Source organism: Kitasatospora sp. NBC_01287 (genome assembly GCF_026340565.1).
In the GTDB taxonomy this organism is placed as follows: Bacteria; Actinomycetota; Actinomycetes; order Streptomycetales; family Streptomycetaceae; genus Kitasatospora.
This window is the reverse complement of the sequence record NZ_JAPEPB010000001.1, coordinates 229576-287246: the sequence shown is the minus strand read 5'-3', so window position 1 is coordinate 287246 and position 57671 is coordinate 229576. Positions and strand designations below refer to the sequence as shown.

45 protein-coding genes and 1 pseudogene (2 of these 46 only partly in view) are annotated in these 57671 nt (G+C 74.3%); 32 read left to right on the top strand and 14 right to left on the bottom strand.

Going from position 1 to position 57671, the window contains the following annotated elements:
- The 8 genes in view from OG455_RS00830 to OG455_RS00795 are tightly spaced (at most 19 nt apart) and all read left to right on the top strand, a layout consistent with a single transcriptional unit that may run on beyond the window.
- A protein-coding gene (locus OG455_RS00830) for a hypothetical protein (protein WP_266289066.1) crosses the window boundary here: on the top strand, positions 1 to 1065 show its 3' portion. Its footprint begins 39 nt before the window's first position; 1065 of the gene's 1104 nt are visible here — the last part of the coding sequence; its start codon lies beyond the left edge, outside the window; it ends in the stop codon at positions 1063 to 1065.
- A gap of 5 nt (positions 1066 to 1070) precedes the next feature.
- Positions 1071 to 2453 carry a nitroreductase family protein gene (locus OG455_RS00825; RefSeq protein ID WP_266289064.1) on the top strand — a complete coding sequence of 461 codons (1383 nt, stop codon included), beginning with the start codon at positions 1071 to 1073 and terminating at the stop codon, positions 2451 to 2453.
- Positions 2453 to 5374, top strand: a complete 2922-nt coding sequence (locus tag OG455_RS00820) for a lantibiotic dehydratase (protein ID WP_266289062.1) — start codon at positions 2453 to 2455, stop codon at positions 5372 to 5374. The genes OG455_RS00825 and OG455_RS00820 overlap by 1 nt, the downstream gene beginning before the upstream one ends.
- A complete protein-coding gene (locus OG455_RS00815) occupies positions 5368 to 6402 on the top strand; it encodes a lantibiotic dehydratase C-terminal domain-containing protein (RefSeq protein WP_266289060.1) in 1035 nt (344 codons plus the stop codon). The genes OG455_RS00820 and OG455_RS00815 overlap by 7 nt, the downstream gene beginning before the upstream one ends.
- 19 nt (positions 6403 to 6421) lie before the next feature.
- Positions 6422 to 7600: a thiopeptide maturation pyridine synthase gene (locus OG455_RS00810; RefSeq protein ID WP_266289058.1), complete on the top strand. Its 1179-nt coding sequence runs from the start codon at positions 6422 to 6424 to the stop codon at positions 7598 to 7600.
- Positions 7597 to 9054 carry a hypothetical protein gene (locus OG455_RS00805; RefSeq protein WP_266289056.1) on the top strand — a complete coding sequence of 486 codons (1458 nt, stop codon included), beginning with the start codon at positions 7597 to 7599 and terminating at the stop codon, positions 9052 to 9054. The genes OG455_RS00810 and OG455_RS00805 overlap by 4 nt, the downstream gene beginning before the upstream one ends.
- Positions 9051 to 10556 carry a hypothetical protein gene (locus tag OG455_RS00800; protein ID WP_266289054.1) on the top strand — a complete coding sequence of 502 codons (1506 nt, stop codon included), beginning with the start codon at positions 9051 to 9053 and terminating at the stop codon, positions 10554 to 10556. Before OG455_RS00805 ends, OG455_RS00800 begins: the two co-directional genes overlap by 4 nt.
- The gene (locus tag OG455_RS00795) at positions 10549 to 12528 is read left to right on the top strand and encodes a TOMM precursor leader peptide-binding protein (RefSeq protein WP_266289052.1); all 1980 of its coding nucleotides are present in this window, start codon (positions 10549 to 10551) and stop codon (positions 12526 to 12528) included. Before OG455_RS00800 ends, OG455_RS00795 begins: the two co-directional genes overlap by 8 nt.
- Before the next feature lie 69 nt (positions 12529 to 12597).
- Here the strand turns inward: OG455_RS00795 and OG455_RS00790 are convergent, their stop codons facing one another.
- The gene (locus tag OG455_RS00790; protein ID WP_266289050.1) at positions 12598 to 13461 is read right to left on the bottom strand and encodes an alpha/beta fold hydrolase; all 864 of its coding nucleotides are present in this window, start codon (positions 13459 to 13461) and stop codon (positions 12598 to 12600) included.
- Positions 13462 to 13517: 56 nt separating this feature from the next.
- Here OG455_RS00790 and OG455_RS00785 point away from each other — a divergent pair, with 56 nt between their 5' ends.
- Positions 13518 to 14117, top strand: a complete 600-nt coding sequence (locus OG455_RS00785; RefSeq protein ID WP_266300613.1) for a TetR/AcrR family transcriptional regulator — start codon at positions 13518 to 13520, stop codon at positions 14115 to 14117.
- A 66-nt stretch (positions 14118 to 14183) separates the two neighbouring features.
- Here the strand turns inward: OG455_RS00785 and OG455_RS00780 are convergent, their stop codons facing one another.
- Positions 14184 to 15575, bottom strand: a complete 1392-nt coding sequence (locus OG455_RS00780) for an ATP-binding protein (protein ID WP_266289048.1) — start codon at positions 15573 to 15575, stop codon at positions 14184 to 14186.
- Between the two features lie 250 nt (positions 15576 to 15825).
- Between OG455_RS00780 and OG455_RS00775 the strand changes: the two genes are divergently transcribed.
- From OG455_RS00775 to OG455_RS00690, 18 genes are all read left to right on the top strand, one after another.
- On the top strand, positions 15826 to 16704 hold the full coding sequence (locus OG455_RS00775; protein ID WP_266289046.1) for an NAD-dependent protein deacetylase: 879 nt from the start codon (positions 15826 to 15828) through the stop codon (positions 16702 to 16704).
- Between the two features lie 234 nt (positions 16705 to 16938).
- Positions 16939 to 17634 carry a GAP family protein gene (locus OG455_RS00770; protein WP_266289044.1) on the top strand — a complete coding sequence of 232 codons (696 nt, stop codon included), beginning with the start codon at positions 16939 to 16941 and terminating at the stop codon, positions 17632 to 17634.
- Between the two features lie 173 nt (positions 17635 to 17807).
- On the top strand, positions 17808 to 18323 hold the full coding sequence (locus OG455_RS00765) for a GNAT family N-acetyltransferase (RefSeq protein WP_266289042.1): 516 nt from the start codon (positions 17808 to 17810) through the stop codon (positions 18321 to 18323).
- 668 nt (positions 18324 to 18991) lie between these two features.
- Positions 18992 to 19582: a cysteine hydrolase family protein gene (locus tag OG455_RS00760; RefSeq protein ID WP_266289040.1), complete on the top strand. Its 591-nt coding sequence runs from the start codon at positions 18992 to 18994 to the stop codon at positions 19580 to 19582.
- A 52-nt stretch (positions 19583 to 19634) separates the two neighbouring features.
- Positions 19635 to 20660 (top strand): hydrogenase expression/formation protein HypE, encoded by a 1026-nt coding sequence (hypE, locus tag OG455_RS00755; protein WP_266289038.1) that lies wholly within the window; start codon positions 19635 to 19637, stop codon positions 20658 to 20660.
- Between the two features lie 16 nt (positions 20661 to 20676).
- On the top strand, positions 20677 to 23151 hold the full coding sequence (hypF, locus tag OG455_RS00750; protein WP_266289036.1) for a carbamoyltransferase HypF: 2475 nt from the start codon (positions 20677 to 20679) through the stop codon (positions 23149 to 23151).
- Entirely contained in the window at positions 23148 to 24443 is a 1296-nt protein-coding gene (locus OG455_RS00745; protein ID WP_266289034.1) for an acetyl-CoA carboxylase biotin carboxylase subunit family protein, read from the top strand. The genes hypF and OG455_RS00745 overlap by 4 nt, the downstream gene beginning before the upstream one ends.
- Positions 24444 to 24499: 56 nt before the next feature.
- Positions 24500 to 27118 carry an ATP-grasp domain-containing protein gene (locus tag OG455_RS00740; RefSeq protein ID WP_266289032.1) on the top strand — a complete coding sequence of 873 codons (2619 nt, stop codon included), beginning with the start codon at positions 24500 to 24502 and terminating at the stop codon, positions 27116 to 27118.
- Positions 27115 to 28470 carry an MFS transporter gene (locus tag OG455_RS00735; RefSeq protein ID WP_266289030.1) on the top strand — a complete coding sequence of 452 codons (1356 nt, stop codon included), beginning with the start codon at positions 27115 to 27117 and terminating at the stop codon, positions 28468 to 28470. The genes OG455_RS00740 and OG455_RS00735 overlap by 4 nt, the downstream gene beginning before the upstream one ends.
- A 266-nt stretch (positions 28471 to 28736) precedes the next feature.
- Positions 28737 to 30353: an aminotransferase class V-fold PLP-dependent enzyme gene (locus tag OG455_RS00730; protein WP_266289028.1), complete on the top strand. Its 1617-nt coding sequence runs from the start codon at positions 28737 to 28739 to the stop codon at positions 30351 to 30353.
- A 42-nt stretch (positions 30354 to 30395) separates the two neighbouring features.
- The gene (locus tag OG455_RS00725; protein WP_266289026.1) at positions 30396 to 31613 is read left to right on the top strand and encodes a fatty acid desaturase; all 1218 of its coding nucleotides are present in this window, start codon (positions 30396 to 30398) and stop codon (positions 31611 to 31613) included.
- Positions 31614 to 31721: 108 nt separating this feature from the next.
- Positions 31722 to 32165: a cobalamin-dependent protein gene (locus OG455_RS00720; protein WP_266289025.1), complete on the top strand. Its 444-nt coding sequence runs from the start codon at positions 31722 to 31724 to the stop codon at positions 32163 to 32165.
- On the top strand, positions 32158 to 33570 hold the full coding sequence (locus OG455_RS00715; protein WP_266289024.1) for a methylaspartate mutase: 1413 nt from the start codon (positions 32158 to 32160) through the stop codon (positions 33568 to 33570). The genes OG455_RS00720 and OG455_RS00715 overlap by 8 nt, the downstream gene beginning before the upstream one ends.
- Positions 33570 to 34979 (top strand): aspartate aminotransferase family protein, encoded by a 1410-nt coding sequence (locus tag OG455_RS00710; RefSeq protein ID WP_266289023.1) that lies wholly within the window; start codon positions 33570 to 33572, stop codon positions 34977 to 34979. Before OG455_RS00715 ends, OG455_RS00710 begins: the two co-directional genes overlap by 1 nt.
- 217 nt (positions 34980 to 35196) lie before the next feature.
- Positions 35197 to 36543, top strand: a complete 1347-nt coding sequence (locus tag OG455_RS00705; RefSeq protein ID WP_266289022.1) for a M48 family metallopeptidase — start codon at positions 35197 to 35199, stop codon at positions 36541 to 36543.
- 149 nt (positions 36544 to 36692) lie between these two features.
- Positions 36693 to 37094: a muconolactone Delta-isomerase family protein gene (locus OG455_RS00700; protein ID WP_323185369.1), complete on the top strand. Its 402-nt coding sequence runs from the start codon at positions 36693 to 36695 to the stop codon at positions 37092 to 37094.
- Positions 37091 to 37465, top strand: coding sequence for a DUF4440 domain-containing protein (locus tag OG455_RS00695; protein WP_266289021.1), 375 nt, complete (start codon positions 37091 to 37093; stop codon positions 37463 to 37465). The genes OG455_RS00700 and OG455_RS00695 overlap by 4 nt, the downstream gene beginning before the upstream one ends.
- Before the next feature lie 129 nt (positions 37466 to 37594).
- Entirely contained in the window at positions 37595 to 38281 is a 687-nt protein-coding gene (locus tag OG455_RS00690) for a pyridoxamine 5'-phosphate oxidase family protein (protein WP_266289019.1), read from the top strand.
- A gap of 10 nt (positions 38282 to 38291) precedes the next feature.
- On the opposite strand, the gene OG455_RS00685 is transcribed toward OG455_RS00690, so the two are convergent.
- From OG455_RS00685 to OG455_RS00645, 9 genes are all read right to left on the bottom strand, one after another.
- Positions 38292 to 38888, bottom strand: a complete 597-nt coding sequence (locus OG455_RS00685; protein WP_266289018.1) for an HDIG domain-containing metalloprotein — start codon at positions 38886 to 38888, stop codon at positions 38292 to 38294.
- Positions 38885 to 39919, bottom strand: coding sequence for a formylglycine-generating enzyme family protein (locus OG455_RS00680; RefSeq protein ID WP_266289017.1), 1035 nt, complete (start codon positions 39917 to 39919; stop codon positions 38885 to 38887). Before OG455_RS00680 ends, OG455_RS00685 begins: the two co-directional genes overlap by 4 nt.
- Positions 39920 to 39982: 63 nt before the next feature.
- Positions 39983 to 41326, bottom strand: a complete 1344-nt coding sequence (locus tag OG455_RS00675; protein WP_266289016.1) for an MFS transporter — start codon at positions 41324 to 41326, stop codon at positions 39983 to 39985.
- A 219-nt stretch (positions 41327 to 41545) separates the two neighbouring features.
- Complete coding sequence (locus OG455_RS00670; protein ID WP_266289015.1) at positions 41546 to 43309, bottom strand: sulfatase; 1764 nt, start codon at positions 43307 to 43309, stop codon at positions 41546 to 41548.
- Complete coding sequence (locus OG455_RS00665) at positions 43309 to 43908, bottom strand: PadR family transcriptional regulator (protein WP_266289014.1); 600 nt, start codon at positions 43906 to 43908, stop codon at positions 43309 to 43311. Before OG455_RS00665 ends, OG455_RS00670 begins: the two co-directional genes overlap by 1 nt.
- Before the next feature lie 356 nt (positions 43909 to 44264).
- On the bottom strand, positions 44265 to 44465 hold the full coding sequence (locus OG455_RS00660; RefSeq protein ID WP_266289012.1) for a hypothetical protein: 201 nt from the start codon (positions 44463 to 44465) through the stop codon (positions 44265 to 44267).
- Positions 44466 to 44615: 150 nt separating this feature from the next.
- A complete protein-coding gene (locus OG455_RS00655) occupies positions 44616 to 45914 on the bottom strand; it encodes a streptophobe family protein (RefSeq protein WP_266289010.1) in 1299 nt (432 codons plus the stop codon).
- Between the two features lie 280 nt (positions 45915 to 46194).
- Positions 46195 to 46734, bottom strand: coding sequence for a hypothetical protein (locus tag OG455_RS00650; RefSeq protein ID WP_266289008.1), 540 nt, complete (start codon positions 46732 to 46734; stop codon positions 46195 to 46197).
- Positions 46735 to 47069: 335 nt separating this feature from the next.
- Positions 47070 to 50261, bottom strand: coding sequence for a non-ribosomal peptide synthetase (locus OG455_RS00645; RefSeq protein WP_266289006.1), 3192 nt, complete (start codon positions 50259 to 50261; stop codon positions 47070 to 47072).
- 252 nt (positions 50262 to 50513) lie between these two features.
- On the opposite strand from OG455_RS00645, the gene OG455_RS00640 reads away from it, so the two are divergent.
- Complete coding sequence (locus OG455_RS00640; protein WP_266289004.1) at positions 50514 to 51539, top strand: YdcF family protein; 1026 nt, start codon at positions 50514 to 50516, stop codon at positions 51537 to 51539.
- A gap of 107 nt (positions 51540 to 51646) precedes the next feature.
- On the opposite strand, the gene OG455_RS00635 is transcribed toward OG455_RS00640, so the two are convergent.
- Together OG455_RS00635 and OG455_RS00630 are read right to left on the bottom strand one after the other, a co-directional pair.
- Positions 51647 to 52849 (bottom strand): alpha/beta hydrolase, encoded by a 1203-nt coding sequence (locus OG455_RS00635; protein ID WP_266289002.1) that lies wholly within the window; start codon positions 52847 to 52849, stop codon positions 51647 to 51649.
- Positions 52850 to 53110: 261 nt separating this feature from the next.
- On the bottom strand, positions 53111 to 53464 hold the full coding sequence (locus OG455_RS00630) for a beta/gamma crystallin domain-containing protein (protein WP_266289000.1): 354 nt from the start codon (positions 53462 to 53464) through the stop codon (positions 53111 to 53113).
- 430 nt (positions 53465 to 53894) lie between these two features.
- Here OG455_RS00630 and OG455_RS00625 point away from each other — a divergent pair, with 430 nt between their 5' ends.
- The 4 genes and pseudogenes from OG455_RS00625 (at position 53895) to OG455_RS00610 (ending at position 56964) form a co-directional block, all read left to right on the top strand.
- Positions 53895 to 55043, top strand: coding sequence for a low temperature requirement protein A (locus tag OG455_RS00625; protein ID WP_266288998.1), 1149 nt, complete (start codon positions 53895 to 53897; stop codon positions 55041 to 55043).
- Positions 55044 to 55287: 244 nt separating this feature from the next.
- On the top strand, positions 55288 to 55935 hold the full coding sequence (locus tag OG455_RS00620) for a DUF6817 domain-containing protein (RefSeq protein ID WP_266288996.1): 648 nt from the start codon (positions 55288 to 55290) through the stop codon (positions 55933 to 55935).
- A gap of 53 nt (positions 55936 to 55988) precedes the next feature.
- Positions 55989 to 56348 (top strand): annotated as a pseudogene (locus tag OG455_RS00615) (VOC family protein); the annotation flags it as partial.
- A gap of 292 nt (positions 56349 to 56640) precedes the next feature.
- Positions 56641 to 56964: a hypothetical protein gene (locus OG455_RS00610; protein WP_266288994.1), complete on the top strand. Its 324-nt coding sequence runs from the start codon at positions 56641 to 56643 to the stop codon at positions 56962 to 56964.
- 74 nt (positions 56965 to 57038) lie between these two features.
- On the opposite strand, the gene OG455_RS00605 is transcribed toward OG455_RS00610, so the two are convergent.
- On the bottom strand, positions 57039 to 57671 hold the 3' portion of the coding sequence (locus tag OG455_RS00605) for a DUF5919 domain-containing protein (protein ID WP_266288992.1). It continues 96 nt past the right edge of the window; only the last 633 of its 729 coding nucleotides appear in the window; its start codon lies off the right edge, out of view; its stop codon occupies positions 57039 to 57041.

The window sequence follows — 57671 nt, the reverse complement described above, 5'->3', positions numbered from 1 at the left end:
AGGTTCCCGTACGTACGGGAGCGCTATCCCGCCGCAATCCCGAGGGGAGTGGTGATGAGGCCCAGACTGCTTCCCGACACCCATCTGCTGCCCTCCGAACAGGGCGTGGTGATCCGCGGGCCGCGGCACACGGTCGCTCTCCCGGCGCCCGGTCTCTACCCCTGGCTCGAACGGCTGCGGCCGTTCCTGGACGGTAGCCGCAGTGTCGGCGAACTCGTCGCGGACCTGCCGCCGCAGGCGGCGCAGCACGTCCGCACGCTGGTCGAACTGCTGCTGCGGGAAGGCTTCGTGCGCGACGCCGGCGCCGATCTGCCGCACACGCTGAGCCCGCGGGTCCGTGCCCAGCACGCCGCGATGATCGACTTCATCGCGCTGCGGTCCGACTCTCCCGAGGGCCGCTTCGAACGTTATCGAACGTGCTCACCCGTGGTGGCGGGGTCCGGCCACTTGGCGAGTGCGCTGGTTCTCGCATTGCTCGCGTCCGGAATTGAGCACGTCCGCCTCCTTGTCCCACGAAGCGGCGATCGCGGCGGACCCGGGACGGATATGGCGCGACTGCGCGAATGCGTCGAACTCCTCCGCGCCGCTGGCGGATGTTTCCGCTACGAAGAAATACCTGGAGATCTCTCTGAACCGATCCAGGGTATTGGCACGTTACTGCTCGGCGCGGACGCGCCCGACCGGGAGGCGCAGGTCCGGGCCCGCGCGCTGGCGGCGCGCTCCGGGGCCTGGTACGGGCAGGCGGTCGTCTCGGGACCGCGGGTGCTGATCAGCGCGGTGTCCCGACTTGACGACACGTCAGCGCCCTGGCCGGACGGCGGGTCCGCCGGGGAGGGCGAGGAGCGGCCGAGCCCCTACCTGGGCGGTCCTGTCGCGGCGCTCGCGGCCAACCAGCTCTGCCTGCACCTGCTGCGCCAGGTGGCGGGACTCGACGAGTCCGAGTCCGAGTCCGAGTCCGCGGGGGCGGGCGCGGGCGCGGGTGGGGCGCCGGCGGCCTCCGGCGCGGCGGTGCTGGACCTGGCGACCGCGCGGTTCGTGCCCACCGAACCGGCCCGGCCGGTGTGAACGCGATGACCCCGCACCCGTTCCCGCTGACCCTGTGGTCGGAGGCGGTCTACTCCCGCCGGTCGATCCCCGCCACGCTCGCCACCGGGGCGAGTGCTCCAGGGGCTGCTCCCGGCGCGGCCGAGGCCGATCCGGTCGTGCTCCCCGCTGGGCTCCCCGGCGGGCGGCGCTTCCCGCTGGCCGCGCCGCCGCTGCGCCTGCGGCCCGTGCGCCGGGGCCGGTCGGCCGGACCGGCGGGCCTGGCGGACCCGGCCGTCCTCGCCGCGCTGCTGCACTACTCCTGCGGCCTGATCCAGCACGACCTGACCCCGGGCGGCTGGCCGCTGCACCGCGCCGTAGCCTCCGCGCGCTGCCGCTACCCGAGTGAGCTCTCCCTGGTCGTGCCCGCCCCGGGCGGCGGACACCGCGCGGCCGCGGTGTACCGCTTCGACCCGCTGCACCACCAACTCGCCCTGCTGCAAGGAGCGGTGGGAGACGAAGCTGCCACGGACCCGCCGGGCGGCGCCGGGTCGGCCCGGTTCCTGGTGATCACCAGCCGGTTCGCCCGCACGGCCCAGCTCTACGGCGACTACGCCCCACGACTCTGCGCGCAGGAGGCGGGGATGCTGCTCGGCGCCGTGCACCTGGTGGCCGCCGCGCTCGGCCTGCGCACCCGGCCGGGGCTCGACCGCGAGATCCTGCTCGCCCTCTGCGACGGCTGGACGCCCGCCGGAGAGCACCCGATGGGGTATCTGGAACTGGGTGACGCCCCGCCGACCGGGTCCGCGCCGCAGGCCGCCGTGCCCGGGGCACCCGAGGCGCGCCGGCCGTGGATCCCGCCGGACGCGGCCGCCGTGCTGCGCGCCCGCCACTCCGGTGCCGCGATCTTCGACCCCGAACCGGTGGCCGCCCCGCGCGCGCTGCTCGACGACCTCGGCGCCGCCCTCGCCACCGCACCCTCCGCGGACTTCTCCTGCCACCTGCTGGTCCGTCAGGTCGCCGGCACGCCTGCCGGGCACTACGTCCACACCGGCGACCACTGGCGGCCGGTCCGGGACGGCGACCCGGTGCCGCTGCTCGAACGGATCGGGCAGACCGAGGGGCGGGTGTCGCTGAACTTCCGCACCGTCGCCTGCGTCGCCTACCTGGCCGTGCGGCGCGGCACCGCGCTCGCCCGCTCCGGCGCGGACGCGTTCCGTCAGCTGCACCTGAGCGCGGGGGCGGCTGCCCACCTGGTGTGCGTGGTCGCGGCGCGCCACGGACTGACCGCCCGGGTGCACAACGGCTACGACGCCGCCACCGCCGAGCGACTGCTCGGCCTGACCGTCGACGAGGAGACCGTGCTGTTCCAGGTGGCGATCGGCGCGGCGAAGCCGGCCGCCGGCTTCCGGCTCCCGGTGGTGTTCTGATGGCGGCCCGCGCACCGCGCCCGTCGGCGGCGCAGACCGGCCAGGAACCGGTGGGCGTGCGCCTCGCGGGACTCACCGCCGACGCCCTGGACGGCTCCCGGATCCCGCTGAGCACCGACCTCGCGCTGCGGATCGTCGCGGCGGACCGGGCGATCCGCGCCGACGCCGCCGGGATCGGTGACGCGCTGCACGCCCTGATCGGCACCGAACGGGCGCGCCCGCACAAGGCACGGCTGGTCGGTCTGCGCCGGGCCGTGCACCAGGGCGCCCGGGTCCTCGTCCTGCTGGACGCGGCGGCGCCGCCGGAGGTGGTCGGCCCGGACCTGACCGACCGGATCCACCGTCACGCCGCCCACCGCCAGACCCGTGACGAGTTGTTCGCGCGGCTGACGCACACCCTGCCCGCGGAGACCCGGGAGGCCGCCGCGGCCCTGGGCGCACTCGCGCGGGACCCCGCGTTCGCGGTCGGCCTCGGTTACGCCAGCCCGGACCTCTACGACGACGTGCTGCGCTGGCTGCGCCGCGAGCACCTCGCGTCCGGGCGGCGGCCGCTGGACCGTGCGGCCGTGCGGCTGGCGAAGTACGCGGCCAGGGCGGTGGCCAAGCCCAGCCCGCTGACCACCTTCGCCGCCGGCGGCTTCGGCCGCTGGACGGCGCACGCGGCCGGGAGCGGCGCGAGCACGGGAGCCACCGGCCCCGCCGTGCGCCTGGAGAGCACGGCCAGGGCCGGCGTGGTCGAGGTCGGCCTGCTCCCGCTCTCCCGGATCGCGGCCGCCCTCGCCCACCTGCCCGAGCTCGACGCGGCGGTCCGACTGCGCGTCAACCCGCTGGCCACCCTGGTACCGTCCGCCGACGGGGACCACTGGCTCTTCACCGTCCCCGGGCCCTCGGGCGAGGTGCGCTCGCTGCCGGCCACGCCCGCGCTCGGGGCGATCCTGGCGGCGGCGCGGGAGGCGGGGACGCCGGCCGGCCTGCGCGCGCTGCTCGGTGCTCCTGCCGGATCCGCGACCGGATCTGTTACCGGATCTGCCGCTGGTTCCGGCGCCGGTTCCGCCGCTGGTTCCGGCGGTTCCGCCGCCGGTTCCGCCGATGGGGCGGGACGGGTGGACGCGGTGCTGGCGCGGCTGGTCCGGCTCGGTCTGCTCGAAGTCCGCCCCGATCTGCCGGACCAGCGCCTCACCGCCACGGCGCTGACCGCCTGGCTCGACGAGCGGGTGCCCGAGGGGGAGCGCGGTGAGCGCCTGGTCGGCCTGCTGGACGACCTGCGGACGATCCGCGACCAGCTCGACGCCGCCCGGTCGGCCGCCCCGGCCGAGCACCGCGCCATCGCGGCGACCCTGCACGCGCGCACCGCGGACGCCGCCCGGCGGCTGGGGCTGCTCGGCCCGGGAGAGGAACCCGAGGGCGGCACCCGGTACTTCCACCACACCGTGGTGACCGGCACCGCCGCCACCCTCGACCGGGACGCCTGGCAGCCGGCCCTCGCCGACCTCGCCCTGGTGCCCGCGCTGCTCGCCCCCTTCGACACTCTCGGCCCCCGGCGCGCGGCGCTCCACCAGCGCGCCGTGACCGCCTACGGCGCGGGCTTCCGGCGGCCGTTCACCGCTTTCCTGCGGGACTTCGGCGCTTGGTGGGCCGACGCGACCACGGACGCCCCGACCGAGCGCGACGCGCGGCGGCGGGACGCGCTGCACGGCCTGATCGCGGACACGCCCGAGGACGCCGACGGCACGGTCCGCCTGGCGCCGCAGGCCGTGCGCGCGCTGTGCGGCGACTGGCCCGACCCGCACACCGCCGGTGACCGCCACGCCTACTACGTCCAGGCGCTGCCCGGCACGCCCGCCGGGCTCGGCCTTGTCCTCAACACGGTCACCTGCGGCCACGGCACCGGCCGCAGCAGGATCGCCCAGCTGCTCGGCGCCACCCTCGGCGCACCGGACCCCGGCATCCTGGGCGCACCCGACCTCGGCCCGGGGGCCGCGCAGTACGCCGAGTTCGACGCCGTCTTCGGCAGCGCCCTCAACCAGCGGGCACCGGCGACCCGGGACGCGATCGACCTGGACGGCTCCCTCTCGGACCGGGCATCCGGCCACCTGCTCCGCCCCGCCGACCTGGAGGTGGTGCACGATCGGCAGGCAGAGCGGCTCCGTCTCGTCCACCGCGTCACCGGCCGGGTGGTGCGACCGCTCCACCTTGGCCTGCTCGCCACTCCGCTGCTCCCGCTGCCGGCCCGGCTCCTGGTGGAGGCCTTCGGCCAGACCTCCTACGTCCTCTGGTCGGATTGGCCGCAGCTGTGGCGAAGCGGTCCGCCGAGCCCAAGCCGGCCCGGAACCCCGGCACCGGCGCCGGACGCGCCCCGGCGGGTGGCCCGGCTCGCCCTTGGGTCGGTGGTGCTGCGCCGGGCGTGCTGGTTCGTGGCGGGCGGCCGAGCGCCCGCCCGCGCCGCCGGGGAGACGGACGCCGGGTACCTGGTCCGGGTCCACGGCTGGCGTGAGACGCACGGCCTGCCGCTGCGCTGCTTCCTGCGCACCCTCACCCAGCGGCCCGCCGAGGGGTTCGCCGGCCCCGCGCTGCACGACAAGGACCGCAAGCCGGTGTACCTCGACTTCGGCCACCCGCACCTGCTGCGCCTCTTCGAACACGCGGCGGCCACCGGGCGGCCGCTGCTGCTCACCGAGGCCCTCCCCGAGCTGCACCAGGCCCCCGCCCACCGGGACGGGCGGCGCCACGCGGCCGAGTTCCTGATCGAACTGCCCGCCGGGGACGACCCGTTGACGGGCCTGACGAGCCTGACGGACTCCACGGACTCCACGGACTCCACGGACTCCACGGACTCCACGGACTCCACGGACTCGACGGGCCTGACGGCTTCGGCGGAGCCGACCGCCCCGACGACCGAACGGTGCCCCGACGCATGCTGAGCCGAGAGCCCGAGGACCACTGGGTCAGCGCCCACGTGTTCACCGCCCACCCGCTCGACCTCGTGGTGCGCCGACTGCTCCCGACCGCCGTCGAGGAGTTGCGGCGACGCGGACTGGCCGACCACTACTTCTTCCTCCGCCACTGGCAGCGCGGCCCCCATCTGCGCCTGCGGGTGCGCCTGGTGGAGCCGCGGGCCGAGTCCGCGGCACGCGCGGTGCTCGCCGGGCACGCCACGGCACTCTTCCAGGAGCTGCCGCTGTCAAGGCCCATGACGGAGCGTCAATATCAGGAGCTGGCACAGCGGTTCGCCGCTCTGGAGCCGGAGAGCGAGCCCGGCACGCTGGCCGCCAACGACAGCCTGGCCTTCGTCCCCTACCGGCCCGAGCACGGGAAGTACGGCCACGGCGCCGCGCTGCGGGCCGCCGAGGAGTGCTTCGCGACCTGCAGCGAGCTGGCGACGACTGCCGTCCTGGCCGATTGGAGCCCGGCGCGGCGGCTCGCGCACTGCTTCGCCCTGCTGGTCGGCAGCGAGGGCTCGCAGGCCCGCCCGCCGGCGGAGGTGCCGCCGGGCGTGGCCGAGCAGTACCGGCAGCGGCGGGCCGCCCTGCTGCCCGTCGCCCGCGCGGCGCGCGCCGCCGCGCTCACGGCGGCGGCCGGCGGGGCCGACGCGGACCCGGTCACCCGTTGGCTCGCCGCCCTCCGGCGGGCCCAGGACGAGGCCCAGGACGAGGCCCAGGCCCAGGCCCGGGGTGGGACCCGGGGCGACGCCGGGAGCCCCGACCGGCTGGCCGGCCACCTGGCCCATCTGGCCTGCAACCGCCTGGGCGTGCGACTCGACCAGGAGGCGACGCTGCGCGGTCTGGCCCGGCTCGCGGCGGCCGAACCGGCCGCCGGAGCCGTTCGCGCCGGCCACCAGGGAGCCGGCCACCAGGGAGCCGGCCACGACGACGCCGGCCACGACGACGCCGGTCACGACGACGCCGGTCACGACGACGCCGGTCACGACGACGCCGGTCACGACGACTGAGAAGGACGAGGGACCTGCCATGGCACAGACATCACCGGCGGCCGAACCGCGGTGGCGCGCGGCCCACATCGCCTACTTCGGCGACGGCACCGACGAGTTGATCCTGCGCGCGGTGCGGCCGGTGATCGAGCGCTGCGCCGGGCGCGTCCAGTCGGTCTACGTGCTGCGGCACTGGCGCCGTGGACCCCATCTGCGCCTGGTCGTCCAGGCCACCCCCGAGGCATTCGCCGAGCTGGTGGAGCCGGCGGTGGCCGAACTCGTCGGCGGTCACCTGCGCGAGCACCCGTCCACCGCTCCGGCGCTCGACGAGGCCGCCCTGCTGCCGTTGCACCGCCGGCTTGCCGAGGCGGAGCGGGAGCCCGGCCCGCTCACCCCGTTCTACCCGGACAACTCGATCACCTGGGAGGAGCACGACCGCCGGATCGAGGTGCTGGGCTGCCCGGTCGGCGCGGACGAGCTCGCCCTGTTCTACGAGCGGACCAACGGGCTGCTCTTCGACCACCTGGCGGCCGTCGCGGCCGGTGTCCCGCGCGAGACGCTGGCGCTGCGGCTGATGCTCGCCACCGCGCACATGCTCTGCCGGCATCCCGAGGACGCCTCGATCCGGCGCGGCTTCGTCTCCTTCCGCTCCCATGCCGAGGGCTATCTGAGCACGGCCGGGCCGCGGACCCGTGCGGCCTTCGAGCAGCGGTACGCGGCCAACCACGAGGTGCTCACCGCGCAGGTCCGCTCCGTGGTCGCCGCCTTCGAGCCCGGCGCGGCTGATCCGGAGGGTGAGGCACCGCGCGGCTGGGTCGCGGCGATCGACCCGCTGGGCGGGCGGTGGACCGAGCTGTACGAGGCCGGCGAGATTCCCGAGGCGCCCATCCCGGACGACGAGGAGAACGGCATCGGCGACCTGCTCGCCGCCAGCCCGCTGCACCAGGCGGTTGCCGACAGTGCCGTGTACAAGCAGATGATGTACCGGGATCCACGCTTCCTGCGCTACCGCCTGATGCTCAACTACACCTACCTGCACCTCACCCGGCTCGGGATCCCCGGCCTGACCCGCTACCTGCTCTGCCACCTCGCCGCGAACGCGGTGGAGGAGGTGTACGGCGTCAGCGCCCTCCAACTGGTGCTCGCCACCGCCGCGCAGGACATCGCACCGCAGGACGCCGCACCGCAGGACGTCGTCGCGCCGCAGGCTCGCGGATGACGACCACCGACCCGGCCACGGACCTCGACGCCCACCCGTTGCCCGCCGACAGCAGCGACAGCAGCGACAGCAGCGACATCGCCGACACCGCCGACACCGGCGGCGCCGCGGCGCGCCGCTACCACGCCCGGTACGGCAGCGTGCTGCCCGCGATCGACCTCGCGGCGGGCAACACCCCGCCCAAGCACCACCCCGGCACCCCCGTCATCCCGCTGCCGTTCCCGCCCGGCCCGTCACTGTCCGACGCCTCATCAGCTGACTCATCGTCAACTCAACACGACCAAGTGGCGATCGGAAACCTCGGATCGCTGCTGGCACTGCTGGGCGGCGTCACCCGGATCGACTGGACCGGCGCCGGGGTCGGCCCCGGCCGGCCCGTCCCCTCCGGCGGCGGGGCCTATCCGGGTGAGGTGTACGCGGCCACCGCCTTCGGGCTCTGCCACTACCTGCCGGCGGCCCACGCCCTCGAACTCCTCTCCGCGGCCGACCTGCGGGCCGACCTGGCGGGCGCGCTCAGGCCGTGTCCGACAACTCCCGCCGGGCCCGCGACGTGTCAGACACGGCCTGGCCGGCCCCCGGCCGGGCAGCCGGAGCTGGTCCTGCTGATCACCTCCCGGCAGGACGCCAACCTGGCCCGGTACGGGCCGTTCGGCCACCGGCTGCAGGCGCTCGACACCGGCGTCCTCGCGGGGCAGGCGCTCACCCTGCTGGCCGCGGCGGGCGCCCGGCCGACCGCGCACGGGCTCTTCGCCGACCAGGCGTTGGGCGGGCTGCTCGGGCTCGACCCGCGGGCGGAGCGCGTCCACGCGGTCGTCACCTCCGGTCCGGTCGGCCCGGTCGTGCGCACCGCCGCGCTGCTGGACCGCCGTTCGGCCCGGAGCGGGTTCGAGCCGACCCCGGTGCCGCTCGCGCGGCTGGCCGACCTGCTCGCCCACGCGACGGCCCCGTTCCCGCACGACGAGCTCGACGGTCCCGGCGGCGTGGGTGACCCCGGCGACGCCGGCTGCGAGCTGTACGTCGTGGCCGGCCGGGTGACCGGGCTGGATCCCGGCTGCCACCGGTACGACCCGCGGACCGGGGAACTGGTCCCGCTGGCCCTGGGCGCCACGCCCCGCGACCTGTTCCCGCCCGGTGGGCCGGGCGAACTGGCCGGCTTCGAGTCCGCCTGCGCGCTGCTCGTGGTCGGCGACTACGAACAGGGCTACCAGGAGTACGGCGACCGCTGGTACCGGATGCTCAACCTGCGCGCCGGCATCCTCGGCCAGCGGATCGGCCTGGCCGCCGCGCACACCGGCCTCGGCGCCGGGCTGCGCTGCGACTTCGTCACCGAGGGGACCGACCGCCTGCTGCGAACCCCGCCGGAGCGCACCGCACTGCTGGCCGCCCTGATCGGGCCGGAACGCGGCTCCGGCGCACCCGCCCACCACCTTCTCCCCACCGGAGGCCACCGGTGATCTCACCGAACTCCGCCCCCCGCCTGCGTCCGGACGTGTTCCTGGTGCCGAGCGGCAGCGGCACCGCCTACGTGCGCTCCAGCCGGGGCACCGAGCTGATCGCCACCCCCGGCATCGCCGGCTGGATCGACCGGCTCACCCCGTTCCTGGACGGCACGCGCACGGTGGCCCAATTGCTCGACGGCCTCGACGACACCCGCCGCCCGCTGATCCTCGGCGTGCTGCGACGCCTGGACGAGCACGGGCTGCTGGAGGACCGGGCCGACCCGGGGCCGGCCCGGCGCGCGGCGGCCCATCCGGAGCTGCGGGTGCTGATCCTGGCCACCGCGCGGGGCGGCCGCGCGCTGGACGGCGCGCTGCGACTCACCGGCGTGCGCGCCACCACGCTCGTCACCGACCCCGCCGAGGCCCGGGCCGCCGCGACCGCCGGCCGGCACGACGTCCTGCTGCTGCTCACCGCGGGTGACGATCCGCCGCTCGTCGCCGCGCTCGACGAGCGCTGCCGCGAGCAGGGCCTCTGGTTCGCCGCCGCGGTGAGCGACGCGGACGCCTGGTGGCTCGGCCCGGTCCTCGGCCCCGGCCCCGCCGCCGGCCTGGATCACGGCCTGGATCACGGCCTCCATCACGGCCTGGATCACGGCCTCGACCGGGTCGACGGCGGCTGGCTCGGTGCCTGGCTGCGCGTGCACGGCGGTCCGCTCGACGGCCGGGCCCCGGGCACCGCCGCTGCCGCCGCACGCAGCGCCGAGGGGGTCGAGGGAGTCGAGGTGGCCGCCGCGCTGCTCGCCCACCACTTCCAGCAGACCTTCCTCACCCAGGACCAGGACGCCGCCGACCAGCTGGTCCGCCTGGACCGGCAGACGCTGACCACCACCCGGCACCGCTACCAGCCGCACCCCGCCGCCCGGCCGGCGGCGCCTTCGGGCGAGTCGGAGTTCCTCGCCGTGATCGAGGCGCTGCGTGGCGGCCCGGCGGTGGGCCCCGAGGAGTTCTCCCGGCGGGCCGCGCTCTGCATCGACCCGCTCACCGGGCTGATCGCCGAGCTGGACGAAGGCGGGCTGCCGCAGTTCCCCCGGCACAGCTCCACCGCCCTGGTGCGCGACCCGCGCACCGGCCGGGCCGGCCACCGCGTCCACGCCACCGGGGCGGACTTCGCCGCCGCCCGCGTCCGGACGGCGCGGCGCGCCCTGGAGCGCTACGCCCACCTCGCCGCGGATCCCCGGCGCTACGTCCCGACCTCGGACGGACCGGCCGTCCGGGCCTGGTCGCCGGAGCGCCGCACGACCCGGCTGCTGCCGGCGGCCAGCGTCTTCGCCCACGGTAGGCGTGCGGTGCGCGGCCTCGGCTCCGGTACCACCTTCGACGAGGCGGTGGAGGCGGCCCGCCGCGACCTGCCCGCCGCGGCCCGCGGCGGAACCGTCCTGATCGTCCCGCTCGACCACGACCCGGCCGCCACCCGGGTCCTGCCCTATCTCGTGAAGGCCGTGGGCTGCGATGACTGAGACACTCCTGCCGGCCGGCACCCGCCTGCGGCACGACGGCGGCCTGCTCGGCCAGGCCCTCGCCCGGCGACTCGACGAGGGGTCACCGGCCCGGCCCGGCATCCGCCTGCTCGCGGCCGACACGCCCGACGCCGGGGCGGAGCTGCTGGCGGCGGAGAGCGCCGATGCCGCGACGGGCCGACTGTCCGTCGTCGCCGAGATCGACCGCGTGGTCATCGGCGCGCTGGTGCGCCCCGGCGTCCCCGGCTGCGACCAGTGCCTCGCCGCCCGCCGCGCCGGGGCGCGGGCGGACGCGGCCGAGGACGCCGCCCTGCTCGCGGCCCACGGCACCCGGCTCACCGGCAGCGCCTCCCCGCTGCTCACCCCGCTCGCCGCCGACCTCGCCGCCTCGCTGGCCCTTGGCCGGCTCGCCGAGGCGGGGCCGGCCGCGCGCGCCGTCACCGTGCTCCGCCTGGCCGACCTGCGGATCTCCCGGCACACCTTCCTGCCCGACCCGCACTGCCCGCACTGCGGCGCCCTGCCCGAGGACTCCCGGACCGCCGCCGTGATCCCGCGGGTCGCCCGGCCCAAGCCGGACCCATCCGTCCTGCGGGTGCGCGACCTGCGCACCGCGACGGCCGAACTGGAAGCCCTCCTCGCCGACGACGAGACCGGTGTCATCAAGGGCCTGCGGACCCGCGGCCTGCACACGCTGCCGTTCGCCGAGGCCAAGGTCGGCCCGCCGGAGTCGGTCGACGGCGGCTACGGACGGGCCCTGGACTTCCACAGCGCCAAGGTGACCGCGATCGCCGAGGCACTGGAGCGACTGGGCGGTGGCCGCCCGGGCGGCCACCGGACCGCGGTGCGGGCGAGCCACCGCGAGCTCGCGGCCCAGGACCCCGCGGGCGTCCTGGACCCGGCGAGCGTGGGCGGCCACGAACCGCACCGCTACCAGCAGCCCGGCTTCCCGTTCCAGGCCTACCACCCCGAGCTCGTCATGCCCTGGGTCTGGGGCTACTCGCTCACCCGCGAGCGGCCGGTCCTGGTTCCCGAGAGCCTCGCCTACTACCGCCTGGGCCGGCACGCACCGGGGTCCCGGCCCTTCGTCTCCGAGATCTCCAACGGCTGCGCGCTCGGCGGCTGCGTGGAGGAGGCCGCCCTGTACGGCCTGCTGGAACTCGCCGAGCGCGACGCCTTCCTGCTCACCTGGTACGCGCGGCTGCCGGCTCCCGCGCTCGACCTGCGCACCGCGCGCGACCGCCGGATCGGCCTGCTCGCCGACCGGATCCACGAACGCACCGGCTACCGCGTCGAGGTCTTCGACGTGACCGGCGCGGAGGGCGTCCCCAGCTTCTGGGCCGCCGCCGTGGACACCGAGCGGCAAGCCGGGGCCGTGGGCACTTCCGAGGCCCACCGCCCCAGCGTGCTCTGCGCGGGCGGCTCCGGGCTCGACCCGGAACGCGGCATCTTCGGGGCGCTCCACGAACTGGTCACCGCCATCGAGGCCTACCGGATCATCTACCCGCAGCGCCACGCGGACGCCGTCCGGATGCGCGAGGACGCCGAGCAGGTCCGGCTGATGGACGATCACGCGCTCCTCTACTGCGACCCGGTCGCCGCCCGCCGCCTCGACTTCCTGCTCGCGCCCGACGGCCACCCGCCCCGCGAACGACGGAACGTGCGCGAGCTGGCCGACCGGTACGCCTGGCCCCGCCACGCCGACCTGCGCGCCGACCTGGACGAACTGGTGGGCCGCTTCGCCGCGACCGGCCTCGAAGCGATCGTGGTCGACCAGACCACCCCGGTCCACACCGCCGCCGGGCTCTCCTGCGTCAAGACCCTGGTCCCCGGGCTGCTGCCGATGACCTTCGGCCACCACCTGCGCCGCATCGCGGGCCTGGACCGGGTCCGCGCCGCCCCGCTCACCCTCGGCCACGCCGAGCGGCCGCTGACTGCCGAGGAGGTGAATCCGGAGCCGCACCCGTTCCCGTGACCGGCCCCGCCACGCGCGTCGCGGGCCCTGACGGCGTGCCGCCGTGCGTGACGCGACGGTGCGGCGGCACTACCGCGCGGCGGTGCGGAGGATGCGCTCGGCCACCAGGTCCGGCCGGTCGGTCGGCAGCGCGTGGCCGGCGCCCGGCACGATCTCCACCGTGGCCGTGGGCACGAGCTTGCCGATGCGGTCGGCGACCTCGCGCGAGTCGTGCATGGCACTGCGCGCCCCGAGCAGGAACAGCGCCGGGACGTTCAGGCGGCGCAGCTCCTCGTCGGAGAAGACCGGGGGCACCGGGAGCGCGCGGCGAAATCCCATCGACGCGCGCATCAGGCTCATCAGTTGGCTCTCCAGGATGGTGCTGTTGCCGACCAGACGGGCCAGCCGGGGACGCAGCGGTCGCGGCGCGGCGGCGGCCAGGCCGCCGGCGATCAGCCAGGCGTAGAACCGGGGACCGTAGCCGGCGAAGCCGGCCGGGTCGACCAGGGTGAGGGAAGCGGTCCGGCCGGGGCGGTGGATCTGGTGGTTGAGCGCCAGCCAGCCGCCGAAGGAGCAGCCGACGACCTGGGCGGCCGTCACCTCCAGCTCGGCCAGGAGTTCGTCCAGCCAGGCGGCGCCGTCCTCGCCGCCGCCGATCGGGGCGGTCTGCACGCTCGCGCCCGGTTCGCCGACCGGGTCGACGGCGATGACCGGGCGGTGGCGGGCCAGCCTGTCGATGTACCGGTGCCACATCAGCGCGTTCCCGCCGGAGCCGGACAGCAGCACGATCGGCTCGCCGCTCCGCGGGCCGGTCCGGTAGACGCGGGTGGTCCCGAACGCCGTCGGAACATCGAGCGCCGTCCGCGGCCCGGGCCAGAGTTCCGCGAGGGTCCGCTCGTACGCGGCGTGGAAACGGTCCCTGGCCTGGTCGTTCTTGAACTCGCTGATTCGCATGATACATGTGTATCACGGCATGATACGGGTGTACCAGGGAGGTCTCAGCCATGACCGTGCGGGTCGACCACGAGGAACGCAGACGGCAGATCGCCGAGGCGCTGCTGCGCATCGCCGACACCCAGGGCCTGCAGTCGGCCAGCATGCGGGCGGTCGCCGCCGAGGCCGGCGTCTCCCTGCGGCTGGTGCAGTACTACTTCACGACCAAGGAAGCGCTGCTGCTGGACGCCCTGGCCCGGCTCGCCGCCCAACTGCAGGCTCGAATGGAGGAGTGGATCGGTGCGGCGGGCTCGCCGCCCACGCCGCGCGGCATCGTGACCGCGGTCCTCTCGTGCGTCCTGCCGACCGACCCGGAGAGCCGCCGGATCACCAGGACCTACGCCGCGTACTACACGCTGGTGCTCAGCGATCCCGACGTGCTGGCGAAGCACGGGACGGCCCAGCCCGACCTGCTGGAGGGCTTCCTCGCCCGGCAGATCCGCGCCGCCCAGCAGTCCGGGGAGACCGACCCCGGCGGGAACCCCGAGATGACGGCGGCCGGACTGCTGGCCATGGTCAACGGCCTCGGTTCGAGCGTGCTGGGCGGCCAGCGCACCGGTGACGAAGCGCTGGCGGTCCTCGCCCACCACCTGGACGAGCTGTTCCGACCGCGGTGAGGGGCGCCGGGGACGCCCGTCCCGTCCCCGCCTGTTCCGGCCTCAGCGAACCGAATTGACGCCTCGTCAGATCCGGGCATGGGTGGCGATGTCGGCGGTGAACTCCTCGATCATGGCCGGGGTGACCGTCGGGCGGCAGCGGGCGGTCGCGGCGAGGTAGTCCTCGGTGCTCGCGCCGGCGCTCTCGGGCGGGCCGGGGACCGGGCGGGCCAGGTCGCGTTCGAAGGCGGCCTGGGCCGCGCCGCGGGCGGCGTGCTCGATGTCGGCGGGGGTGAAGGACGCGCTCGCGGCGACCAGCGCGTCCAGGTCGACGGTGGGGCGGTCGGCGGCGTGCCGGCGCCAGATGGCCGCCCGGGCGGCGGCGTCCGGGGTGCCGATCGGCACCAGGTAGTCGAACCGGCCGTGCCGCAGGAAGGCCTGGTCCAGCGAGCGGACCGAGTTGGTCGCGCAGACCAGCAGTCGCTCGTCGCGCTCGCGGAAGCCGGGGATGATCTTGAGCAGTTCGTTGGTGACACCGTGCGCCGCGGCCGCGGCCTCGGATCGCCCGCGCCCGTCCGCCTGACCGGCGCCCAGGCCGCGGGCCGGGGCGATCTCCTCGACCTCGTCGATGAAGACCAGCACCCGCTCCAGCTCGCCGATCCGGGCGAAGGCGGTGCGCAGCGCGGCGGCCGGATTGCCCTGGTCGGCCAGCCGGGAGGGCAGCAGCTCCACGAACGGCCAGCCCAGGCGGGAGGCGATGGCCCGGGCGAAGGTGGTCTTGCCGGTCCCGGGCGGGCCGAAGAGGGCGATCGCGCGCGGCGGGCGCACCCCGTGCCGGGCGGCCAGCTCGGGTTCGGCGAGGGGGCGCACGATCCGGCGCTCGATCAGGTCCTTCTCGGCCTCCATGCCGGCCACCCGCTCCCACAGGTCGCCCGGCAGCAGCCGGCCGCCCAGCTCCTCCAGCAGGTCGACGGCCGTTCCGGCGGCGGGCTCGGCCTTCTCGAAGTAGGCGGCGGCGGGGTGGCGGGTGTATCCCGCGTTGCTCAGCCCCTCGCCGAGCAACTCCTCCTCGGGCAGCACGTAGGCGATCCGGCGGATCCGCAGGGCGACCAGGCGGCGCTCCAGCTCGCGCAGCAGCGCGCTGGCCAGGCCGCGTCCGCGCCAGGCGGGGGCGATGGCGATGCGCATCACCCAGGCCCGCTCGCCCGCGGTGCACGCCAGCGCGGCGCCGATCGTGGCGCCGCCGCGCACGGCGACCACGGCGGGCCTGGGGCCGCCGCCGCTCCCACCGGTACCGCCGCCACCACCGGCCTCGGCACCCACGCCGCTCGCGCCCGGGGCCTGGGGGTGGGCGGTCAGCGCGCTGATGCACTCGGCGAGCGAGAAGACCGACTCCTGTCCGAGCCCGGCCGTGCTGTCGATCAGGTGGACGACATCGGCGAGGTCGTCCTCGCGGTAGTCGTGGATCAGCCAGTTCATGGGTACCGCCCCTCGCAGTTGGTGGACGCCGACGCTAGGGCCGGTGCGGGTGGCGCGGCGCGCGCCGCGGAGGACAACCGCGGGCGCGCACTCGTACGGACCGTCGCTGGCGGTGCGGCGCCCGGATCGGCTGTCCCGGCGGCTGTCCGGGCGGCTGTCCGGGCGGTGGTCCGGCGGCGGTCCGGCGGTGCTCCGTGGGTGCTCCGTCCGCCGGGCCGGTTGCCCCGGACGCCCTCGGTAAACTGTCCGCATGCGCGTGCATCCGAGGCTCGACGGGCCGGCCGTGGCCGGACCCGTGCCCCACCCCGGCGGACTGCCGCAGGTCGCGGACCTGCTGACCGGGCGCGGTGTCGTGGTGTTGAGCGGCGCGGGGCTGTCGACCGAGTCGGGCATTCCCGACTACCGCGGCGCCACCGGCAGCCTGCGCCGCCACCGCCCCATGACCTACCAGGAGTTCACGGCGAGCGAGGCGGGCCGCCGCAGGTACTGGGCGCGCAGCCACGCGGGCTGGCGCTCCATCGCCAGGGCCGAGCCCAACGCCGGGCACCACGCCGTGCAGGAGCTGCGCCGCAGCGGCCACATCGTCGCGGTGATCACCCAGAACGTGGACGGCCTGCACCGGGCGGCCGGCACCCTCGACACGGTGGAGCTGCACGGCGGCCTCGACCGGGTGCTCTGCCTGGGCTGCGGGCGCCGCAGCACGCGAGAGGAACTCGACCACCGACTGCACGCGCTGAACGGGCCGCTGGGGGAGACGAGCTTCCGGGCCAACCCGGACGGTGACGTCGAGCTCCCGGACGAGCTGGTGGCGGGCTTCCGGATCGCCCCCTGCGAGGCGTGCGGCGGGATCCTCAAGCCGGACGTGGTCTTCTTCGGCGAGAACGTCCCCAAGCCCCGGGTCGAGCGATGCTACGCGCTGGTGGACGGCGCGCGGGCGCTGCTGGTGCTCGGCTCCTCCCTGGCGGTCATGTCCGGACTGCGCTTCGTGCGCCACGCCGCGAAGGCCGGCAAGCCCGTCGTGATCGTGAACCAGGGCGCGACGCGCGGTGACGCCTACGCGACGGCCACCGTCGCGCTGCCCCTGGGCGCGGCGCTGACGGAGCTGGCGCGGCAGTTCGGCTCTGTCTGAGCCCGGGTCTGTCCGAGCCCGGGTTCGGTCCGAGCCCGGGTCTGTCCGAGCCTAGGTCCGTCCGAGCCTGGGTCTGTCCGAGGGGGAGCGGCGCCCACGCCGTGGCCACCCGCCGCGGCGTGTGCCCCGGGTGCGGTGGGGGCGGGCCGGAAGCATCCTGGCGGTAGGGGGCTCGTCGGGGGCCGTGGCTGCCGCGGGGGCAGGCCCCCGGTCCCTGGGTGAGGAGCGTCGAGGATGGTGCTGGACCTCTTCATCATCGGACTGGCGATCACGCTCGGTCCGCTCCACAACACCGCCTTCATCCTGATCCTCACCGCGCGCCGGGGCGTGCGCAAGGGCCTGGCCTTCGTGCTGGCCTGGCTGGCGTGCCTGGTCCTGGTCGTCGCGGCCGTCCTGCTGGGCACCGGAGGTACGCCGCCGCGGTCGCACACCGCGCCGTCGACCGGCGCCGAGGCCCTCAAACTCGCCATCGGCGTCGCGATGATCGGCTACGGCGAGTACCGGCGACGCCGGAGGACCGGGGCCCGGGCCGGGCAGGGGAGCGGGAGCGGGGTCGGGAACGTGGACGGGAGGTCGCGCCGGGCCGCGAGCCTGCTGACACGGCTGCACGACGTCTCCGCCTGGACGGCCGCGGGCTTCGGCGTCCTCCTCCAGCCATGGGGGCTGGTGGCGGCGGGGGCCGCGACGGTGGTCCGCCTGCGGCTCTCCGGCATCGCCTCCTACCTGGCCCTGCTCGGCTTCTGCCTGCTGGCCACCGCGAGCATCCTCGCGATGGAGCTGTACACCGCCTTCGCCCCGCAGGCCGCCGGGCACCGGCTCGACGCGGTGCGCCGGTGGGTCGAGGGCCACACCGATCAGGCGGTCGTGGCGATCTCACTGGTCGCGGGCCTGTGGCTGGTGAGCAAGAGCATCTACCAGCTCGTCAGCTGAACGGACGGCTCCCGCTCGCGGGCCCCGCTCGGCGGGCACTCCCGGCGGCCCCCCGGGCGCTGTGCCTGGTCCCGGGGCGCTGCCCGGTCCGCCGCTCCCAGTACCCCGCTCCCCGCCGTCGCTCCCCGGAAAACCGCTGGCCGCACCCACCACGGTCCTGATGGGATGGGAGCATGAGCCAGCCGCGCGCCGAGGGTGACGGGACCGAGGTCCTCCTGCGGGTCCGCGTCGACGACCTGACGCCCGCCGATCTCCCGGACTGCGCGTGGGCCGGCTCCGCCACGCACCTGGCCTCCGTGGCGGTGGCGTTGGAGCGGGCGGCGGCCGGCGAGGTGGACTACCTGGCTCTCCGCACGGCGGCCGGACTTCCGGTGGCCGTCGGCGGCGTCAACTACCAGGTGATCCCCGGCGCGGGCGTGCTGTGGCAGCTGGGGGTGCACCCGGCGCTGCGCTCCTGCGGGCTGGGCACCCTGCTCATCCGGGTCGCCGAGGAGCGGATCCGCGCGCGGGGGCTGACGCGCGCCGAGCTGAGGGTCGAGGAGAGCAATCCGCGGGCCCGCGCGCTGTACGAGCGGCTCGGCTACACGGCCTATGACCGCCGACCCGACGCCTGGGACGTGCAGGCGGCGGACGGTTCGATCCAGCGGTACGAGACGGTGTGCCGGCTGATGGGCAAGGACCTGTCGTAGCGTCCCCGGTTTCCGCGCCCGGGGTTGGCCATCGGGCGCGGATCCTGCCGCCGCGGACAGCTGCCGCACCGGCGGCCATCTGCGCACGAGTCGCCCGCAGTGCACCGAAGTCGGGCAAGCGCCACCACAACGGCTTTTTCTGAGAAGGACGTCGGCCGTGCCGGCCGACCCGCCTCGCGCACGGCCGCCGACCGCTTCGCGCCGGACCGGTCCGCCACCGGGTTCGGTCGTTCGTGTTCGCGCGAGCATCCATCGCTCATTGTGACGGAGCGTCAGCTCAACTCGGCGCCGTGGAACGGGTCGTCGACCCCCACCGCCGGGGTGTCCCGCGTCGGGCGGGCGCCCTGCGTCGAGGGGCCACACAAGGCGCTGAACTCGTGAAAGTCTTAGAAATGTTGATCTTGACGGTGGTTGATCACCTGTGCCAGAGTCAGCGCGTCGCCCCGGGAAGCAGTAGTCATACCGGCTTCGGGCCGCACATCGACGCCAGATCAACAGGGTTTTCCTCACTGGCTGTCACCGTCGTTCCCGCTGACCGCCGATGCCGTCGGCAGCCCTCTCATACCGGTTCGCCATGCCCCACGGGGGTGGGTCGGCGCCCGGTGGCGCACCATCTCTCGTTCCTCTTCGTCACGTTGTCGCGTCATCACGTCATCACAAGGAACCTCATGGGCAAGATCGCCGTACTCACCAACGACCTGCAGGCCGACGTGGTCCACAAGACCCCCGAGCGCACCTCGGCGATGGCCGAGGCGCAGCCGCGCTTCACCGTCTTCCTCGACGAGATGCGCCGTCGCGGCCACGCCGTCTACCACCTGCAGCTGGTGAACCTGCCGGACGACCCCAACGTGGAGCGCGATCTGGACGGCACGCTCCCGCTGCAGCGCGGTTCGCAGGGGGCGGCCATCCTCGCCGACTTCCTCGCGCCCGGCGACGAGACCGTGGAGAAGAACAAGGACAGCGGCTTCTACGAGACCGAGCTGCACGACCGCCTTCAGGCGGCCGGCATCGACACGGTCCTGGTGACCGGACTGCAGACGCAGATCTGCGTGCAGACCACCGCCGCCGACGCCTTCTTCCGCGGCTACAACGTCTGGGTCCCCTCCGACTGCGTCGTCTCCGGCAACGCCGAGGACCGCGACCGCGCCCTGGAGTGGCTGGGCGGCTACTGCGCCACGGTCGCCGACTCGAAGGAGATCTTCGACGTGCTGGACACCGAGGGCGAGTTGCCCCGCAAGGTCGTCAAGATCCTTCCGTAGCAGGCAGATTCGCCAGCCGCCTCCTCTCCTGTACGTCCTGAAGGAGCTGTAGATGACAAGCCCGGTGACCGACCTCGGCGAGGTCGTTCTCGACCACGGCAGTGGTGCCCAGCTCAGCCACGACCTGGTCTCCCTGATCGTCGAAACACTCGGCGACGTGTACATCGGCGAGATGGAGGACAGCGCCATGCTGCCGATATCCGCCGGACAGATCGCGATGACGACCGACTCGTTCGTCGTCGACCCGCCGTTCTTCGGCAACGGCGACATCGGCAAGATCGCGGTCTGCGGCACCGTCAACGACCTTGCCGTGGTGGGCGCCAGGCCGCTCTACCTGACGCTCGGCATGATCCTGGAGACCGGCCTGCCGATCGCCAAGCTGGTGCGGGTGCTCACCTCGATCCGGGAGACGGCCCGGGAGGCCGGCGTCCAGATCGTCTGCGGCGACACCAAGGTGGTCCGCAAGGGCGAGGCCGACCAGATCTACCTCAACACCGCGGGCGTCGGCGTCTTCGAGCGCGCCCCGCTGCGGATGCGCGACGTGCGGCCCGGTGACCGGGTGATCCTCAGCGGATCGATCGGCAACCACACCGTGCACCTGCTGTCGATCCGCGAGGGGCTCGGCTTCGAGCAGCGCGTGCTGAGCGACTGCGCGCCGCTGAACGGGCTGCTCGACGAGCTGTTCAGTGCCATCGAGCCGGGCGCGGTGCGTTCGGTGCGCGACGTGACCCGCGGCGGCCTGGCGGCGGTGCTGCACGAGTACGCGGCCGCCGGCGGGCACACCATCCGGATCGAACAGGACGCGCTGCCCATCCAGTTCGAGACCGTGATGGCCACCGACATGCTGGGCATCAACGCGATCCACGCCGCCAACGAGGGCTGCGTCGCCCTCTTCGTGGACCCCGCCGCCGAGGAGCAGGTGCTCGCCCTGCTGCGCTCGCACCGCTACGGCGCGGACGCCGTGGTGATCGGCGAGGTCACCGAGGCGCCCGAGGGCATCGTGCTGATGCGCGACGCCGACGGCCGGGACTCCGTGGTGGAGGAGCTCCAGGGCTCCGAACTGCCGCGGCTGTGCTGAGCGGAGGCGGAGCGGCATGAGAACCAGCGAACCGGCGGTCCGCCGGCGGATCCGGGTCACCGGCGTGGTGCAGGGCGTGGGCTTCCGGCCGTTCGTCTACAAGCTCGCCCTCACCCACGAGTTGGCCGGCTGGGTGCTCAACGACCCCGAGGGCGTGCTCACCGAGGTGGCCGGCCCGGCGGAGGCGGTGGAGCGCTTCACCGCGGAGCTGACCACCCTGGCGCCGCCGCAGGCGCGGGTGACCGGCGTCCGGGTCGCGGAGGCGGCGGAACTCACCTACGGCGCGGCGGAGTTGGCCGGCTTCACCATCCGGGAGAGCGTGCACGACGGCCCCAAGGTCACGGTGGTGCCGGCCGACTCCCACGTGTGCGCCGACTGCCTGGGGGAGCTGCGCGACCCCGCGGACCGCCGGTATCGCTACCCGTTCATCAACTGCACCAACTGCGGCCCGCGGTACTCCATCGTCCGCGAGCTGCCCTACGACCGGGCGACCACCACGATGGCCGCCTTCACCATGTGCGCGCCCTGCGAGCGGGAGTACCGCGATCCGCTGGACCGCCGCTACCACGCCCAGCCCAACGCCTGTGCCGACTGTGGGCCGAGGCTGCTGCTGGCCGCTCCCGACGGCGGGCGGTCCGAGGGCGAGGCGGCGCTCGCCGCCGCGGCGGCCGCGCTGCGCGAGGGCCTGATCGTCGCGGTCAAGAGCGTCGGCGGCTTCCACCTGGCGGTGGACGCGCACGACGAGCAGGCCGTGGCCCGGCTGCGCTCGCGCAAGCGGCGCGACTCCAAGCCGTTCGCGGTGCTCGCCCGGGACCTGGCCGCGGCCGAGCGCTTCGTCCATGTCCGCTCCGCGGAAGCCGCGTTGCTGAACTCGCCGGCCCGCCCGATCGTGCTGCTGCGCAAGCGGGCCGGGGCGCTGCCGGAGGCGATCGCCCCGCGCAACCCCAACCTCGGGGTGATGCTGCCCTCGGCCCCCCAGCACCACCTGCTGGTCGACCACGAGGGCCTGGACGCGCTGGTGATGACCAGCGGCAACATCTCCGGCTACCCGATCGTGCACCGCAACGAGGAGGCGCTCGCGCAGCTCTTCGCGGTGGCCGACCTGATCCTCTTCAACGACCGGGACATCGAGACCCGGGTCGACGACTCGCTGGTGCGCTACTCCGAGCACCCCGAGCTGGCCGACCCGCTGGTGAGCTTCCTGCGCCGGGCCCGCGGCTACGCGCCCTACCCCGTCGAACTCGGCTTCGAACTGGCGCCCTTGGTCGCCTACGGCGCCGAGCTCAAGACGACGGTGGCGCTGGCCGCCGGCTCGCGGGTCTACGTCAGCCAGCACATCGGCGACCTGAAGAACGACGAGACCTTCGCCTCGCACCGCGAGACCGTCCAGCACCTGGCGGCCCTGCACGACCTGGCGCCGCGCCACGCGGCCGTGGACCTGCACCCGCAGTTCCGCGCCACCCGCTTCGCCCTCAAGGAGCAGGGCGGCGCCTTCGGCCAGGTGCTGCGGGTGCAGCACCACCACGCGCACATGGCCTCCTGCATGGCCGAGAACCGCCTGACCGGCGAGACCATCGGCGTGGTCTTCGACGGGGCCGGCTACGGCGAGGACGGCACCACCTGGGGCGGCGAGTTCCTGCTCGGCGACTACCGCGAGGTGCGCCGGGCGGCGCACCTGCGGCCGGTGCCGCTGCTGGGCGGCGACCGGGCCGTGCACGAGCCGATCAGGACGGGTCTGGCCCTGGCACTGGACGCGCTGGGCGGCACCGCCGAGGCCGTCGCGGCCTTCCCGGTGCTGGAGCGGCTCGGCGAGCAGCAACTGCACGTCTTCGCCACCATGGCCCGGCGCGGCGTCAACGCTCCGCTCGCCTCCAGCATGGGGCGCCTGTTCGACGGCGTCGCGGCGCTGCTCGCGGTCACCACGCACGCCGAGTACGAGGCGCAGGGCCCGATCGAGCTGGAGGGCCTGCTGGAGCGGGACCTCGCGATGGCGCCGGCCGCGGAGCGCTACCGCTTCGGTGCCGTACCTGGCGAGGGCAGTACGCCGGCTGGGGCTGCCGCACCTGCCGAGGCCGCCACCGAGATCGACCCGCGGCCCGTGGTGCGCGCGCTGGCCGCCGACCTCGCGGCCGGCGTGGAGCCGGCCGTGATCGCCCGCCGGTTCCACTCCGCGGTGGTCGACCTGGTGGTCGAGCGCTGCCAGGCGGTGCGCGCCGAGCGGGGCGCCGGCGCCGGCTCGCAGGTGGTCCTCTCCGGCGGCGTGTTCCTGAACGAGTTCCTGCTGGTCAACTGTCTGGTGGAGCTGCGCAGGGCGGGCTTCGACGCCTACTGCCAGCAGCAGGTGCCGACCAACGACGGCGGCATCGCGCTGGGCCAGATCGCGGTCGCCGACGCTCGGCTGAAGCAGGCCGACCTGTTGGCGCAGGCCGAACGACTGACGCAGACCGACCTGTTGGCGCAGGCCGACCGGCTGAAGCAGGCCGACCGATGACCGGCGCCGGCCCGGGCGGCAGCACCGTCGACGACGAACAGGGCGCGCACATCGTCGTCCTGCACCGCTGGCGCGACCGGCACGCGCGCTACGCGGAGTACCTCGACCACCGGGCGCTGCGGGTCAGTTACGTGACCACCGAGCTGGCGCGCGGCTCGGTGCCGCCCGAGGCGGCCGCCGTCCTGGTGGTCTCCGCCACCGACGCGCAGGCCGAGGTCAGGGGCGCGGTGGCGGAGCTGACCGGCCGACTGGGGCCGGTGCGGCGGCTGGTGGCGCTCAACGAGGGCGACCTCGACACGGCCGCCGCGCTGCGCACCGAACTCGGCCTGCCCGGGCAGCAGACCGCCGACCTGGCGCGCTTCCGGGACAAGCTGGTGATGGTCGCCGCGGCCGACCGGGCCGGCGTGCGGGTGCCCGCCTACGCGGACGCGCCCGACGCCGCCGCGGTGCTCGCCTTCGCCGAGCGGCACGGCTGGCCGGTGGTGCTCAAGCCGCGCCGCGGCACCGCGAGCCGCGGTGTCGTCGTGCTCGACGGCGCCGGGGAACTGGCCCGGCTGCAGGGCGCGTTGGGTGCGGAGCCGCACCTGGTGCAGTCCTTCGTGCCGGCCCCGGTCTTCCACCTGGACGGCCTGTGGACCGGCGAGCGGTTGGGGCCCTGGCGGGCCTCGCGCTACGTCAACAGCTGCCGCGAGTTCACCGAGGGCGCGTTCCTCGGTTCGGTGGAGGTCGACGACGCCGAACTGCTGGCGCCGATCGAGCGGTTCACCACCGAGGTGGCGGCGGCGCTGGGCGACGGCGAGCCCTGGGTGTTCCACCTGGAGGTCTTCGTCAACGCCGGCCCCGACGGTGCGCCGCTGCTCACCTTCCTGGAGGCGGGCGCGCGGGTGGGCGGCGCGGAGATCCCGTTCGTCTGGCGCGAGGTGCACGGCTTCGACCTGATGGCGGCCGCGGTGGACATCCAGTTGGACCGCACGCCCGCCGCTCCGGCGCTGCCGCCGACCCGGACGGCCGGCTGGCTGCTGCTGCCGCTGCCGGTCGCACCGCCGTGCCGGGTGCTGGAGGCCCGGTGCGCGGCCGGCGCCACGGGCGGGGCCACCGGCGGGGCCACGGCGGGCGATGGGCCCTACGCGCGGGTGGTGCCGGTGCCGGGGACCGTGATCCCCAAGGTCGGCGGCTACGAGCACGTCGCCGCCCGGTTCCGGTTCCAGGGCGCCACCGGCCGCGAGGTGGAGGCCGCGATCGTCGAGACCGCGACCAGCTTCCGGGTGCGCTGCGAGGCCCTGCCCGGCTGAACTCCCGACCCAGGTCGGCAGCACGAAGAACGACGAGAGGAAGCGGGGAGCACCCGATGCGCGACAGGAACCGTCTCATAGTGGTGGGCAGCAGGCTGCGGGCCTACCGGGAGTACGCGATGGCCTCGCTGGCCCAGGAGTACGACCTGGCCCTGGTCACGTCCGCCCCGCTGACCTGGGAGGAGCGCCACGTCTCGGCGCACCGCATCGCCGACACCACGGACCCCGCCGCGCTGCGGACCGCCGTCGAGGAACTGCTCGCCGAGGCGGCCGACGCCGGGGTCAGCGCCGGGATCTACACCTGGGACGAGCTCTCGCTGATCGCCACCGCCGAGGTGGCAGGGCAGTTGGGCCTGCCGCACCTGTCCGCCGCGGCGGCGGCCGCCTGCCGCGACAAGGCCACCACCCGCGCCCTGCTGGACCGCGCAGGCCTGCCCGCCGTGCGGCACCGCCTGGTGCACACCGCCGAGCAGGCCGCCGAGGCGGCCGCCGAGGTCGGCTACCCGGTGGTGCTCAAGCCGCGCGCGCTGGCCGGCAGCATGGGTGTCACGGTGGTGCGCTCGGCCGCCGAACTGGCGCTGCGCTACCCGCGGGTGGCCGCCACCGAGCTGCCGGGGCTGCGGGTCGCCGCCGGCGTGCTGGTGGAGGAGTACCTCGACGGGCCCGAGATCAGCATCGACAGCTGGGTCTTCGAGGGCGAGGCCGAGCCGGTCTTCGTCGCCCGCAAGCGGCTGGGCTTCGACCCGGGCTTCGAGGAGGTCGGCCACCTGGTGGGTCCCTGGCGCCACGAGCCGTGGGCAGGCCCGGTCGAGGAGCTGGTCAAGGCCGCGCACCGGGCGCTGGGCATCGAGCTGGGCGTGACCCACACCGAGATCCGGCTGACCGACCGCGGGCCGCGGCTGATCGAGCTCAACGGCCGCCTCGGCGGCGACCTGATCCCGCACGTCGGCGCCCTGGGCAGTGGGTTCGACCTGCCGCTGGCCGCCGCCGCGCTCGCCTTCGGCGCCCGGCCCGAGCCGCGCCCGGCCCAGGACCGGTGGGCCGAGGTGCGCTTCCTCTACCCGCCGCATGACGGGGTGCTGGAGCGCCTGGAGTTGGGCGCGGCCGCCGAGGTCCCCGGCATCGCCGAGGTGGTGCCACTGGCCGGGCCCGGTACCGAGCTGCTGCTGCCGCCCAAGGCGCTCACCCCGCGCACCGCCGCCCTGATCGCGGTGGCCGACTCCCCGGCCGCCTGCACCACCGCACTGGACGCCGCCGAGGCGCAGGTCCTGCCGGTGCTGGCCGGCTCGCCGCTGCGGGGGCTCGGCGCGCTGCTGGAGAACCCGGTCACCCGCCGCTACCTGGCGCTGGACCGGGGCCTGGGGAGCATGACCGTGCCCGGGGTGCGCAACGACTGGATCCGCTACGGCGCGGGCGGCGGTCAGTCGCTCAACCGCCCGGTGCTGCTGGCCACCGCCGACCGGCTGCGCCTGGAGGCGGACCTCAACGGGCTCTTCGAGCTGCTCACCACCATCCCCGACCGGCTCTTCTCGGGCGACCGGCGGGCCTTCGCCAAGGCCGTCGGCATGACGCCCACCCAGATCGACCTGGTGATGCGCGGGGCCGGTGCCACGATGCCCGCGATGTCCCGCGCCGACATGTACCGCGAGCCGGCCGGCTTCAAGCTCATGGAACTCAACACCGGTAGCTCACTGGGTGGTTGGCAGATGGGCGAGTTCGCCCGCACGGTCCGCGAGGACCGCGCCTTCCGGGCCTTCGCCGACGCCGAGCACCTGGTCCACCCGGACCCGATCGCCCGGATCGCCGAGGTGCTGCGCGCCGGTGCGGCCGCCGCCGGCTTCGAGCTGCCCGCCCGCCCGGTGCTGGCCCTGACCGAGTGGCCCGACGGCTACGAGAAGACCAAGCCCTGGCTGGACTTCGTGGTCCCCGACTGGCTGCGCAACGGCTTCGACACCGTGGTCTGCTCGCTCGCCGAGTTCGACTACCGCGACGGCGTCCCGTACGTCCACGGGCGCAAGGTGGACGTGGTCTACCGGATCTTCCTGCCCGGCGAGATGGCCGACGAGCAGCGCAGCCACGACCTGGTCGACCCGCTGCTGGACGCCGTCGAGCGCGGCCACACCTACCTGTTCGCCGGGCTCGACTGCGAGCTGTACGGCAACAAGGGCAGCCTGGCGATGCTCAGCGACGAGCGCAACCGCGCGGCCTTCGGCGCCGAGGAGCACGCGCTGATCGAGCGGATCCTGCCGTGGACCCGCTTCCTGCGCGCGGAGCGGGCCGAGCGCCGGGGCGAGCAGGTCGACGTGCTCGACTACGCGTTGGCGCACAAGGACGGCCTGGCGCTCAAGCCCACCCTGCTCTACGGCGGGGTGGGGGTCGTCCCCGGCTGGACGGTCGGGCAGCAGGAGTGGGAGGCGCACGTCCGCGGCGCCGTCGACGGGCCGTTCGTGGTCCAGGAGCGGGTGCTGCCGGTCGCCGAGCGGTTCGTCAGCGACAGCGGCCAGGGCTTCGAGCAGATGGTGGTCGCCTACGGCGTGCTGATGGTCGGCTCGTCCTACGCGGGCATGCTGGTGCGCGGGACGCCGGACCCCGAGGTGGGCATCGTCAGCATGTCCAACGGCGCCCAGATCGGCTGCTGCTTCCACGTCGAGGAGCCCAGCGGGGGAGCGGCATGAGCCGTGGCCGCCCCGCCGGGGCCCGCCGCTGGGGCCTGCGCCGCTCGGGTTCCCGCTCCACCGGTCCTCGCTTCACCGGCCTGTGGCGCGAGCGCGACTTCCTCAAGCTCTGGGCGGGGGAGTCCGTCTCACTGATGGGCGCCCAGGTCACCCAGCTGGCCCTGCCGCTCGCGGCGGTCTACCAACTGCACGCCAGCTCGACCCAGTTGGGACTGCTCAACGCGGCGAACTACGCGCCGTTCCTGGGCGCGACGCTCTTCATCGGCGTCTGGGTGGACCGCCGCCGGCGCCGACCGCTGATGATCTCCGCCAACCTGGGCCGCGCCCTGCTGGTGGCCGGCGTGCCGCTGTGCGCCGCGCTCGGCGTGCTGCACATCGGCTACCTCTACCTGGCGAGCCTGGCGATCGGCACCCTGACGGTGCTCTTCGACATCTCCTACCAGTCCTACCTGCCCTCGCTGGTCGACCGCGAGCACCTGGTCGAGGGCAACAGCAAGCTCTCGGTGAGCAGTTCGATCGCGCAGGTCGGCGGGCCCGGACTGGCCGGCCTGCTGATCGGCTGGATCACCGCCCCGCTGGCGCTGCTCGTCAACTGCGGCACCTACCTGGTCTCGGTCGCCGGGCTGGCCGCGATCCGGCGCCCGGAGCCCGAGCCGGCCCGGCCCGAGGTGCCGCTCTCCACCGCGCGCAGCATCAGCGAGGGGCTGCGGGTGGTCTTCGGCAACGCCTCCATCCGCGCCATCGCGCTGGAGGCCGGAACCTACAACCTGTGCTGGATGTCGCTGCAGACGGTCTTCGTGCTCTACGCGGCCCGCCGGCTCGACATGAGTCCGGGCACCATCGGGCTGGTGCTGGGCATCGGCGCGCTGGGCTCGCTGGTCGGCGCGGTGGGGGCGGGCCGGCTCAAGGAACGGCTCGGCCTGGGTCGGGCGATCATGCTGGAGCTGGTGCTCTGCTGCTGCGCTCCGGTGCTGGTGCCGCTCGCGCCCGGCCGGGGTGTGCTGTCGTACGCGCTGTACGTCGCCGCCTTCGCGCTGTGCGGCCTGGGCTCGACCATGTCGACCATTCACGTGGTGAGCCTGCGTCAGGTGATCACGCCCGACCACCTGCTCGGGCGGGTCAACGCCGGCTGCCGGTTCGTCGCCTGGGGGCCGCTGCCGCTGGGTGCGCTGCTCGGCGGCACGCTGGGCGACGCCGTCGGCCTGCGGACCACGCTCTTCCTCACCGCCGCCGGGTTCGTCCTGGCGCTGCTCTGGGTGGCCTTCTCGCCGGTGCCGCGATTGAAGGACTTCCCGACCGACTTGCCGCACCAGCTTGCTGCTGCCGAGGCGGAGGCCGTCGCGCGGGGGTGAGCCCGATCTCGTCACCTGTGATCGTTCATCGCCACATGGTCGACCGTCCAACGGATGACGGCTGGCGGATAGCGGCTGTCAGGTATCGGATGACAGATTTCGTCATCTGTCATCTGTCATCCGCCGGCCGTCGGACACCATCGCGACCCGCCTGACCGCCCGCCCGTCCCCGCCCGTCCCCCCGTCCCCGCCCGTCACCCCGTCACCCCGTCACCCCGTTCCCGCCAAAGCCCCCTCCCGCCCCAAGCCCCGCTAGGAGAGCACTCGTGAGCACGACCGCGCCCGGCCCGCTGTACCAGCCCGCCGGAACCCCCGCCGGCCTGGAGAGCGTGCGCAGCCTGGTCAACACCGCCCTGGACGTCCTGCGGGAGGTCTCCGCGGCCCGGCTCGGCCCGGTCGCCCCGGGTGGCCCGGAGGGTGCCAGGACCGCGGCGCGCCACGCGCTCGCCGCACCGCTGCTGCCCGAGCACGGCGGCGAGGGCGCCGAGGTCCTGGCCGACCTCGTGCGCTCCTACGCCCAGTGGTCGGTCGACATCACCCACCCGGCCGCGCTGGCCCGGATGCAGCCCCCGCCCACCGATGTGGCCGCCGCCGCCGAGCTGGTCGGCGCGATCCTCAACCAGTCCCTGCACGCCTGGGAGAGCGGGCCGTTCGCGCTGGAGCTGGACCGCTGGGTGATCGCGCAGCTCGCCGAACTGGTCGGCTACGACAGCGAGGAGGCCGGTGGCACGCTCACCTCCGGCGGCAGCGTCTCGAACCTGATGGCCATGACGATGGCCCGCGACACCACGATCGCCGACAAGCTCGGCCGGCACGCCTTCCAGGAGGGCCTGCTGAGCCTGGGCGTGCAGCCCGTGGTGCTCTGCCCGCAGGGCGTCCACTTCTCCATCGAGCGGGCCGTGCGGCTGCTCGGCATCGGCGAGGCGAACATCGTCACCGTGCCGATCGACAAGCACGGGCGGATGATCCCCGAGGAGGCCGACCGGATCCTCACCGAGCTGCCCGAGGGCCAACTGGCCGTCGCCCTGGTCGCGGTGGCCGGCTCGACCGACCTCGGCATCGTCGACCCGCTGCCCGAACTGGCCGCCATCGCCCGCCGGCACGGTGTCTGGCTGCACGCCGACGCCGCCTACGGGGCCGGCGCGCTCTTCTCGCCCCGGCTGCGCCCGATGCTCGCGGGTCTGGAGCTGGCCGACTCCGTCACCATGGACCTGCACAAGTTCGGCTGGACCCCCGCCTCCTCCGCCGCGCTGCTGGTGCGCCGCGCCGAGACCATGCTCTCCTTCGGCCTGCAGCCCACCACCTGCCTCAGTGCCGACGACGACACCTGCGCGGGCTACATCGGTTCGCAGAACACCTCGCTGCAGACCACCCGCCGGGTCGACGCGCTGAAGATCGCGGTCTCCATGCGCACCCTGGGCCGGGAGGCGGTGGCCGCGATGGTGGACACCTGCCACGACCTGGCCAAGCACGCCGCCGCCCGGATCGCGGCCGAACCGCGCCTGGAGCTGGGCACCGAACCGCCGCTCACCGCCGTACTCTTCCGCTACCTGCCGACCGGCTCGCTGGACGCCGACGCCTTCAACGGCGCGCTGCGGCGCCGGGTGATGGAGCAGGGCTCGGCCCTGCTGGCCCGCACCCACATCCCGCACGAGGACGGCGGCAGCCGGGTCTTCCTCAAGCTGATGCTGCTCAACCCGGAGACCACCACCGGGCAGCTCGACGCGATCCTCGACGACCTGCTCGCCCTGGCCGCCGAGCTGGCCGCCGAGCTGGCCACCGAGCTGGCCGCCGAGCTGGCCACCGAGCCGGCAGCCGACCCGGAAGCTGCGTCGGCAGCCGAGTCGGCAGCCGAACCGGCAGCCGCGGCGACCGGCGCCTGAGCCGCGCGGCGCAACCGACCACACCGGGGAGAGAGATCGGCGATGCCTGAGGTGCACCACCCGCCCGCGCCACCGAGCCGCGCCCTCGCGGACGACCCCGTCCGCGAATCCATGCGGCGGCTGCCCGGCCTGTTCGCGCTGCCGTTGACGCTGCTGACCGGCCGTCCGCACGCCGGCCAGCGGCGGACCGGTTACACGCCGACCTGGCACCTGGTGAACGCCCTGCTGTCCATGACCGCGGGACTGGCCACCGGCGCGCTCGCGCTGACAGCCGGCGCCCGGCCGCCGCTGCTCCTACTGCCGCTGGGCTGGGCGCTGACCCTGCACGGCGCCCGGAACCTGCGGATGATGATCTACCACCAGTGCGCCCACCTGAACATGTGGGGGCGGCGCGGGCGCGACGTCGCCCTGGGCAAGGCCATCGCGGCGCTGCTGATGATCCAGGACTTCGGCCGCTACAGCGCCGAGCACGTCAGCGACCACCACGCCCTGCACCACATGACGCTGCGCGACCCCACCGTGCAGGCCTTCCTGGTGAGCCTGGAGCTGCGCCCCGGCATGACCCGCCGTCAGATGTGGCGGCGGATGCTGGGCAAGACCGTCTCCCCGCTCTTCCACGCCCGCTTCACGGCCGCCCGCGTCCGCTCCTACTTCCACGCGGCCGAGCCGGCCTGGCGGGCCGGCACCGCGGCCGCCCTGGTGCTGGTGACCGCGCTGGCGACCTGGCTGCACCTGTGGCTCTTCGTGCTGCTGGCCTGGGTGTTCCCGATGACCCTGCTCTACCAGGTCAGCAACACCCTGCGGCTCTGCGTGAAGCACACCTTCCCCGCGCCCGACCAGGAGGTGCGGCGGGGCAAGGAGTACTTCGCGAGCCTGACCAACGCCATCTTCCTGGGCGAGAGCGCGCCGCCGCCCGGTCTGCCGCCGGTGCGGCGGGCCGCGGCCTGGGCGCGCTGGTGGAGCCGGATGCTGCTGGTCCACTTCCCGGCGCGCTACCTGGTGCTCACCGGCGACACGGTGGTGCACGACTTCCACCACCGGGCCCCGATGAGCCGGGACTGGGCCAACTACCTCTTCGCCCGCGAGGAGGACCACCGCGGCGGCCACCGCGGCTGGCCCGCGTACCACCACGTCTGGGGCCTGGTCGCGGCCATCGACCTGGTCTTCGACTCGCTGCGCGCCGCCGACCCGGCGGTGTACCACCCCGACCGGCTGGCCCAGGTCAACCACCGCGAGCTCTTCGCGGCCTTCGAGGACTGAGACCCCCCGCCCGCACCACCCTCCCACCCCCCCCGCCCGCACCACCCTCCCACCCCCCCCGCCCGCACCACCCCCACCAGCCCACCCACCGAAAGCGAGAGGGCGCCCATGAACCCGCTGCCCGCACGGAGCGGCCGCCTGGTCATCCTGGGCGTGGCCGAGAGCGACTCGCACGCCGTCGCCAACCACCTGATCGCCATGCACCTGCGGGAGCACGGCTTCACCGTGGTGAACCTCGGCGTGTGCACGCCGCTGGCCGACTTCGCCGACGCGCACCAGCGCCACCCCGGCGCCGAGGCGGTGCTGATCGGCAGCCTCAACGGCCACGCCCACCAGGACCTGCGCGCGCTGCCCGAGCTGCGTGCCGCCGGCCGCCTGCGCTGCCCGGTGATCGTCGGCGGCAACCTCTCGGTCGGCAGCCGCAAGAGCGAGGCCGACCGGCGGCGGCTGCTCGACCTCGGCGTCGACCACCTGCTGCCCGACGCCGACGCGCTGCTGCCCCTGCTCGACACGCTGCACGCCGCCAAGGTGGCCGAGCTCCAGCATGGTTGATCTGCACGGACTCGAACTCGACCCGCTGGTGGCGGCCGAACTGCCGCCCTGGGACGACATCCTGGGCCACCTCGCGGCTCGGCCGCTGCCCGCCGTGGCGGTGCTGCGCGCCGCGGCCGGCGAGGGCCGGCCGGTGGTCCAGCCGCGCTGCGGGGTCGGCGGTCAGCGCGAGATGCTGGCGCTGCTGGGCGAGTTGGAGCCGGCCGGCCCCGGCATCCTCTCGGTGACGATCGACTCGCACACCCGGCTGCGCCGCTTCGACACCGCCACCGAGCTGCTGCGCCGCCGCCCCGCCGACCTGAACGGCTACCCGCTGGTCTCGCACGGCTGGCAGCGCGGGCGCGAGCTCACCGAGGCGGTCACCGTGCCGCTGGAGGTGCGGCACGGCTCACCGGACGGGCGCGACCTGTTCGCCGTGGCGCTGGCCGCCGGCATCACCTCCTACGAGGGCGGCGGCATCGGCTACAACCTGCCGTACTCCAAGGACGTCCCGCTGGCCCGCTCGCTGCGCGCCTGGCAGCAGGTGGACGCGCTCTGCGGGGTGCTCGCCACGGCCGGCGTGGTCATCGACCGCGAGCTGTTCGGCACCCTGACCGCGGTGCTGATGCCGCCCTCGATCAGCCTGGCGGTCACCGTCCTGGAGGCCGTGGCCGCCGCCCGCGAGGGGGTGCGCTGCCTCTCCGTGGCGTACCCGCAGGGCGGCGAGCTCCACCAGGACGTGGCCGCCCTGCGGGCGGTGCGCACGCTGGCCGCCCGCTACCTGGACCCCGCCGTCGAGGTCTTCCCGGTGCTGCACGAGTTCATGGGCGTCTTCCCGCGCACCCCCGAGTACGCCAACCTGCTGATCCTCCAGGGCGGTCTGCTGGCCCGGCTGGGCGGGGCGGCCAAGGTGGTCAGCAAGACAGGGCAGGAGGCCTACGGCATCCCGGACGCCGCGGCGAACGCCGCCGGGATCCGGGCCGCGGCCCTGGGCGCCTCGGAGCTGCTCGACTTCGTGCGGATCGACGAGTCCCGGGTGGCCGAGGAGCAGCACTGGATCGAGCGGGAGGTCGCGGAACTCGTCGAGCCGGTGCTCGCGCACGGCGAGCTGCTGCCCGCGATCGAGGCGGCCTTCGCCGCCGGGCGCCTGGACATCCCGTTCAGCGCCAGCATCCACGCACGCTCCCAGGTGGTGCCGCGTCGCGACCGCACGGGCGCCATCCGCTACGCCGACCGCGGTGCGCTGCCGTTCTCCCGCCCGGTGCTCGCGCGGCACGCCGCGCTGCTGCGCGAGGTGGACGGCGACCGGCCGCGCTCGCTGATCGAGGCGGCCACCGCGGACATCCACTACTTCCTGGAAAAAGAGAGCCAGTCCCTGACCCGCGCGCCCTACCGCACGCGCTCCGACACCCCATCGAGGTTCTGATGACGACCGATCAGCCGACGACCGATCACCTGCCCGCTCCGCAGCCCGACTTCACCCCGGACCCGGTGGAGGGACAGCGGGTGTTCGCCGAGGACCGCGCGCACCTGTTCCACTCCTGGGCCGCCCAGGGCGCGGTGAACCCCATCCCGGTGGCGGGCGCCGCGGGCCGCCACTTCTGGGACTACGAGGGCAAGCGCTACCTCGACTTCTCCTCCCAGTTCATCAACCTGAACATCGGCCACGCCCACCCCAAGGTGGTCGCCGCGATCAAGGAGCAGGCCGACCGGATCTGCATGATCGCCTCCACCTTCGCCAACGACAAGCGCGGCGAGGCGGCCCGTCTGATCGCCGAGCTGGCCCCCGGCGACCTGAACCACGTCTTCTTCACCAACGGCGGCGCCGACGCCAACGAGCACGCCGTGCGGATGGCCCGGATGCACACCGGGCGGCCCAAGGTGCTCTCCACCTACCGCTCCTACCACGGCGGCACCTCGACCGCGATCAGCCTCACCGGCGACCCGCGCCGCTGGGCCAACGAGCGCTCCGGCAGCGCCTCCGGCAACGTCGCCCACTTCTTCGGGCCCTACCTCTACCGCTCGCACTTCCACGCCACCACCGAGGCCGAGGAGTCCGCCCGCGCGCTGGCCCACCTGGAGCAGGTGATCGCCTTCGAGGGCCCCTCGACCATCGCCGCCATCCTGCTGGAGACGATCGTGGGCACCGCCGGCATCCTGGTGCCGCCGCCCGGCTACCTCGCGGGCGTGCGCGCGCTCTGCGACAAGTACGGCATCGTCTTCATCGCCGACGAGGTGATGTCCGGCTTCGGGCGGGCCGGCGAGTGGTTCGCCGTCGACCACTGGGGCGTCACCCCCGACCTGATCACCTTCGCCAAGGGCGTCAACTCCGGCTACGTGCCGCTGGGCGGCGTGGTCATCTCGGACCCGATCCTCGAAACCTTCCGCGAGGTGGCCTACCCCGGCGGGCTCACCTACTCCGGGCACCCGCTCGCCTGCGCCGCCGCGGTGGCCACCATCACCGCGATGAAGGAGGAGGGCATCGTCGAGAACGCCGCCCGGATCGGCGAGGACGTGATCGGTCCCGGCCTGCGCGAGATCGCCGAGCGCCACCCCTCGGTCGGCGAGGTCCGCGGCCTGGGCGTCTTCTGGGCGGTGGAGTTGGTGCGCGACCGGGAGAGCCGCGAGATGCTCGTGCCCTACGCGGCCGCCGGCGCCGAGACCCGGCCGGTGGACGAGGTGGTGGCCGCCTGCAAGGAGCGCGGCATGTGGCCGGTGTACAACTACAACCGCATCCACGTCGTGCCGCCGTGCAACATCACCGACGACGAGGCCCGCCAGGGACTGGAGATCCTCGACGAGGCGCTGGCGGCCGCCGACCGGCACGTCGACTGACCACCACCTCGCCCCGACGCCCCGGCAGCCCGACGCCCCGGCAGCCCGCCGCCCCGGCAGCCCGCCGCCCCGGCAGCCCGACGCCCCGACGCCCCGACCCGCGGCTCCTGATGATGCCGCGTCGGGCCGTCGGGGCGTCCGCCGTCGGCGGGGGACTGTGCTGGTCCCCGGGCGGGAGTGTGGAGGAACGGGGGTGGGAGTGGCATCATCAGGGCCCGTGACTGCCTCCATAACCACGCGCACCTGCCCCGACTGCGGTGCGGCGTTCGACTCGGACCCCCGGTTCACCGAGTGGTGTCCGTCCTGTGAGTGGAACCTGGGCACCGAGCCGCCCGAGAGCCCCCGCACGGCGCGCCGCCGCGCGCGGGAGCGGGCACTGGCCGAGCGGAGCCACGCGCGGTCGGCCGCCAAGGCCGCGAACAGCGGGCGGTGGAGCGCCAGGGAGGTGGCGGCGTCGGCGCTGGCCGCACTGGTCCACCTGGTGACCCTGGCGGTCGTGGCCTGCTCGGTCTGGCTGCTGCTGACCGGCAACCTGCTCTTCATCCTGCTCGGGGTGACCGGCCTGGGCCTGGCGTACCTGCTGCGCCCGCGGCTCGGCGGCGGGCGGCGGCCCGACGACGCGGAGGAGGTGTCCCGCGAGGCGGCCCCGCAGCTGTACGCGCTGACCGACCGGATCGCCGGGGAGCTGGGCGTGCGCCGGGCGGACCGGATCCGGGTGCAGTCCGGCTACCGCACCGGGTACGCCCGGCTGGGGGTGCGTCAGGAGGTCGAACTCACCATCGGCATGGCGCTCTGGACGGTGCTCACCCCCCAGGAGCGGATCGCCCTGCTGGGCCAGGAGTTGGCCCACGGCGGCAACCGGGACCCGCGCCGTGGCCTGTGGCTGCGGCTCGCGCTCGACACCCTGGACGCCTGGTACGGCCTGCTGATGCCGGGCCACGGCGACGAGTTGAGGTCGGCCCAGTTCGACGACCTGCGCCAGTACGACGCGGTGCCCGCCGGCGGTGTGATGCGGCAGGTCAACGCCACCGCGCAGAAGGCGATGCTCGAAGGCCTCACCGTCCGGGTACTGCTGCTCTGCGCCCAGCCCGTGCGGCTGGCCCGGTCGGTGCTGCGCCGGCTGACCCTGTCGGGCAGCCAGGAGGCCGAGTTCAGGGCGGACGACCTGGCCGCCCGGGCCGGCTCCTCCAGGGCTACCGTGGCGATGCTCGACATGCTCTTCCTGGACGAGAGCGCCACCGCCTACCTGCGCCAGCAGCGGGCTTTGGTCGGCCACGGCAGGGCGGCCCGCCCGGCCGACCTGGCGGAGGCACTCTGGAGCGGCCTGGCCGGATACCTGGACACCGTGCCGGACATCGAGCGCGAGCGCCGGCGCCGACTGGCCGCTCGGCGCGCGGTGGCCGTCGACGCCTGGCACCCGCCGACCCACCTGCGGCTCCAGCTGCAGGCCGGGCGCCCCGAGCAGCCGGCGGCGGTGGCCGCCGACGCGGTCGACTGGCCCGCCGTCCACGCCGAGTTGGAGGACGCCCGCTGGCGCACCGCGATCCTGCTGCTGGGGATCTGACGATCCGCGCCCGCGCCCGGAGGGCGGCCGCCGCCCACCCCATCGGGTGAACCACCGTGTGCCTGAGCGGATTCGCGGCGCCGGTCGGCGATGGTTGCGGCAACCGGGCGCGGCCGGCGCCGGGTGCGATGGGGTGAGGTGAGGAAGCCGTGGAGTTCCTGGTCGACATGGTGACCAGCGTTCCGCAGGGCACGTCCGAGCAGGCGGTCGCCGAGATCCGGACCCGGGAGGCGGCGCGGGCAGGGGAGTTGGCCGCCGAGGGCAGCCTGCTTCGGCTGTGGCGCCCGCCGCTGGCCCCCGGTGAGTGGCGCACCTGGGGCCTGTTCCGCGCCGAGGACGCCGAGCAACTGGAGCGGGTGCTCGCCTCGATGCCGCTGCGCGTGTGGCGGCACGACACCGTGACGCCGCTCTCCCCGCATCCGAGTGACCCGGGCAGCTCGGAGGGCTCGGGCAGCTCGGGCGGCTCGGGCGGCTCGGGCAGCGCGGGCGGCTCGGGCAGCGCGGGCGGCGCGCACGGGTCGGGCGCGGCGCGCGGGGAGGCGCCCCGATGAGCGGCCCGGCGCCGAGCGAGGAAGCCGTCCTGCGCGAGGTGCTCGACCGGTGGCGCGCGGCCGTGGACGCGCACGAACCCCGGCGCGTCGCCGCCCTCTTCACCGAGGACGCCATCTTCCAGGGCCTGCACCCGTACAGCGTCGGCCGCCAGGGCGTCGCTGACTACTACGCCTCCCAGCCGGCGGGGATGACGGCCGCGTACCGCGTCCTGGAGACCAGGCGGCCGGCCGAGGACCTGGTGCTCGGCTACCTGGCCGTCGACTTCTCCTTCACCGACCGGCCCGTGCTCGGCGTCCTCCTGAGCGTCCTGCTGAAGCGGACCGGCGATGGCTGGCGGATCGGCCTCTACCAGGTCTCCCGGCTGGAGTGAGCCCGATCACCGGGTGCGGATCCGCGAGCTCGACCCGGGACAGCGCGAGCCGCTGGGCCTGCGCGCTGTCGGGTGCGGGGGCGAGCACCGGCGCACGGTGACATCCTCGGGAGGAGGAGGTGGACAGCCGTGAACGAGCACAACACGCCGACCGGCGGCCCGGACGCCGCGCCGGTGACCGGCTCCGGCGACCTCGCCGCGCGGGTGGACCAGCGTCGCGGGCAGCTCGGGCTCGACTACGACGAGCTGGCGACCCGGGCCGGCATGGCCCCGCGGTACCTGCGGCTGCTGACCGAGCTCGGCGGGGACTTCGACGCCGGCGGCCTCCAGCGCCTGGCAGCCGCCCTGGAGACCACTCCCGAGGACCTGCTGGCGGCCCGCCCCGAGGACCCGCCCGGCGAGGACACCGCCGGACCGCGAGCCCGGCTCCGCAGGCTCCAGGCCGAGGAGTCGCGGGCCCGGCTCGGTACGCACGGGGTCGGCCGGGTGGGGCTCGCCACCCCGGAGGGGCCCGCCGTGCTGCCGGTCAACTACACCGTCCTCGCCGGGGCGATCATCTACCGGACGGCCGCGGGCACGGTGACGGCGGCCGTCGAGGGCAGCGAGGTGGCCTTCGAGGTCGACCAGGTCGACCAGGCGCGCCGGCAGGGGTGGAGCGTCCTGGTGGTCGGGACGGTCGAGCACATCACCGAGCCCGAGGCCGTGCGGCGGCTGACGGAGCTGACCGCGGTGGAGCCCTGGGCGGGCGGGCGGCGCGAGCTGTGGGTGCGGATCAACCCCACCCGGGTCACCGGGCGCGCCGTACGGACCCCCTGAGCCCGGCGCCTCAGACCTGGTGGTGGCCGTGGCGCGCGATGGCGGGCGCCAGGTCGGGTTCGCCGAACCTGGCGCGCAGCAGCTCGAACGCGTCGACCTTCGCCGGGCCGAACCGCGCCACGTACGCGGCGTAGGAGTCGGCGCTCAGGAAGGTGGGCGGCGTGGTCTTGCTGTGGAACTTGTCCGCGTACATCACCAGTTGCTCCTCCACCGTCTCGGCCAGGTAGTCCCCCTCGGGCAGGTCCAACCGCTGCGCGCGGATGTCGCCGCGGCTGAGTCCGACTCCCGTGTGGCAGGAGCAGAAGCGGCGCAGGCGCTCGGGGAAGCCCTCCTCGCGCAGGATCTCGTGGCCGAGCACGCCGTGGCGGATGTAGGAGCCGTGGTCGAGCCGCCCCGCCCGGTCGTAGAGGCGGTAGACGCCGATGTCGTGGAGCAGGGCGCCGGCCCGCACCAGTTCGGCGTCGAACGAGAGGGCGGTGGCCGCCATGAGCTGCTCGGCGATCCCGCAGACGATCTCGCAGTGGGTGAGCACCAGCTCCAGCGCCTCGGGCGAGGGGGCGTGCCGTTCGTGCAGGGCGCGTATCTCGTCGGCCGTCGGGAGGATCACCGGGGCAGCGTAGCAACCACCGTGAGCCGCGCGGACCGGGTCGCGGTGCGCGCGCAGCGGAAGCCGGCGTGCCCGCTGGAGCTGTCGGGGGTGTTGGCGCTGCGGGCGGCGACCCGGTAGCGGTTGCAGTAGGAGCGGTGGCACAGGTGGGAGCCGCCGCGGATGACCTTGGCCGTGCCACCGGCGGGACCGCTGGGGTTGCTGAGGCTGCTGGGGGTGCCAGGGCTGCTGGGGCTGCTGATATTGCTCAGCGGGCGGGCCACCGGATGGTCGGTGGTCCACCAGTCGGCGCACCACTCCCAGACGTTGCCGGCCGTGTTGTAGAGGCCGTACCCGTTGGGCTCGAAGGCGTCGACCGGGGCGGTGCCGCGGTAGCCGTCCGCGGCCGTGTTGCGGCTGGGGAAGGTGCCGCGCCAGATGTTGCAGCGGTAGGTGCCGCCGGGGTCGAGCTCGTCGCCCCACGGGTAGCGGGCCTGCTCCAGGCCGCCGCGGGCCGCGTACTCCCACTCCGCCTCGGTGGGCAGGCGCTTGCCGGCCCAGCGGGCGTAGGCGTCGGCGTCGTGCCAGGAGATGTGGACGACCGGGTGGTCGCCGCGGTCGGCCACGTCGCTGCCCCCGCCCTCGGGCCGGTCCCAGGCGGCCCCGGCCACGGCGCACCACCAGGGGGTCCGCTCCACCCGGGCCGCCGTGCGCCGTAGCGCGGCCGGGAGGAACCCGGCGAAGACGTACGACCAGCCCAGGCGCTCGGCCTCGGTGCGGTAGCCGGTGTCGGCGACGAAGGCGGCGAACTGCTCGTTGCTGACCGCGCGGGTGTCGATCAGGAACGGGTCCAGCCGCACCCGGCGCACCGGGCCCTCGCCGTCCCCGGGGAAGCCGGCGTCGTCCTCGGTGCCCATGAGGAACTCGCCACCGGGCAGCAGGACCATGCCGTCCGTGGAGCCGCCCGCGCGCGGGGGCGGCGCGGGTGCGGGCAGCAGGGGCGCCGCGGTGCCGCGCGAGGGGGTGCAGCAGGGGGCCGGCGGGTGGGACATGCTTCCTCCGAGGACGGCGAGTGCGAGTGCGAGTGCGTGTGCGTGTGCGTGTGCGGGGGTCGGTCAGGCCAGGGCTGCTCGGCGCCTGCGGTCCAGCTCCTGCTGCACCCGGGCGACGTCCTTCGCGTAGGGCCGGTGCAGGAGTGTCAGGAAGGCGCCGTTGACGAGCATCAGGACCACCAGGACGGCCAGGAACACCGGTCGCAGCCCGATCGCGTCACCGAGGAAGCCGGCGCCCAGGCTGAACGCGGCCCACGCGATGGCCTCGAAGATGGAGACGTAGACGGTGAAGGCGGCGGCCCGCAGCTCGGGCGGGACGACGGCCATCACCATCGGCCGGTTGATGCCGGGGTTCACGCCCTGGGCGGCGCCCATCAGGCAGAAGAGCAGCGCGTAGGGCCCGATGCCTCGGTAGTGCACCTGCGTGCCGAGGACGGCGAGGAGCGCGAAGAGCACCTGCGCGCCCTGGAGCACGGCGGGCAGCCCGTGGCGGGGGCTGCGGCGGTCGGCCCAGTCGGCGAGGAACCCGCCGGCCACGGTGCCCAGCAGGTAGCCGACGCCCAGCGGGAGCAGTACGACGGTGGCGCGCTGGGTGCTGAAGCCGAAGACGTCCACCAGGTAGACGACGGCGAAGGAGCTGAGCAGCAGGTGCCCGGAGAGCAGCCGCGACACCAGCAGGATCACGAAGCTGGGGATCCTGAAGAGCGAGAGCACCGCGGCGCGGTCGATCGCGCCTCGCGCCTCGCGGGCGCTCCGGTCGAGGTCGGCGAGCTGCCGTTCGGCCGCGCCGCGGCCGGGGTCGCGGAAGAAGAGCAGCAGTGCGAGACCGAAGAGGAGGTTGAGCAGCCCGATGCCCCACAGCCCCCAGCGCCAGCCGTCGGGTACGCCCGCCAGTTGGCCGATGAGCGGGCCGAGCACCGAGGCGGCCAGGGCGAGGCCGCCGTACAGCGCGCTCACCGCGCGACCGCGCGAGGGGGCGTCGAAGAGGTCGGCGACGATCTCGGAGACCAGGGGCTGGGCGGCGGCGTAGCCAGCGGCGAGGACCGTGACGAAGAGCAGCAGTTCGGCGAAGTTCCGCGAGAAGCCCGCCGCCAGCCCCCACACCCCCCACAGGCCGGTGGACAGCACCAGGACGCCCTTTCGGGACCAGCGGCGGGCCGCCCACACCCAGAGCGGTGCGCTGAGGACGCCGACCAGCTTGCCGGCGGCGGTCAGGATGCCGAGCGCGCCCAGGGTCAGGCCCAGGGCCTGCCTGATCACCGGGAACAGGCCGGTGACCAGGCCGGCCTCGGTGCCGTCGACGAGCATGGCGCCCCCGAGCAGCGAGAGTTGGCCCCACCGGCCCCGGGTGGGCGGCGGGCCGGGTCTCGTGGCGGGATGGGCGGCGCCCTCGATAAGGTCGGCCATGCGCGACTCCGTTCTTCGCATCGTTCGTCACAGGGGCAGTGCGGGAGAGGGCGGACGTGCTCGCCGGTGACGGGGTTGCCGCCCCGTCACCGGTCCTTCGGGTGTTGCGGGTGTTGCGGGTGTTGCGAGTCCTTCCGACTTCGTGGGTCCTTCCGGCTTCGTGGGTCCTGCGGGTCCAGCGGGTCCGGCGGGTCCGGCGGGCGGTGCAGGCCCGGCCCGTCAGAGCGCCGCGAGCTCCTCGGCCACCCTCCGCAGCGCCGAGATGTCGGTGAGCCCGCCGGCGAGCGCGGCGACGTCGATCAGCGGGGTGGGGCCGAGGAACTGCAGGAACTCCGAGTCGACGATGCCGGGCAGGTGCCTGCGCATCACCTCCACCGCGACCGGGTCGGAGATCAGGGCGAAGAGCGGGGTGCGCAGCGAGAAGCGCCCTGACGGGTAGTCCTCCGGGCTGGGCAGCGGCTGGGCCGCCTTGTCGGCCTGCGCGCGCTGGGCGCGCACGAGCAGGTGCTCCGCCCCGACCGCACCGTGCGCCGGCAGGCCCAGCCGCTCGTACTGGCTCGGCGGGGCGTCGCTCGCGCGCATCAGCTCCACCAGCAGACCCGCCATCCGCAGCTCCGCCGCGTCGTCGGTGATCGGCGTGCGCTGCTCCGGGTCGCTCGCGAGGTCGAACAGCAGGGTGCCGTGCTGGAAGGGGTTGAAGAAGGTACGGCCGGGCGTGCGCAGCGTGCGCACGCCCTTGGTGAAGGTGAAGGGCTCGGCGAGTTCGAGGTCCGCCAGCTCGGCGGGGGAGAACCGCCCGCGCATGTGGGTCGGCATCAGCGTGTGCTCCAGCAGCGGCGCGTTGGCCGCGGTGGCGGGGGCGCGCATGTAGACGTACCGGCCGTCGGTGATGTTGACGTGGCCGCCGTGCATGCCGAACAGCGCCGCCTCGCGCACCGGGGTGTCGTCGGCGACCGGCAGCGGGTGGCCCTGCATGTCCGCGGGGCGGGGCAGGCCGAAGTAGTCGAGCAGGGTCGGCGCCAGGTCGATGGTCTGGGCCAGGGCCTGGCGGCGCTCGCCGGCCGCGCCGGTGCGCGGGTCCCAGACGAAGAGCGGCAGGTGGACCAGCTCGTTGTACCAGGGCTGGACGACCTTGCCCCACCAGCCCTTCTCGCCCAGCAGCAGGCCGTGGTCGGTGTTGACGATCAGCAGGGTGTCGTCCCACAGGCCCTGCTCGTCCATCAGGTCCAGCACCCGGCCCAGCGAGTGGTCGCACATCGAGAGCAGCGCCGCGTACTCCAGGCGGGCGTGCTCGACCTGGTCGGGCTTCTCCACCACGCGCTTGTAGTCGGGCCAGTCGAAGTGCGGGCCGTCGTAGTCGTGCGGGTAGAGGTCCTTGTAGCGCTGGTGGCTGAAGAACGGCTCGTGCGGGTCGAAGGTCTCGATCTGCACGAACCACCGGTCCGCGTCGCGGTTGGTGCGGATGAACTCCAGGCCGGCGTCGAAGGTCAGCGTCTGCGGGTGGCGGTCCTCGGTGGCCAGGTGCGGTCGGTTCACCCAGTCCTGCCGGTAGCCCTCCATCCGCAGCTTCTTCAGGTCCTCGGGCATCACCGGGTCGGCCACCTGGCCCTTCCACGGATCGCCCTCCTGGCCGCGGAAGAACTCCCAGGTGTTGTACCGGCCGTGGTAGGTGGCGCCGCCGTCCTCCCAGTAGTGCGGGTGGTCGCTCACCAGGTGGGTGTAGACCCCGTTCTGCTTCAGCAGCTCGGGCATGGAGTCGTCGAACGGCTCCAGCGGGCCCCAGCTGCGGTGCAGGAAGTTGTGCCGCCCGGTGTGGATCTCCCGGCGGGCCGGCATGCACGGCATCGAGCCCGCGTAGGTGTTGTCGAACGTGACGGACCGCTCGGCCAGCCGCGCGAAGTTCGGCGCGTGCGTCCAGTCACCGCCGTAGGGCGGCAGCATGTGCCGGTTGAGACTGTCGAACATCACCATGATCGCCTTCATCAGGCATTCCCCTCTCCGGCCGGCGGCGTCCTCGGCCCCGGCTGCCACTGGTCGAGTCGCTGGAGCATGTGCTCCAGCCAGGCCACCCACGAGTCCATCGCGCCGGCCCCGTACCGGTGCAGTTCCTCGGCGACCTCGCGGGCCAGCTCCTGGTCCAGTTCCGGCAGCGCGTCCTCGAAGCGGACCGTGCGGTCGCGGGGCCGGTTGCGGGCGATCTGCGCGCGTCGGTGGTCCAGTTCGGTGCGGATCAGGCGGATCGCGGCCTCGCGGTCCAGTGCGGCGGCGAAGGCGAACCGGGACAGGAAGTCCGCGTCCTGGAACCGGCTGGGCGGCTCGTAGGGGGAGTGCACCCAGTCCAGCAGCGCCTCCCGCCCCACCGGCGTGAGCCGGTAGACCTTCGCGTCGGGCCGCCCCTCGCGCGGATCGACCTCGAACGCGATCCAGCCGTCGGCCACCATCCGCCCCAGCAGGCGGTAGATCTGGCTGTGATGGGCTCGCGAGCGGAGGAACTGGCCCTCCGTCTCGACCCACTTGCGCAGGTCGTAGCCGCTGAGCGGGCGGGCGGCCAGCAGGGCGAGCAGCACGTACTCGAACTGCACCGGGGCCTCCAATGGGCTGAGTCTGTTACGTGCCGGGTCTGTTACGTGCCGAGTCTGCTGTGTGCCGAGTTTGGTATGTGCCGAGTTTGGTATGTGCCGAGTTTGATATGTGTGGAGTCACCTATGTGCTGAGTGTTCTATCGGCGCGCCGCGGCGGCCGTCAACGCCTTCGGCCGCGGCTTGGTCGACCGTTCACCGGGGTTCATGCGGCGTCACACAGGCTCGGCCGGGGTGGGTTCGGCCGGCCCGGGCAGCCGGCGGGTGCGGCCGATCGAGCCGAGCCAGGCGGCGGAGGGCTTGGGGATGCCCGGCGTCGCGCGCCCGGCGGGAATTGTCAGGCGGACCCTGGTGCCGCGTCAGTCGCTGTCGCCGGTGTTCCGCTTCAGGCTCCGGCGCCGGCGGCGGCTCTCCTCGGAGCGGCACACCAGTTGGCCCGCGGCGAGCGTCGCGGCCGCCACGCCGCGCACCCAGCGGGGCCCGCCGCGATCCGCCCACACCACGCACGCACAGCCGCCGACGACGAGCGCCAGGACACCGAGCAGTACCAGACCAACCATGTCGTCCACCTCCGCGTCGATTCGTCCGGTCCTGCTGATGGTCCCAGGTTCTCCGGCCGGCAGTGGTCCGAGCGGGCTGTCCGACCGGAACGACGCAGCCGGAGGCGACGCGGCCGGAAACGGCGGGCCGGCCGGTGCCCTGGCGCCGCGTCAGCCGGCGGCGCGGTCGGGGAGGAAGCGCCCGGCGAACAGCGCGCCGAGGAACCCGGCCACTCCGCCCCAGAGCACGGCGACCCCCACCGTGAGCGGCAGGTCGCAGTGCAGTGACACCGCGCCCACCTGTCCGCCCAGGTCCCCGATGCCGAGGAGCGACAGGCCCAGCGCGGCGTCTACCCGGGTGAGCAGGCCGATCAGCAGCATGGCGCAGCCCAGCGCCGCCGCCAGCCGCAGCGCGTGCTGCCAGGCGGGGGCCGGCAGCGCGTGGCGGCGCACCATCAGGACGGCGGCGGCGAGCAGGACCACCGCGGCGAGCGGCACCAGCAGCCAGGCGCGGGCGTCCTGTTGGGCCAGCGCGGTGATGTCCACGGTGGCCTGCCGCCCTTGCGAGACGGTGAGGACCGAGGCGAGCGGCTTGGGGAACGGCAGTGCCAGCGCGCCTTGGAGACCCCCGTGCCAGGCACCGCCGAGGCCGATCCCCAGGCCCATCCAGGCGAGGTTCGGCAGGCCGAGGAGCAGGACGGCGGCGGTGGCCCGCGGGTTCGAGTCGACCGCCATCGCGACCACCCCGGCGATCAGGCCCAGCGCCGTGTACACCAGGGCGACCACCGCCGCGGCGTGCGCGGCGGGCCGGACGACCGGGCGCAGCGCCAGCACCGGTGCCGGGAGCGGGGCGCGGTGGACGACGGCGAAGGCGAGCAGCAGGACGACGGCCGGCCAGAGCAGTCCGTATCCGAGGACGGCCCCCCAGCCGGCGTGGAAGCCGACGGTGGGCGTCAGCCCGAGCACGCCGCCGATCAGGTCGGCCTGCGGGCTGCCGGTGGAGAGCGTGAAGCTGTGCCTGGCCAGGGCCCCGAGCAGCAGCAGGAGCGCGGTCCACGGCAGCGCGGTGCGCAGCACCCGGGCGCCCGCCTCACGCGGCGTCAGGACCGCGCGCAGGCGCAGCGGGCGCAGGAAGGCGGCACCCGCCACCAGCGCGCCGACCAGGGCGACCGAGAGCGGGATCGCCTCGACGACCGCGGTGCCCCCGCCCAGGAATCCCGCCCCTGCGTCCACGTCCAGCGGCACGCCCAGTGCGCTGAGCACGGTGGCGGCCAGCACCGCGGGGAAGGCCCCGGCGGGCAGGTCGCCCGCCCCCGCGGCCCACAGCCCGAGCGCGCCGACCGCGCCCATCGCGGCGAACGTGAGGACGGCCACGGCCAGCGCCTGCGCCCAGCCGGCCCAGGCGCCGGCGGACGCGGTCGGCGGGCGCGGTGCCCGGTCGCCGGGAGGGGGCTCGTCACTGGGATGCACGCGGACTCCTGTTGGTGACACCGACCGGCGCGACCAGGACGGCACCGACCATGCTGATGGCGGATCGCCGTCGGGTGACTGCACAGCGTAGCCACCCGGCGTGCCTCCAGGCGGCTGCGACATACCCTGTCGACCCCGGGGCGCGGCGAGCCGCAGGCCGCGGGAGGGGCAGGGGTCGGGCGCGGTGCCGGCAGTTCGGGCGCGGTGCCGGCCGCTCGTTCGTCGTCCGGTGCCCGCGTCAGCCGCCGCGGATCAGCCGCCGCACATCAGCCGCCGCACATCAGCCCTGGTCCGCCCTGGACAGCGCGCCGGTGATCAAACGGCTGGCGAAGTCGCGGTCGCCGCCGGAGATCCGGTTGATGTGCTCCGCGAGCAGAACGGCCGTGGCCTCCAGGGGATTCATCTCGGCGGCGGTCCAGTCTCCGTACTGCGCGCGCCACAGGTTGGGGCTCAGCCCGGTGCCGGCGGCGATCAGCAGGCCGGCCATGGTGGGGATGACCTCGGGGCGGAAGGTCTTGGGCATCATGCGCATCGTGCCCACCAGCGTGGGCACCACGTGCTCGACCACCTCCTTGTCGTGCTCCTCGCACGCCGCCCGCAGCCAGGTCATGAACATGTAGATGAGCGTGCACGTGCCGTCCAGCAGCGCGTCGAGTCCCTCCCGCCCCATGGACGCGGTGACCTGATCGGCCATCCGCTGCTCTTCGGCGCGTTTCCCGGTCCTGCCGTCGTAGACGGCCTTGAGCTGGGAGTCGATCATCATGAGGGCCGCGCCCACATCGCCGACGGGAGCGTACTCGGGGTCGCAAGGCGATGACACAGGACTCCTCCTCGGACGGCCGCACCGGGCGGTGCCGCGCGCTCGTAGCGTAGAGCGCCAACTGACCCGGGGGCGGCGAATCCTGAGGCCGTCACCAGCCTGGACACCGCGGTGATCGAAAGAGTCCTGGTGTTCCTGGGTTCTTGAACGAAGCTGCACGAGAATGACCGGTCTGTCAGGCCGTCAGGCCGTCGGGTCCGGCAGGACCAGTCGTTCGCGCCGGGCGGTGCCTGCTGGAGCAGCCGGCGGCCGGAGCCCGGTTGCGGGGTCACGAAAGCGGGGTCACGAAAGCGGGGGCGGCCGGCAGAGCCGGACGCCCCCGTTGGGCCGATCGGTCAGGTGGTCACCCCGGCCTCCTGCCGGCGGACTTCGCGGACCAGGCTGGAGAGCTGCTCGATCGTCGGCTCCCACAGGACGCCGGGACGGCTGGCCCGCAGGGCGTCCTCGCGCTCGCCGCCGAAACCGAGGACCGCGCGGACCAGCACCGCGATCTGCTCGATCGTCGGCTCCCGCATGATGATCGGCAGATTCGCCATGAAGGCGTCCTCGCGCTCGGCGCCGACGAGTTCGCGGCAGACCGTGGCCAGCATCGCGTAGAGCGAGAGCGAGTCGCCGCCGAGCCGGTGGAAGTCCAGCTGGGGCGTCAGGTGGACGTGCTCCAGCTGGAGGATCCTCGTCCAGACGTCGCCGACGGCCGACTCGAAGGTGTCCAGCCCGCTGCCGTCGCCCTGGCCTCCCTGGCCTCCCTGGCCGTCCTGGCCGTCCTCGCCGGGTGACCCGGCGAACGGGTCCGGCAGGGCCCGGACGTCCACCTTGCCGCTGACGGTCAGCGGCAGGTCCGCCACCACGACGGTCGCGGCCGGCACCATGTAGGGCGGCAGGCGGTCGGCGAGGAAGCGCTCCAGCTCCTCGGCGGTGGCGTCCTGCCCGGCCGCCGGCACGGCGTACGCGAACAGCGACTTGCCCTGCTGCCCGCGCCGCGCCTTGGCGACCACCGCGGCGCCGGCCACGGCCGGGTGTTCCTCCAGCGCCAGCGCCACCTCGGCGGGCTCCACCCGGTGGCCGAGCACCTTGACCTGGTCGTCGGTGCGCCCGATGAACTCCAGCTCGCCGCGCTCGGAGATCCGGGCCAGGTCGCCGGTGCGGTAGACCCGGGTGCCGTCGGCCAGCCGGACGAACCGCTCCCGGTTCAGGTCGGGCCGCCCGCGGTAGCCCCGGGCCAGCTGCACGCCGCCCAGGTACATCTCGCCCACCTCGCCGCGGGCGGTGAAGCGCCGGTCCTGGTCGAGCAGGAAGACCGTGGTGTTGTCCATCGGCAGGCCGATCGGCACCGCCGCGCCCTCCGCGTCCAGTCGCGGGTCGAAGGTGTGGATCGTGCAGCCGATGGTCGCCTCGGTCGGCCCGTACAGGTTGATGATGCGGCAGTCGGGGCCGAACATCGCCTGCGCCCGCGCCGCGACCGGAACCCGCAGCTGCTCGCCGACGACGACCACCGAGCGGAACCCGCTCGGCCGCAGGTCGAGGCGGCCGATCAGGTCCAGGTGCGCCGGGGTCAGCGACAGCATGGTCGCCCCCGACTCCTCCAGCAGGTGGCGCAGCGAGAGGTGGTTGGTCTCGTCCTTCATCAGCACCACCTCCCCGCCGGTCAGCAGCGGCAGGAAGACGGAGGTGCCCGAGACGTCGAACGAGGGCGAGGTGATCAGCGGCAGCCGGGTGTCCGCGTCGACCCCGAACTCGCGGCTCGCCCAGTCCACGTAGTTGAGCAGGCTGCCGTGCTCGATCTGCACGCCCTTGGGCTTGCCGGTGGAGCCGGAGGTGTAGATCACGTAGGCCAGGTCCCCCGGGCCGACGGCGGCGTCCCGTGGCTCCACGGCCGTCGACGGGTCGCCGGACGGCCGCACGGCCACCAGGTCGTCGAGGGCCACCGGCGCGCAGCCCGGCGGGCACCACGCCCGCTCCTGGTGCCGGCGCTCCACCAGGCAGAGCGCCGCGCCCGCGTCGGTGAGCAGGTCGGCGAGCCGCGGGTCGGGGTGCAGCGCGTCCAGCGGCAGGTAGCAGGCACCGGCGCGCAGCACGCCCCACAGGCCCGCGATGGCGGCGGGCGAACGATCGGCGAGCAGGCCGACCACGTCGCCGCGCGCGACCCCGAGCCGGCGCAGCTCGGCGGCCACCACGTCGGCCCGGCGGCTCAGTTCGGCGTAGCTGACGGTCCCCTCCGGGCCGCTGAGCGCCACCCGGTGCGGGGTCCGCTCGACCTGCCGGCGGAAGAGCTCCAGCACGGAGGCCGCCGTGGAGCCGGCCCGCTCGGTGCGGTTGCCCTCCCAGTCGCGGTGGGCGGCCGGCGAGAGTGCCTCCTCCAGGCGGTCCAGCAGGGCCTCGGCCGCCTCGGCGACCCCGGGGCCGCTGCGCCAGGCGACCGTGATCTCGGTGCGGCCCGCGCTCTCCACCAGGTCGATCTCCGGCGGGGCCAACGCGGCCGGCGTGCCCAGGCTGTAGAGGGTGGCGGCCTCGAAGCCGTCGGCGGAGAAGTCCGCCAGGTCGACGGTGCCCAGGTGCGACAGGAAGGCCATCGAGTCGTAGCAGTCCTGCTTGGCGGCCTTCGCGTCGGCCGATCCTGCCATCAGGCGCAGCGCCCGCAACGGGAGCTTGAGCAGCCCGGGGTCGGTGCGCGAGGCCAGCTCCTGGCGCTCGCTGAGCGCGGTGAGCAGGCGGTGGTGGACCTCCTCCCAGCCGTCGCCCTCCAGCACGTCCAGGATCACGCTGGTGGCGAGGTTCGCGGTGGAGCGGATCTCGGGGACGTGCCGGCGCAGGTCGACCGGGACGGCGAAGCGCCCGGTCCCGGCGCCGTACGCCTCGGCCAGCACGGTGGCCACCTTGGCGGTCGCGGCCGGGTGGGTGCCGTCGACGGTGCGCCGGCGCCACACCACCCCGCGCGGGCGGGGCGGCACACCGCCCAGCGGCGAGGGCCAGCGCGACTCGGGCCTGGCCGCGATCTCCGGGAGGCCGTCGGGCAGTTCGCTCGCCAGCCCGTCCATCAGCTGCTGGTCGTTCAGCCGCGAGGGCGCGCCGAGCAGGGTCTCGCCGCGCAGCGCGCGGAAGACCTCCTGGGCCCAGAGCAGCGTGCCGCGGCCGTCCATCACGCCGTGGAACGCCCGGAACACCACCGTGCTCGGGGCACCCTCGACCAGCAGGACCTCGCAGCTGGGGCCGCGGTCGCCGGTGAGCGGGGTGCACAGCAGGGGCGAGTCCAGGGTGTCGCGGTCGAAGTCGGCGGCGGCCACCACCCGCACGGCCGGGGCCAGTCGGCTGTCGACCCACTGCCGGCCGCGGCGCACCAGCCGGGCACCCGGGCAGCTCTCGGAGGCCGCCGCGACGGCGGCGGCGAGCACCTCGGACGACAGCTCGCCGTCGCCCTCCACCGCCAGCTGGATCACCGGCACCTGGCCTCGCAGTGAGGCGAGCAGCCACCAGTCCACGGGCGCGATGGATCTGCCGTACGGGTCGGGTCCGTGGGCTGGAGGCTGCATGAAGATCTCCCTCGTAGGCGGTCGGGAGGAATCTAGGCAGCGGCCGAACCACCGGATAACCCCGACAGACACCCCTGCGGACCCCAGAAAGCACACTCTGCACCCGGAATTGCTGTGCGCCTGACAACGCCTGGAGCGGGCCCCGCCGGGCGTGCCGGGCATGCCGGCCCGCGCCGCCGGGACCCACTGGCCGTGCGAGCCTCGACCCGCGGTGCCACCCATCGTCCGCCCGGTGCGATTAGCATCCGCCTCATGTCCGCCGTGATCCCCGTGGCCCTGCTCGCCCTGTCGGCCCTGTTCGCCCTGCTGTTCGCGCACCGGACGCGGCGTGACCGCCGGCGCTTCGGCAATGCCGTGCTCCTCGGCCTGGCGCTCGGCTGCCTGCTCCTGGCCGGTGCGCTCGGCGGGTTCGGCCCGCTGCCCGACGAGGCGCACACCGCCGTGCTGGCCGTGCTACCGCTGCTGGTCGGGGCGAGCGCGGTGGCCACCGCGGTGCTGCTGGTGGCCAACGGGATCACCATGCTGCGGCGCGAGGGCGGTGGGCCGGCCAATCTGCTGTCGCTGGTGGCGGGTCTGGCCGCGTTCGGGGTGCTGGGGCTGCTGGCGGCCGCGGTGAGCGTCGACTCCCGGCCGCTGCGCGCGGCGGCGGCCGCCGTGCTGCTGGTGGCGGGCTACTTCTCGTTCCTGCTGCTCTGCTTCGTCGGGTACGCGGCTCTCTACGCCCGGCTGACGGTGCGGCGGGAGGTGGACTTCGTGGTGGTGCTCGGTGCCGGGCTGGTGGACGGCCACCGGGTGCCGCCGCTGCTCGCGGCGCGGCTGGAGCGCGGGCTGGGCGTGCAACTGGCCCAGGCGCGGTGGGGCCGGGTGCCGCCGCTGGTGCTGTCCGGGGGGAAGGGGACGGACGAGTCGCGCAGCGAGGCCGCGGCGATGGCGGACTTCCTCACCGGGCGCGGCGTCGCTCCGGAGCTGCTGCGCCGCGAGGACCGCTCGACCAGCACCGAGGAGAACCTGAAGTTCAGCGACGCCTTGATGGCGGCGGAGCGGCCGGGTTACCGCTGCCTGATCGTCACCAGCAGCTTCCACGTGCTGCGCTCCGCCATCCTGGCCCGCCGGGCGGGGGTGCGCGGTCAGGTGCTCGGGGCGCCGACGGCCGCGTACTACTGGCCGAGCGCGATGCTGCGCGAGTTCGTCGCGGTCCTCCTCTGCTACCCGGTGGCCACCATCGGTCCCTGCGTGCTGCTGGCGCTCCTCGGCGCGGTGGGGGGCTGGCACGGCTGAGGCAGGCCGGGCCGACCGGACAGGCCGGGCCGACCGGGCCGACCGGTTCGCCGGGAGCCGGGGCGAGGCGCGGCCGCAGCACCTCGCCCCGCCCCGGCGACGCGGTGTCAGGGCTGCTGCTGGAAGACGACCTCCGGATCGGCCGGCGACGGGCCGTCCAGCAGCGGCCGCGGGATGCCCTTCAGCTGCTCGTCGAAGAAGGCCGCGACGTAGGCGCGGGTGAGCTGCTCGGCGCGCACCGACGGGATCGAGCCGTCCACGCCGGTGATGCCCGCTTCGTCGGCGAGCACCGGCACGTCGGTGAAGCTGACGTGGGTGGACCCGGTGACGGTCAGCCAGCGCTTCCAGCCGTCGAGGTCCGGCCAGTTCGCCGCCCAGCTCGGCTCGTCGCCGCCCACGGCGTGGTTCGCCGGGTTGCCGAGCAGCAGCACCGGGCGGCCGCCGAGGCCGCCGGCCGGCACCGGCACGAAGAACCTGCCGTCCAGGTCGGCGCCGGCCCGCACCCGCTGGTCGGCCGCCATGGTCGGGATGACCGCGGCGCCGCCGAGCGAGTGCCCGGCCATGCCGATCCGCTCGCGATCGATCAACTGCGCGTTCTGCCAGGCCGGATGGCGGCCGGTCAGCTGGTCCAGCACGAACGAGACGTCCTTGGCCCGGCTCTGCAGGGACTCGGCGTCCGACACGTTCGACAGGTCGCAGAGCGCGCAGCCGAGCGTCTGCCCGTCGGGGAAGGTCGTCCCGGAGTCCTCGTAGGTGTGGTCGACGAGCGCGACGACGTAGCCGCGGCTGGCCAGGTCGACGGCGAGGCCGGTGAGCGTCTGGCGCGGCAGTCCGAAGCCGGGTGAGAGCACCACCAGCGGGTATCTGCCGTGCTCCGGGCGGGCGTCGGTGGACGCGTAGGTACGGGTGTCGGCCAGCGCCTGTGCCGGGAACGCGCCGTCGAGCCCCTCCATGTTCAGGAAGAGCCGGGCCTCCTCGGTGGTCATGTAGGGGGCGGGCCGGCCGGTGCCGGCGTGGGCGGGGTAGTACATCGACACCATCAGCTGCCGCGGTCCCGCGCTCGGCACCCACGGGTCCGGGCGGTCCTGGTCGACCAGGTGCAGCGTGTTGACGCCGACCGCGTGCGGGCCGGTCGGGCGCGGGAGCTCCAGCTGAACGCCCTGGCCGGTCGGGGCCAGGGTGGTGGCGGTGGTGGCCGTGGCAGCTGGGGGCTGCCCGGCGGCGGCGAACGCGGCGCCCGCTCCGATGATCGGCAGCGGCAGGACCAGGGCGAGGACGACGGCTACGGCGGTGCGACGGATGCGAGTCATGACAGGGACGTTAGGAGCCGAGCAGCCCGCCCCACGTCGTCAGAGCGGCGGAGCCGAACCCCCGCGGAACCCGAAGCGTGACCCTGACGACCCCGCAGGCGCCGGCCGGACCGGTCTCAGGGGCGGGCGGCAGCCGTGCGGCCCGGCAGGGCGAACGCCCGTGCCCTGAACGGGCGTTCGCTGTCGCCGTGCCGGAGGTGGACGCCTGGGGTCGCGCCCTGCCGGCGGGCTGCGGCCCCAGGCGGTCGGCCGGTCAGCGCGTCACAGGATCTGAATGGCGTCGACCTTCGGCGGCTGGTTCGGGAAGGTGATGTCGTGCCAGCGGTCGATCCGCACCGAGTCGCCGTTGTCGTCGTAGTAGATCAGGTCGTTGTTCCCCGTGGAGATCCGGTCGACCCACCACCCGCCGAAGTCGATCTTTCCGGCGTTCGCGTAGCAGTCGACGCTCTGGCGGCCGTCGAGGTGCGACCAGATCTTCAGGAAGTTCTCGCCGCCGACGCACTGGATGTGGTCGATGGCGTAGGCGTTGCCGCTCGGTACGGTGACGGTGAAGGCCGCGGCCGTGGCGAGTGCCACGGCGAAGGACCGCGCGAGCCTCTTCTTCTTCGAGATCACAGGTTCTCCTTGGTATCGAGGCCGACGAACGGCAGGCCCCGGTCGGCGAGGTGGCGCCCTGGCGAAACGGTGCTCCGTCGAGTCGTCGAGTCGTCGAGTCGTCAAGCTGTCGAGTCGTCGAGATCATGCGACCGATCGGCCGAACGCCGGCCCGGCTCCTGCCCCCGGCCCCTGGTGGGGACGCGGCCGGTGGACCCGGAATCGCCAACGTAGCGACCGCCTGTGCCTCACCCGGCGGCAACACTCCGAATGCGAACCGTCTCGGGCGGAGATCACCCGATCGTGGAGCCCACCGGCACACGCGACCGACCCGCGCCGGTTTGCCCGCCGCGCCGCCCCTCGCCGCGCTGCCGCCCCTCGCTGGGCCGGGCGCGCCGGGGACGCGGTGGCTGCCCTGGTGGGCCGGCGGGGTGCTGCGACAATCTCGACCGTGACCGATGAGAGGGCCGTCCCGGGCGCGGCGGAGTCCGTCCGACCGCTGGAACTCTTCTTCGACCTGGTCTTCGTCTTCACGATCACCCAGGTCGCCTCGATCCTCGTGGCCGCGCCCACGCTGCTCAGCACGGGACGGGTGGCCGTGCTCCTGGTGATCATCTGGTGGATGTACTCCGGCTACGCCTGGCTGACCAACGCGCTCGATCTGGAGCGCACCGGCCCGCGCCTGCTCCTGCTGGCCGGCACGGCCGGGTTCTTCCTGATGGCGATGGCGGTCCCGAAGGCGGTCGGGCAGAGTTCCTGGGCGCTGGTCTTCGGTGCCGGCTACCTCCTGGTCGTCTCGGCCCACCTGGTCGGGTTCATCGGCACCTCCGGGCACCGCGGCATCGTGCGGGTCGGACCGCTGAACCTCGCCAGCGCCCTCGTGGTGCTGGCCGCGGGGGCGGTACCGGCGCAGGTGCGGCTGTGGCTCTGGGCGTTGGCCGCCGTGATGGAGGTGGTGACCCCGCTGGTGACCGGAACCGGTGGGTTCGCGGTCGGGGTCGGGCACTTCGTGGAGCGCCACGGACTCGCGGTGATCATCGTGCTGGGCGAGTCGATCACCGAGGTCGGCGCGGCGACCTCGCAGGGCGGCAGCGTGGGGACCGCGGTGGTGGGCGCGCTCCTGGCGCTGGTGCTGAGCGCGCAGATGTGGTGGCTCTACTTCGGCCGTGAGGACCGCGAGAGCCAGGCCCGGCTGGAGCGGGTCCCGTTGGAACGTCGCCCCCGCGTCGCTGTCCACTCCTTCGGCTACGCCTACTACCTGATCATCCTCGGGATCGTGGTCGCGGCGGTGGGCATGGAGAAGGCCATCGACGAGTTCCACCGTGCCCCCCGCCAGCACGACCTCGCCGCCCTCCTGTTGCCGCTCGGCATCTCCCTCTATCTGGTCGGGCTCGCCTGCTTCCACCGCGCACTGGCGGGCGACTGGCCGCGGGCCCGGATCGCGGCCGCGCTCGCTGTCGCCGCACTGGTCACGCCCGCCGCGCTGCGAAGCGGCGGTGCCGCTCTCGCGGCGGCGGCCCTGGTCCTGTTCGCCCTGATCCTCCGGGAGGGCCGCCGGCATCATGTCGCCGGTGTGGGAATCGGGCCGGCGCCGTCCTGAGCTGCGGGAGTCGGGGCACCTTGGCCGCCGGGCCGGCGCCCTGCTCGCGGGCGGGCAGCAGTAGGCCAAGATTCTGCTTGGGTATGTGCCAGCAAACCCCTGGATTGACTTGGATTTCCGGGATGCGTGATCATCGCTGGAGGGCGCGGGGCGGCAACCTGCCCGCCGCTCTTCCTCGATCAGAACGCGGTGGAACGGGCGTGGCGGGAGCCGACCCGGTCTCCCGAGAACGACAGGAGCGCACATGACCACCACCGACCCGACCACAGGGGGAGGCGTGATGCGGCAGATCGACCCGTCCGACGCCGGTTCACCGGGCAGCGGCTCCGGCCGTGCCGAGGCGTGGCCCGCCGCCGAGGAGTTCTTGCGCGCCCGGGGCGCCGGCGAGCTGCCCCACCCTGGCGGAACGCTCCTGGCGCACCTGATCCGTGTCGCGGACCTCCTGGGCGAGTGGGGCGCCGATCCGCACGTGCGGGTCGCGGGGCTGTGCCACGCGGCGTACGGCACCGACGGTTTCGACCAGGCCCTGGCGGGGACCGCCGAGCGCGGGCTCCTCGCCGAGCTGATCGGCGAGGAGGCCGAGGCGCTGGTCCACCTGTACGCGAGCTGCGACCGCGGCGTCGTCTATCCGCAGTTGGGCATCGGGCGACCGGTGGTCTTCCGCGACCGCCTCACCGGCCGTGAGCACACTCCGCCGGAGTCCGACCTGCGCGCCTTCCTCGCGATCACGGCTGCCAACGAACTCGACGTGCTGGCGCACAACGCCGCCCTCGCCGACCGCTACGGCCCCGCCCTGTACCGGTTGTTCGCCCGCTCGCGCGACCTGCTCCCCACCGCGGCGCAGGAGGCCTGTGCGCGGCAGCTCGGCCGGTACGCCCCCCGAACCCCCTGATCGAGGTCAGAACCCACAGCTGATCCGCACCTGCAGCCGATCGCCTCCGGCCCTTGACCGAAAGGAAGCACCCGCATGCCGACGGAGCTGATCGCGGTCGTGATCGAGCCGTCGGCCCCCCGCGTCTGGCCCGCTTCTGGGCGCGAGCCCTGCAACGGGAGCCCGCCGCCGACGGTACGGTCGTTGATGGTCCGGCCGATGGCTGCTCGGCCGTCCACTCGGCCGTCCACCCGGGCAGCCCGGACGGCGTCGGACCGCTGTTCGTCCCCTCGACGCGGCCGAAGACCGCGAAGAACCGGGGGCACCTCGATCTCGCGGGCGGCGCGGACGAAGTGCGGCGCCCGATCGCCCTGAGCACCACCCGCGTGGACATCGGACAGGGCACGGTGCCCTGGGAGGTGCTCGCCGACCCCAACACTCTGGACTACCAGTTCTGGAGTGACCCCCGGTGTCGACCGCCACCCTTACCCGTGACCTGCGGAATTCGTCCCCCTCCCCGGAGGGTATGACTAGGACGACCCTGCCCGGTACCGAGGGCACCGTGTTCTCCGGGCGCCTGCGGGGCGTCTCGGCTATCCGCCTGTCCGTGCTGACGGACGAGACCACCAGCCCCGAGCGGCAGCGCGAGTCCAACGAGACCGCCGCCGCGGCTTTGAACATCGACCCAAGGTCCGCTCCGGGTTCCGGCGGCTCGGCGGCTCCGAGTTGCTCACCGCACAGATCGACGGCAAGCACGTGACCATGTGGAACGGCGTCCCCATGTTGGAGCCCGGCCAGAAGCTCGACGGCACCGATGTCCTCCCGCTGACTGTTGGCACCGGCGGCAAGGAGACGGGTGACGTTTACGCCGTCCGGTTCGGCGGCTCCGAGGCCGAGGCCGGGGTCACGGGGCTGACCAACGGCGGCATCCAGGCCACCGACCTCGGCGAGGCTCACGACAAGCCCGTCTACCGCACTCGGATCGAGTTCTACTGCGGCATAGCCATGTTCGGCGGCAAGGCGGCTGCCCGCCTCACCAATGCCCTCTGAACCCGAGGGACCAAAACGGCCCCCGTCCCTTCCTCCCGCTGCGGGTGGTCGGGGCGGGGGCCGTTTGTGCTTGGTCAGCGGGTGGGGAAGCCGCGCCCCCATAGTTCCTCGGCGTGTTCTGCAAAACGATCGAACATTCCGCCGTCCTGTGACCGGCGAAGGTGCATCATCGGAGAGTCGTGGCCAACCACCCGAGCCAGATGTGGAGTCACCAGCGCATCATTGTCGAATCGGAAGACCGAGAGACTCACGTGATTGGGTCCGTCGTCGGGTGCGCTGAACCGAGCTTCGACACCCTCAACGCCGGAGAGCTTTTCGAGGTGCTCCAAGGTGATACGAATCCGGGTCGAGACAGTCAGCGCCACGCCTTCGATGCGCTCCCGCTGTCGAGTAGTGTCCGAGTCCGGGTCACCCAGGAGGAACCGGACCCTGCACCCGGCCTCTGCCTTGCGTCGTAGCGTCTGGTGTAGAGCGGGCTGCTTCAGCCACACGAAGTAGTTCGTGTAACCGGCCAGGAAGATGTCGTTTGTAGCATCGCCAATCAGCTGACCCCATACCGACGTTGGGCATGTTGAGCGGTACGGGTAGGCGGCGAACACCTCTCGGTCGTGTCCGGTCTTGATGTTCGCCCGGACAGCGTTGGGCCAGATCACTTGCTCATCAACCCCTAGGGCTGCGCACACGTCGTTTCGGTTCCTCTGATGCGG

What these genes read in the sequence shown, in the direction of transcription:
- OG455_RS00825 (WP_266289064.1), top strand. Translation starts at nt 1,071, where the DNA reads ATGACCCCGCACCCGTTCCCGCTGACCCTGTGGTCGGAGGCGGTCTAC.
- OG455_RS00820 (WP_266289062.1), top strand. Translation starts at nt 2,453, where the DNA reads ATGGCGGCCCGCGCACCGCGCCCGTCGGCGGCGCAGACCGGCCAGGAA.
- OG455_RS00815 (WP_266289060.1), top strand. Translation starts at nt 5,368, where the DNA reads ATGCTGAGCCGAGAGCCCGAGGACCACTGGGTCAGCGCCCACGTGTTC.
- OG455_RS00810 (WP_266289058.1), top strand. Translation starts at nt 6,422, where the DNA reads ATGGCACAGACATCACCGGCGGCCGAACCGCGGTGGCGCGCGGCCCAC.
- OG455_RS00805 (WP_266289056.1), top strand. Translation starts at nt 7,597, where the DNA reads ATGACGACCACCGACCCGGCCACGGACCTCGACGCCCACCCGTTGCCC.
- OG455_RS00795 (WP_266289052.1), top strand. Translation starts at nt 10,549, where the DNA reads ATGACTGAGACACTCCTGCCGGCCGGCACCCGCCTGCGGCACGACGGC.
- OG455_RS00790 (WP_266289050.1), bottom strand. Translation starts at nt 13,461, where the DNA reads ATGCGAATCAGCGAGTTCAAGAACGACCAGGCCAGGGACCGTTTCCAC.
- OG455_RS00780 (WP_266289048.1), bottom strand. Translation starts at nt 15,575, where the DNA reads ATGAACTGGCTGATCCACGACTACCGCGAGGACGACCTCGCCGATGTC.
- OG455_RS00775 (WP_266289046.1), top strand. Translation starts at nt 15,826, where the DNA reads ATGCGCGTGCATCCGAGGCTCGACGGGCCGGCCGTGGCCGGACCCGTG.
- OG455_RS00770 (WP_266289044.1), top strand. Translation starts at nt 16,939, where the DNA reads ATGGTGCTGGACCTCTTCATCATCGGACTGGCGATCACGCTCGGTCCG.
- OG455_RS00765 (WP_266289042.1), top strand. Translation starts at nt 17,808, where the DNA reads ATGAGCCAGCCGCGCGCCGAGGGTGACGGGACCGAGGTCCTCCTGCGG.
- OG455_RS00760 (WP_266289040.1), top strand. Translation starts at nt 18,992, where the DNA reads ATGGGCAAGATCGCCGTACTCACCAACGACCTGCAGGCCGACGTGGTC.
- hypE (WP_266289038.1), top strand. Translation starts at nt 19,635, where the DNA reads ATGACAAGCCCGGTGACCGACCTCGGCGAGGTCGTTCTCGACCACGGC.
- hypF (WP_266289036.1), top strand. Translation starts at nt 20,677, where the DNA reads ATGAGAACCAGCGAACCGGCGGTCCGCCGGCGGATCCGGGTCACCGGC.
- OG455_RS00745 (WP_266289034.1), top strand. Translation starts at nt 23,148, where the DNA reads ATGACCGGCGCCGGCCCGGGCGGCAGCACCGTCGACGACGAACAGGGC.
- OG455_RS00740 (WP_266289032.1), top strand. Translation starts at nt 24,500, where the DNA reads ATGCGCGACAGGAACCGTCTCATAGTGGTGGGCAGCAGGCTGCGGGCC.
- OG455_RS00735 (WP_266289030.1), top strand. Translation starts at nt 27,115, where the DNA reads ATGAGCCGTGGCCGCCCCGCCGGGGCCCGCCGCTGGGGCCTGCGCCGC.
- OG455_RS00725 (WP_266289026.1), top strand. Translation starts at nt 30,396, where the DNA reads ATGCCTGAGGTGCACCACCCGCCCGCGCCACCGAGCCGCGCCCTCGCG.
- OG455_RS00720 (WP_266289025.1), top strand. Translation starts at nt 31,722, where the DNA reads ATGAACCCGCTGCCCGCACGGAGCGGCCGCCTGGTCATCCTGGGCGTG.
- OG455_RS00715 (WP_266289024.1), top strand. Translation starts at nt 32,158, where the DNA reads ATGGTTGATCTGCACGGACTCGAACTCGACCCGCTGGTGGCGGCCGAA.
- OG455_RS00710 (WP_266289023.1), top strand. Translation starts at nt 33,570, where the DNA reads ATGACGACCGATCAGCCGACGACCGATCACCTGCCCGCTCCGCAGCCC.
- OG455_RS00695 (WP_266289021.1), top strand. Translation starts at nt 37,091, where the DNA reads ATGAGCGGCCCGGCGCCGAGCGAGGAAGCCGTCCTGCGCGAGGTGCTC.
- OG455_RS00680 (WP_266289017.1), bottom strand. Translation starts at nt 39,919, where the DNA reads ATGTCCCACCCGCCGGCCCCCTGCTGCACCCCCTCGCGCGGCACCGCG.
- OG455_RS00675 (WP_266289016.1), bottom strand. Translation starts at nt 41,326, where the DNA reads ATGGCCGACCTTATCGAGGGCGCCGCCCATCCCGCCACGAGACCCGGC.
- OG455_RS00670 (WP_266289015.1), bottom strand. Translation starts at nt 43,309, where the DNA reads ATGAAGGCGATCATGGTGATGTTCGACAGTCTCAACCGGCACATGCTG.
- OG455_RS00660 (WP_266289012.1), bottom strand. Translation starts at nt 44,465, where the DNA reads ATGGTTGGTCTGGTACTGCTCGGTGTCCTGGCGCTCGTCGTCGGCGGC.
- OG455_RS00645 (WP_266289006.1), bottom strand. Translation starts at nt 50,261, where the DNA reads ATGCAGCCTCCAGCCCACGGACCCGACCCGTACGGCAGATCCATCGCG.
- OG455_RS00640 (WP_266289004.1), top strand. Translation starts at nt 50,514, where the DNA reads ATGTCCGCCGTGATCCCCGTGGCCCTGCTCGCCCTGTCGGCCCTGTTC.
- OG455_RS00635 (WP_266289002.1), bottom strand. Translation starts at nt 52,849, where the DNA reads ATGACTCGCATCCGTCGCACCGCCGTAGCCGTCGTCCTCGCCCTGGTC.
- OG455_RS00620 (WP_266288996.1), top strand. Translation starts at nt 55,288, where the DNA reads ATGACCACCACCGACCCGACCACAGGGGGAGGCGTGATGCGGCAGATC.